Annotated in this window: 48 protein-coding genes and 5 tRNA genes; 21 read left to right on the forward strand and 32 right to left on the reverse strand. The window is 52.1% G+C overall.

Annotation, left to right across the window (positions count from 1 at the left end; genetic code table 11):
- Window positions 1–253 (forward strand): autotransporter outer membrane beta-barrel domain-containing protein (locus tag A7Z06_RS20255; protein WP_123058187.1); only part of this gene is annotated, 253 nt, incomplete at its 5' end.
- A 118-nt stretch (window positions 254–371) separates the two neighbouring features.
- Here A7Z06_RS20255 and luxS read toward each other — a convergent pair.
- The 14 genes from luxS to pncC form a co-directional block, all read right to left on the reverse strand.
- The gene (gene luxS, locus A7Z06_RS20260; protein WP_001130204.1) at window positions 372–887 is read right to left on the reverse strand and encodes an S-ribosylhomocysteine lyase; all 516 of its coding nucleotides are present in this window, start codon (window positions 885–887) and stop codon (window positions 372–374) included.
- Between the two features lie 149 nt (window positions 888–1036).
- Entirely contained in the window at window positions 1037–2593 is a 1557-nt protein-coding gene (gene gshA / locus A7Z06_RS20265; protein WP_000611834.1) for a glutamate--cysteine ligase, read from the reverse strand.
- 72 nt (window positions 2594–2665) lie between these two features.
- Window positions 2666–3094, reverse strand: coding sequence for a YqaA family protein (locus tag A7Z06_RS20270; RefSeq protein WP_000004484.1), 429 nt, complete (start codon window positions 3092–3094; stop codon window positions 2666–2668).
- Complete coding sequence (yqaB, locus tag A7Z06_RS20275; protein WP_000273321.1) at window positions 3091–3657, reverse strand: fructose-1-phosphate/6-phosphogluconate phosphatase; 567 nt, start codon at window positions 3655–3657, stop codon at window positions 3091–3093. The genes A7Z06_RS20270 and yqaB overlap by 4 nt, the downstream gene beginning before the upstream one ends.
- 276 nt (window positions 3658–3933) lie before the next feature.
- Window positions 3934–4010, reverse strand: a tRNA-Arg gene (locus A7Z06_RS20280).
- A gap of 196 nt (window positions 4011–4206) precedes the next feature.
- Window positions 4207–4283 (reverse strand) — tRNA-Arg (locus A7Z06_RS20285).
- Window positions 4284–4345: 62 nt separating this feature from the next.
- Window positions 4346–4422, reverse strand: a tRNA-Arg gene (locus A7Z06_RS20290).
- Window positions 4423–4486: 64 nt separating this feature from the next.
- Window positions 4487–4563: transfer RNA gene (locus A7Z06_RS20295), tRNA-Arg, on the reverse strand.
- 3 nt (window positions 4564–4566) lie between these two features.
- Window positions 4567–4659: transfer RNA gene (locus A7Z06_RS20300), tRNA-Ser, on the reverse strand.
- A 315-nt stretch (window positions 4660–4974) separates the two neighbouring features.
- The gene (gene csrA / locus A7Z06_RS20305) at window positions 4975–5160 is read right to left on the reverse strand and encodes a carbon storage regulator CsrA (protein ID WP_000906486.1); all 186 of its coding nucleotides are present in this window, start codon (window positions 5158–5160) and stop codon (window positions 4975–4977) included.
- A 234-nt stretch (window positions 5161–5394) separates the two neighbouring features.
- Window positions 5395–8025 carry an alanine--tRNA ligase gene (alaS, locus tag A7Z06_RS20310; protein WP_105279561.1) on the reverse strand — a complete coding sequence of 877 codons (2631 nt, stop codon included), beginning with the start codon at window positions 8023–8025 and terminating at the stop codon, window positions 5395–5397.
- A gap of 128 nt (window positions 8026–8153) precedes the next feature.
- Window positions 8154–8654, reverse strand: a complete 501-nt coding sequence (gene recX, locus A7Z06_RS20315; protein WP_000140513.1) for a recombination regulator RecX — start codon at window positions 8652–8654, stop codon at window positions 8154–8156.
- Window positions 8655–8893: 239 nt separating this feature from the next.
- Window positions 8894–9955 carry a recombinase RecA gene (recA, locus tag A7Z06_RS20320; protein WP_000963153.1) on the reverse strand — a complete coding sequence of 354 codons (1062 nt, stop codon included), beginning with the start codon at window positions 9953–9955 and terminating at the stop codon, window positions 8894–8896.
- A gap of 79 nt (window positions 9956–10034) precedes the next feature.
- Window positions 10035–10532, reverse strand: a complete 498-nt coding sequence (gene pncC / locus A7Z06_RS20325; RefSeq protein WP_010348092.1) for a nicotinamide-nucleotide amidase — start codon at window positions 10530–10532, stop codon at window positions 10035–10037.
- A gap of 179 nt (window positions 10533–10711) precedes the next feature.
- Between pncC and A7Z06_RS20330 the strand changes: the two genes are divergently transcribed.
- Window positions 10712–10960, forward strand: a complete 249-nt coding sequence (locus A7Z06_RS20330; protein WP_000201681.1) for a hypothetical protein — start codon at window positions 10712–10714, stop codon at window positions 10958–10960.
- A gap of 38 nt (window positions 10961–10998) precedes the next feature.
- Here A7Z06_RS20330 and mltB read toward each other — a convergent pair whose 3' ends face one another.
- The gene (gene mltB / locus A7Z06_RS20335) at window positions 10999–12084 is read right to left on the reverse strand and encodes a lytic murein transglycosylase B (protein ID WP_000240845.1); all 1086 of its coding nucleotides are present in this window, start codon (window positions 12082–12084) and stop codon (window positions 10999–11001) included.
- Between the two features lie 255 nt (window positions 12085–12339).
- Here mltB and srlA point away from each other — a divergent pair, with 255 nt between their 5' ends.
- From srlA to gutQ, 7 genes are all read left to right on the forward strand, one after another.
- Window positions 12340–12903 (forward strand): PTS glucitol/sorbitol transporter subunit IIC, encoded by a 564-nt coding sequence (gene srlA, locus A7Z06_RS20340; protein WP_000573313.1) that lies wholly within the window; start codon window positions 12340–12342, stop codon window positions 12901–12903.
- Entirely contained in the window at window positions 12900–13859 is a 960-nt protein-coding gene (gene srlE / locus A7Z06_RS20345) for a PTS glucitol/sorbitol transporter subunit IIB (RefSeq protein WP_000196924.1), read from the forward strand. The genes srlA and srlE overlap by 4 nt, the downstream gene beginning before the upstream one ends.
- A gap of 10 nt (window positions 13860–13869) precedes the next feature.
- Window positions 13870–14241, forward strand: a complete 372-nt coding sequence (gene srlB, locus A7Z06_RS20350) for a PTS glucitol/sorbitol transporter subunit IIA (protein ID WP_000216196.1) — start codon at window positions 13870–13872, stop codon at window positions 14239–14241.
- A gap of 4 nt (window positions 14242–14245) precedes the next feature.
- Window positions 14246–15025 (forward strand): sorbitol-6-phosphate dehydrogenase, encoded by a 780-nt coding sequence (gene srlD / locus A7Z06_RS20355; protein ID WP_001077363.1) that lies wholly within the window; start codon window positions 14246–14248, stop codon window positions 15023–15025.
- A gap of 105 nt (window positions 15026–15130) precedes the next feature.
- Window positions 15131–15490 carry a transcriptional regulator GutM gene (gene gutM / locus A7Z06_RS20360; protein WP_000252899.1) on the forward strand — a complete coding sequence of 120 codons (360 nt, stop codon included), beginning with the start codon at window positions 15131–15133 and terminating at the stop codon, window positions 15488–15490.
- Between the two features lie 66 nt (window positions 15491–15556).
- Window positions 15557–16330 (forward strand): glucitol operon DNA-binding transcriptional repressor SrlR, encoded by a 774-nt coding sequence (srlR, locus tag A7Z06_RS20365; protein WP_000804555.1) that lies wholly within the window; start codon window positions 15557–15559, stop codon window positions 16328–16330.
- Complete coding sequence (gene gutQ / locus A7Z06_RS20370; protein WP_032226048.1) at window positions 16323–17288, forward strand: arabinose-5-phosphate isomerase GutQ; 966 nt, start codon at window positions 16323–16325, stop codon at window positions 17286–17288. Before srlR ends, gutQ begins: the two co-directional genes overlap by 8 nt.
- Here gutQ and norR read toward each other — a convergent pair.
- Window positions 17285–18799: a nitric oxide reductase transcriptional regulator NorR gene (gene norR / locus A7Z06_RS20375; protein ID WP_000010734.1), complete on the reverse strand. Its 1515-nt coding sequence runs from the start codon at window positions 18797–18799 to the stop codon at window positions 17285–17287. The two genes, gutQ and norR, sit on opposite strands and share 4 nt — an antisense overlap.
- Window positions 18800–18985: 186 nt before the next feature.
- Here norR and norV point away from each other — a divergent pair, with 186 nt between their 5' ends.
- Window positions 18986–20425: an anaerobic nitric oxide reductase flavorubredoxin gene (gene norV, locus A7Z06_RS20380; RefSeq protein WP_000029630.1), complete on the forward strand. Its 1440-nt coding sequence runs from the start codon at window positions 18986–18988 to the stop codon at window positions 20423–20425.
- A complete protein-coding gene (gene norW, locus A7Z06_RS20385) occupies window positions 20422–21555 on the forward strand; it encodes an NADH:flavorubredoxin reductase NorW (RefSeq protein WP_000064717.1) in 1134 nt (377 codons plus the stop codon). Before norV ends, norW begins: the two co-directional genes overlap by 4 nt.
- 77 nt (window positions 21556–21632) lie before the next feature.
- On the opposite strand, the gene hypF is transcribed toward norW, so the two are convergent.
- The 3 genes from hypF to ascG form a co-directional block, all read right to left on the reverse strand.
- A complete protein-coding gene (gene hypF, locus A7Z06_RS20390) occupies window positions 21633–23873 on the reverse strand; it encodes a carbamoyltransferase HypF (RefSeq protein ID WP_094185037.1) in 2241 nt (746 codons plus the stop codon).
- 152 nt (window positions 23874–24025) lie between these two features.
- Complete coding sequence (gene hydN, locus A7Z06_RS20395) at window positions 24026–24553, reverse strand: electron transport protein HydN (protein ID WP_001078777.1); 528 nt, start codon at window positions 24551–24553, stop codon at window positions 24026–24028.
- 148 nt (window positions 24554–24701) lie between these two features.
- Complete coding sequence (gene ascG / locus A7Z06_RS20400) at window positions 24702–25712, reverse strand: DNA-binding transcriptional regulator AscG (RefSeq protein ID WP_000210330.1); 1011 nt, start codon at window positions 25710–25712, stop codon at window positions 24702–24704.
- 259 nt (window positions 25713–25971) lie between these two features.
- Between ascG and ascF the strand changes: the two genes are divergently transcribed.
- Window positions 25972–27429, forward strand: a complete 1458-nt coding sequence (gene ascF, locus A7Z06_RS20405) for a PTS cellobiose/arbutin/salicin transporter subunit IIBC (RefSeq protein ID WP_001107834.1) — start codon at window positions 25972–25974, stop codon at window positions 27427–27429.
- Between the two features lie 8 nt (window positions 27430–27437).
- Window positions 27438–28862 carry a 6-phospho-beta-glucosidase AscB gene (gene ascB / locus A7Z06_RS20410; protein ID WP_000110325.1) on the forward strand — a complete coding sequence of 475 codons (1425 nt, stop codon included), beginning with the start codon at window positions 27438–27440 and terminating at the stop codon, window positions 28860–28862.
- A gap of 114 nt (window positions 28863–28976) precedes the next feature.
- Here ascB and A7Z06_RS20415 read toward each other — a convergent pair whose 3' ends face one another.
- The 11 genes from A7Z06_RS20415 to hycA form a co-directional block, all read right to left on the reverse strand.
- Window positions 28977–29396, reverse strand: a complete 420-nt coding sequence (locus tag A7Z06_RS20415; RefSeq protein ID WP_105279562.1) for a helix-turn-helix domain-containing protein — start codon at window positions 29394–29396, stop codon at window positions 28977–28979.
- Window positions 29397–29504: 108 nt separating this feature from the next.
- Complete coding sequence (locus tag A7Z06_RS20420) at window positions 29505–29705, reverse strand: hypothetical protein (protein ID WP_183082992.1); 201 nt, start codon at window positions 29703–29705, stop codon at window positions 29505–29507.
- A gap of 24 nt (window positions 29706–29729) precedes the next feature.
- Complete coding sequence (gene hycI, locus A7Z06_RS20425) at window positions 29730–30200, reverse strand: hydrogenase maturation peptidase HycI (RefSeq protein ID WP_000132961.1); 471 nt, start codon at window positions 30198–30200, stop codon at window positions 29730–29732.
- Window positions 30193–30603 carry a formate hydrogenlyase assembly protein HycH gene (gene hycH, locus A7Z06_RS20430; RefSeq protein WP_001291935.1) on the reverse strand — a complete coding sequence of 137 codons (411 nt, stop codon included), beginning with the start codon at window positions 30601–30603 and terminating at the stop codon, window positions 30193–30195. The genes hycI and hycH overlap by 8 nt, the downstream gene beginning before the upstream one ends.
- Window positions 30600–31367 (reverse strand): formate hydrogenlyase subunit HycG, encoded by a 768-nt coding sequence (gene hycG, locus A7Z06_RS20435; protein WP_000067399.1) that lies wholly within the window; start codon window positions 31365–31367, stop codon window positions 30600–30602. Before hycG ends, hycH begins: the two co-directional genes overlap by 4 nt.
- Complete coding sequence (gene hycF / locus A7Z06_RS20440; protein WP_000493804.1) at window positions 31367–31909, reverse strand: formate hydrogenlyase subunit HycF; 543 nt, start codon at window positions 31907–31909, stop codon at window positions 31367–31369. Before hycF ends, hycG begins: the two co-directional genes overlap by 1 nt.
- A gap of 9 nt (window positions 31910–31918) precedes the next feature.
- The gene (hycE, locus tag A7Z06_RS20445) at window positions 31919–33628 is read right to left on the reverse strand and encodes a formate hydrogenlyase subunit HycE (RefSeq protein ID WP_001288118.1); all 1710 of its coding nucleotides are present in this window, start codon (window positions 33626–33628) and stop codon (window positions 31919–31921) included.
- 17 nt (window positions 33629–33645) lie between these two features.
- Complete coding sequence (hycD, locus tag A7Z06_RS20450; RefSeq protein WP_000115224.1) at window positions 33646–34569, reverse strand: formate hydrogenlyase subunit HycD; 924 nt, start codon at window positions 34567–34569, stop codon at window positions 33646–33648.
- A 2-nt stretch (window positions 34570–34571) separates the two neighbouring features.
- Entirely contained in the window at window positions 34572–36398 is a 1827-nt protein-coding gene (gene hycC, locus A7Z06_RS20455; protein ID WP_085461076.1) for a formate hydrogenlyase subunit 3, read from the reverse strand.
- Window positions 36395–37006, reverse strand: coding sequence for a formate hydrogenlyase subunit HycB (hycB, locus tag A7Z06_RS20460; protein ID WP_001079186.1), 612 nt, complete (start codon window positions 37004–37006; stop codon window positions 36395–36397). Before hycB ends, hycC begins: the two co-directional genes overlap by 4 nt.
- A gap of 124 nt (window positions 37007–37130) precedes the next feature.
- Entirely contained in the window at window positions 37131–37592 is a 462-nt protein-coding gene (gene hycA / locus A7Z06_RS20465; RefSeq protein WP_000158052.1) for a formate hydrogenlyase regulator HycA, read from the reverse strand.
- 212 nt (window positions 37593–37804) lie between these two features.
- Here hycA and hypA point away from each other — a divergent pair, with 212 nt between their 5' ends.
- The 6 genes from hypA (at window position 37805) to flhA (ending at window position 43574) form a co-directional block, all read left to right on the forward strand.
- Window positions 37805–38155 carry a hydrogenase maturation nickel metallochaperone HypA gene (gene hypA / locus A7Z06_RS20470; RefSeq protein WP_001516945.1) on the forward strand — a complete coding sequence of 117 codons (351 nt, stop codon included), beginning with the start codon at window positions 37805–37807 and terminating at the stop codon, window positions 38153–38155.
- Window positions 38156–38158: 3 nt separating this feature from the next.
- Complete coding sequence (hypB, locus tag A7Z06_RS20475; RefSeq protein WP_000337678.1) at window positions 38159–39031, forward strand: hydrogenase nickel incorporation protein HypB; 873 nt, start codon at window positions 38159–38161, stop codon at window positions 39029–39031.
- Window positions 39022–39294 (forward strand): hydrogenase 3 maturation protein HypC, encoded by a 273-nt coding sequence (gene hypC / locus A7Z06_RS20480; protein ID WP_000334881.1) that lies wholly within the window; start codon window positions 39022–39024, stop codon window positions 39292–39294. Before hypB ends, hypC begins: the two co-directional genes overlap by 10 nt.
- On the forward strand, window positions 39294–40415 hold the full coding sequence (hypD, locus tag A7Z06_RS20485) for a hydrogenase formation protein HypD (protein WP_105279563.1): 1122 nt from the start codon (window positions 39294–39296) through the stop codon (window positions 40413–40415). Before hypC ends, hypD begins: the two co-directional genes overlap by 1 nt.
- A complete protein-coding gene (gene hypE / locus A7Z06_RS20490) occupies window positions 40412–41422 on the forward strand; it encodes a hydrogenase maturation carbamoyl dehydratase HypE (RefSeq protein ID WP_001059917.1) in 1011 nt (336 codons plus the stop codon). The genes hypD and hypE overlap by 4 nt, the downstream gene beginning before the upstream one ends.
- A gap of 73 nt (window positions 41423–41495) precedes the next feature.
- Complete coding sequence (flhA, locus tag A7Z06_RS20495; RefSeq protein ID WP_105279564.1) at window positions 41496–43574, forward strand: formate hydrogenlyase transcriptional activator FlhA; 2079 nt, start codon at window positions 41496–41498, stop codon at window positions 43572–43574.
- Window positions 43575–43612: 38 nt separating this feature from the next.
- Here the strand turns inward: flhA and A7Z06_RS20500 are convergent, their stop codons facing one another.
- Window positions 43613–43966 (reverse strand): nitrous oxide-stimulated promoter family protein, encoded by a 354-nt coding sequence (locus tag A7Z06_RS20500; RefSeq protein WP_000015504.1) that lies wholly within the window; start codon window positions 43964–43966, stop codon window positions 43613–43615.
- A 1011-nt stretch (window positions 43967–44977) separates the two neighbouring features.
- Between A7Z06_RS20500 and A7Z06_RS20505 the strand changes: the two genes are divergently transcribed.
- Window positions 44978–45457, forward strand: a complete 480-nt coding sequence (locus A7Z06_RS20505; protein WP_000375915.1) for a hypothetical protein — start codon at window positions 44978–44980, stop codon at window positions 45455–45457.
- Between the two features lie 81 nt (window positions 45458–45538).
- On the opposite strand, the gene A7Z06_RS20510 is transcribed toward A7Z06_RS20505, so the two are convergent.
- Complete coding sequence (locus A7Z06_RS20510; protein ID WP_000589955.1) at window positions 45539–46177, reverse strand: hypothetical protein; 639 nt, start codon at window positions 46175–46177, stop codon at window positions 45539–45541.
- Window positions 46178–46516: 339 nt separating this feature from the next.
- Between A7Z06_RS20510 and A7Z06_RS20515 the strand changes: the two genes are divergently transcribed.
- Complete coding sequence (locus A7Z06_RS20515; RefSeq protein ID WP_094185002.1) at window positions 46517–46981, forward strand: hypothetical protein; 465 nt, start codon at window positions 46517–46519, stop codon at window positions 46979–46981.
- Window positions 46982–46997: the final 16 nt, after the last annotated feature.

Here is a 46997-nt window from a genome sequence, read left to right on the forward strand (position 1 = left end):
TGATGATCATAAAGCGCGTTCCTTCCAGCCTTTCGTGGAAGCCAACTGGATTTATAACTCCCGCAATTACAGCGTGAAGATGGATGGCATCAGCGATGAAATCATCGGCACGCGTAACATCGGCGAGTTAAAAGTTGGGGTGGAAGGTCAGCTTAATCCACGTCTGCAACTGTGGGGCAACGTCGCCCAGCAGTTGGGGGACAACGGTTACAGCGATACCCAGGGAATGCTGGGCATGAAATATCTCTTTTAATACCACTTTGCCGCCCGTCACGTACGGGTGGCGCGCTCCCCGCATCAACCTGATAAGCGTAGCACATCAGGCAAGCCGGACAGTGATATCACCGCCCGGCTTCTTCTTCTTAAACGGGCTAGATGTGCAGTTCCTGCAACTTCTCTTTCGGCAGCGCCAGTTCCTCATTGCTGTTGATACGCACGTCGCGCTCCAGAATGCTACGTGCAATATCCTGTGCTTCCTGCAACGAGTGCATCTGGTAAGTACCGCACTGGTAGACATTCAGTTCAGGGATCTGATTCTGATCCTTCACTTTCAGCACATCTTCCATTGCCGCCTTCCAGGCATCAGCAACACGCTGCTCATCTGGCGTACCAATCAGACTCATATAGAAACCGGTGCGGCAACCCATTGGCGAGATATCAATAATCTCAACGCCGTTACCGTTAAGATGGTTGCGCATAAAACCAGCAAACAGATGCTCCAGGGTATGGATACCTTTTTCTGGCATTACTTCTTTGTTCGGCACGCAGAAACGCAGATCGAACACGGTGATTGCGTCGCCATGCGGGGTGTTCATTGTTTTCGCCACCCGAACTGCAGGCGCTTCCATCCGGGTATGATCGACTGTGAAGCTATCTAACAACGGCATTTAGCCACCTCCGGTAATTTTTTTTAAAATATTCTGAACTCTTTGTTCCCAGGCGAGTCTGAGTATATGAAAGACGCGCATTTGTTATCATCATCCCTGAATTCAGAGATGAAATTTTGGCCACTCACGAGTGGCCTTTTTCTTTTCTATCAGCTGTGTTTTTCCAGCCACACCTTGAACGACTCGGTGTCTGCGGCTTCCATTTCCTGCTGACGGCGTTTAGACGCTTCGCGCTCGGCAATAAAATCGTCTTCACGCAGAATTTCCAGCGGCTCTTCACGCAACAAATTGCGATAAGCCTCACCAAACGCTTTCCCGGTTCCGCCAATACCAGTATCAATCATAGACCGTAAGATGCGGGCGGAGAAAGTCAGATCGGGATTATCAAAGCAGGCCACCAGTTCATCACACACTTTCTGGTATGCTTCGCCGCCGTTAATGCTGTCCAGCGTTTGCGCGACGCGTTTCAGATCCCGGAACAGATCTTTGCCCACCTGCGGCAACGGGAATTGCGCAGTTTCACAGCCAATTCCCAGTGTCAGCCCCGGCTTACGTCCTTCGAGGATCACCCGGTTCCAGTTGACGCGTGTACAGGCAAGTTCACTACTGCTCATTTCCGGTGCATCAGCCAGCGCACACCAGACCATAAACAGGTCGAGGAATCGCACCTGCTGCTCATCAACACCAATCGGCGAGAATGGGTTGATATCCAGCGAACGCACTTCGATATATTCAATGCCGCCGCGTAACAGCGCATCTGAAGGCGACTCGCCGCTGCGAGTAACGCGTTTCGGACGAATCGGCGCATACAGCTCGTTTTCAATCTGCAGCACGTTGCTGTTGATTTGCAGCCGCTTGCCGTCTTTCTCAAGACCAATCGTCGCGTACTCTTCCGACGGCGTTTTAATTGCCCGCTTCAGACCCGCTACATACTCGTAGAGATCATTAAAGGTAATACCAAGATTACTTTGCGATTTATTGGTATAGCCCAGATCGCTCAAACGTAGCGATGTTGCATACGGCAGGTAATACATGCCGCACTCGGTTTTCTCAAACGGCAGCGACGTCGGTTTACCTTGCAGGAAAGAAGAACAAATTGCCGGAGATGCGCCAAACAGGTACGGGATCACCCAACCGAAGCGATAGTAGTTACGAATAGCGCGGAAGTAGCCCGCAGAGATTTTCTCTTTGGCGTCAACGCCCGAGATATCACCACACTTCGCCTGCCAGAATGCCATTGGTAAAGAGAAGTTGTAGTGTACGCCGGAGATGGTTTGCATCAGCGCGCCATAGCGATTTTTCAGCCCTTCACGGTACAGCGTTTTAAAGCGCCCTGTATTGGACGTTCCATACTGCGCCAGTTCGATATCCTGACCTTCCGCGATGTAACATGGCATACTTAACGGCCACATCCGCTCATCGCCAATATTACGCGCGGTATAGCGATGCAAATCGCGCATAAAGGTCAACATATGCTCAATATCGCCATCGACCGGCGTAATGAACTCCAGCAACGCTTCGGCAAAATCGGTGGTGATCCATTTATGCGTCAGTGCGGAACCTAATGCTTCAGGATGACCGGTTGTTGCCAGAGTGCCATCTGGGTTAACACGCAAAGTTTCGCGCTCAAGACCACGCTGTATCCCCTTTAATGCCTGAGGATGTTTTTCCAGCCAGGCCAGCGCCTGTGATACGTCCGGGATCAAATTGACCTCCCGCCTGTCAAAATCGTTTTAATTAGCATAACTGTAATGGTGGCCATGTGTGCAGGCCTACAATTAGTGCCACCACATCATGCCCTGAACGGTGGCTGCTGCAACCGCAACATAGCGCAACGCTTTACCAAGGCACAAAAAAAAGATTACTGGTCCCCACGAGATGCGCATCCATCCCGCTAACAGACACAGTAAGTCGCCAATCACTGGCATCCAGCTTAATAAGAGTGTGACTGCGCCATAGCGTTTCAGCCAGCCAATGGCTTTTTCTTGCCAGCGCGATGTTTTGCGCAATGGAAAGAAACGCCCAAGGATAACGTTAGTTAACCCTCCAAGGCTATTACCCATTGTTGCTGTTAATACTAAAACCCAGGGATGACTCACCCCAGAAAGTAACATTGCGACCAGCACAACTTCCGAATTGCCGGGTAGTAGTGTAGCGCTGAGAAAACTACTGGCAAACAACGAGAAGAGCGACAGCGACTCACTCACAGCAAGCGAACATCCACGGCGTCCATGCCTGCGGCGCGAGCGGCCTGTATGCCAAAATCGGCATCTTCAAAGACAACGCACTGTGTTGGTTGCACGCCCATACGCTGCGCACACAGCAAAAACGTGTCTGGTGCAGGTTTATGGTGTTTGACGTGATCGGCAGCGACAACCGCGTCAAAATAACGACGTAATCCCAGATGCGTTAGCAGCGCCTCAGCGATGGCGCTTTCACTCCCCGTACCGACAGCCATTGGGCGACGACCGTGCCAGCTTTTCACCACTTCAACAAGAGGAAGCGGTTCGACGCTATCGAGCAACATGCTTCTTACGGCATCGGTTTTCTCGCGGGCTAATGCATGGGGATCGAGATCGGCCTGATTCAGCTCAATAATCGCCTGGGCTATACGCCAGGTGGGCGAGCCATTAAGCGCAATCATGGCCTGTACATCGTACTGAAGACCGTAGCGTCCTAATACTTCACGCCACGCTTTACGGTGCGTGGGTTCTGTATCCAGGATTGTGCCATCCATATCAAAAATTAAACCTGCATAACGCTCGTACATTGTCTTCTCGCAAGTCGAAAAATATGACGCTACTTTAGCGTAATTGCTTGATTTTGTCGCCGATGCGAAGGGGAAGATTATTCAGGATATGGATAAAATAGTTATTTAGAAATGAGATGTTTTTGGAGGAAATTGTTGGAGAAGATGGTGCATCCGGGAGGATGACTCACTGGCGTTCGCCCTTCGGGCCGTTGCTGGCGCAACGTTATCCTCCCTGGTGCAGACATCAATATTGCAGACCATGAGGATCATCAATCGCGGATAATACGGAGAAGATGGTGCATCCGGGAGGATTCGAACCTCCGACCGCTCGGTTCGTAGCCGAGTACTCTATCCAGCTGAGCTACGGATGCATCGGGAAAATTTATTTTACTGCTGATATGATATCGCTACGAAAGCCATATCAAGTAATGATGGTGCATCCGGGAGGATTACTCGCCTTACGGCTCGCCCTTCGGGCCGTTGCTAAAGCAACGTTATCCTCCCTGGTGCCTGCGGTTAATACCGCTACCTCTTCGATACCTTCATTGCTGAAGATTTCGGAGAATATGGTGCATCCGGGAGGATTCGAACCTCCGACCGCTCGGTTCGTAGCCGAGTACTCTATCCAGCTGAGCTACGGATGCATCGGGAAAATTATTTTACTGCTGATATTGATATCGCTACGAAAGCTATATCAAGTAAGAGATGGTGCATCCGGGAGGATTCGAACCTCCGACCGCTCGGTTCGTAGCCGAGTACTCTATCCAGCTGAGCTACGGATGCATCGGAAAACTTACTTTACTGCAGATTTTTTGATACCGCTACTAAAGCCATATCAAGCAAGAGATGGTGCATCCGGGAGGATTCGAACCTCCGACCGCTCGGTTCGTAGCCGAGTACTCTATCCAGCTGAGCTACGGATGCAAATGGCGGTGAGGCGGGGATTCGAACCCCGGATGCAGCTTTTGACCGCATACTCCCTTAGCAGGGGAGCGCCTTCAGCCTCTCGGCCACCTCACCACACGCCTCTTACGAGTGCTTCGAAGAACTTGTTTATCGCTCATCGCCGCTGCGTGGCGCACATATTACTTTCTGAGACTTATAAGTCAAACAATTTTTCCCACACTTTTATCGTTTGCACACTTCACGCTCAATTAGACTGTAAAAACGTCAAAAAGAGTGTTTTATCAACAGAAAAAATGGCCTATGACAGGCAGGAATGATGTTGAAAAATGGATGTTAACGTTGAATGAACGGGAGTAACGCGAAAAGAAATTGAAGTGAAGGAGAGATTTTGAGGGTGCGTCTCACCGTTAAAGATGAGACGCGGAAAGATTAGTAACTGGACTGCTGGGATTTTTCAGCCTGGATACGCTGGTAGATCTCTTCACGGTGAACAGAAACTTCCTTCGGGGCATTTACGCCAATACGTACCTGGTTGCCCTTTACCCCTAAAACTGTCACGGTGACCTCATCCCCAATCATGAGGGTCTCACCAACTCGACGAGTCAGAATCAGCATTCTTTGCTCCTTGAAAGATTAAAAGAGTCGGGTCTCTCTGTATCCCGGCATTATCCATCATATAACGCCAAAAAGTAAGCAATGACAAACACATTACATGTAAGCAGTCATGGCATTACATTCTGTTAAACCTAAGTTTAGCCGATATACACAACTTCAACCTGACTTTATCGTTGTCGATAGCGTTGATGCGAATGCCGTGGAGCAAGTCCACGGCATTGCCTGACGCTAATATTATTGCAATTTCGCGTTGACCCAGCCTTTCACACTGGCTAACGCTGCAGGTAAGGCCGCAGCATCCGTACCACCGGCTTGCGCCATGTCAGGACGTCCACCACCCTTGCCGCCCACCTGCTGAGCGACCATACCAATCAGTTCCCCTGCTTTCACACGATCTGTGACGTCCTTAGATACGCCTGCAATCAGAGAAACCTTACCTTCGGCTACCGTTGCCAGCACGATAATTGTCGACCCCAGCTGATTTTTTAAATCGTCAACCATGGTACGCAACATCTTCGGCTCAACACCGTTAAGCTCGCTAACCAACAGCTTAACACCATTAACATCAATTGCCTTACTGGAAAGATTTGCACTCTCCTGCGCGGCAGCTTGTTCTTTAAGCTGTTGTAGCTCTTTTTCCAACTGACGCGTACGTTCCAGTACTGAACGAACTTTATCAGCCAGATTATTGCTATCGCCTTTCAGCAGATGCGCAACTTCGCTTAAGCGATCGCTGTCTGCATGAACGGTGGCAATAGCACCTTCTCCGGTTACAGCTTCGATACGACGAACGCCCGCAGCAGTACCCGATTCAGAGATAATACGGAACAGACCGATATCACCGGTGCGGCTGGCGTGAGTACCGCCACACAGCTCTGTGGAGAAATCGCCCATGCTCAGTACACGTACACGTTCATCATACTTCTCGCCAAATAGCGCCATCGCGCCTTTCGCTTTCGCAGCCTCGAGATCCATGATGTTGGTTTCGATCGGCAAGTTACGACGAATCTGTGCGTTAACCAGATCCTCTACGGCACGAATTTCCTCTGGCTTCATCGCTTCATTATGTGAGAAGTCGAAACGCAGCACTTTGTCGTTAACCAGAGAACCTTTCTGCGATACATGAGTCCCCAGAATCTGGCGCAGCGCGGCGTGCATCAAGTGCGTTGCGGAGTGATTCAGACGAATACGAGCGCGACGAGCCTCATCAACATCAGCCTGCACCGCGTCGCCCACTGTCAGAGAACCCGCAGCTAGTTTACCGATGTGACCAATCGCCTGGCCGTATTTCTGAGTATCTTCTACCGCAAAGGAGAAGTTTGCGCCTTTCAGTTCGCCTTTATCGCCAACCTGACCGCCAGATTCTGCATAGAATGGCGTTTGATCCAGCACAACTACCGCTTCCTGGCCTGCATTGATGGCATCAACCGCTTTACCATCAACAAACAGCGCGGTCACTTTGCCGTTCAGTTCCAGATGGTCATAGCCTTTAAATTCAGATGCACTGTCAACACGGATCATTGCGTTGTAATCGGCACCAAAGCCGCTGGCTTCGCGCGCACGACGACGCTGCTCTTCCATTGCTGCTTCAAAACCAGCTTCGTCAACTTTGATATTGCGCTCACGACAAACGTCAGCCGTCAGGTCAACCGGGAAGCCGTAGGTGTCGTACAGGCGGAAAGCTGTTTCGCCATCCAGCGTATCACCGGAAAGCTTCGCCAGCTCTTCGTCCAGCAGCGCCAGACCGCGTTCCAGAGTACGAGCAAACTGCTCTTCTTCAGTCTTCAGCACCTGCTCAACCTGCGCCTGCTGGCGTTTCAGGTCTTCACCCGCAGAGCCCATAACGTCGATCAGTGGCCCCACCAGCTTGTAGAAGAAGGTTTCTTTCGCGCCCAGCATATTGCCGTGACGCACCGCGCGACGAATGATACGACGCAGTACATAACCACGGTTTTCGTTGGACGGCATTACGCCATCCGCGATCAGGAACGCACAAGAACGAATGTGGTCAGCGATTACGCGCAGCGATTTGTTGCTTAGATCGGTCGCGCCAGTGACTTTCGCTACTGCCTGGATCAGCGTGCGGAACAGATCGATGTCATAGTTAGAGTTAACGTGTTGCAACACCGCAGCAATACGCTCCAGCCCCATACCGGTATCTACAGACGGCTTCGGCAGCGGTTCCATCGTGCCATCTGCCTGGCGGTTGAACTGCATGAAGACGATGTTCCAGATCTCAATGTAGCGGTCGCCGTCTTCTTCCGGGCTTCCCGGAGGGCCACCCCAAATGTGGTCGCCGTGATCGTAGAAGATTTCGGTGCACGGGCCGCACGGACCAGTGTCACCCATCTGCCAGAAGTTGTCAGATGCGTATGGCGCACCTTTGTTATCGCCGATGCGAATAATACGTTCGCGCGGGATCCCTACTTCTTTTTCCCAGATTTCGTAGGCTTCGTCGTCGCTTTCATAGACGGTAACCCACAGACGCTCTTTCGGCAGGGCAAACCATTTTTCGCTGGTCAGCAGTTCCCATGCAAACTGAATGGCATCGTGTTTGAAATAGTCGCCGAAGCTGAAGTTGCCCAGCATCTCGAAGAAGGTATGGTGACGCGCGGTGTAACCGACGTTTTCCAGGTCGTTGTGTTTACCACCCGCACGCACGCAGCGTTGGGAGGTGGTAGCGCGGGAATAATTACGCTTGTCGAGCCCAAGGAACACATCCTTGAACTGGTTCATCCCGGCGTTGGTAAACAACAAAGTTGGGTCGTTATGGGGGACCAGGGAGCTGCTGGCAACTACCTGATGTCCCTTACTATGGAAAAAGTCGAGAAACGCCTGACGGATCTCAGCGGTGCTCTTGCTCATAATTATCCTGAAATCAAGCTAACGAAATATCGCCACCAGCAGCAGCAAGTTAATAACCGCTGGGCTGGTAACTGAAAAGTGGGAATAAGATAAGTTTTCTTGACTGGGAAGTAAAATACCGTATGCGTTCAGTCGGCAAAATTTCGCCAAATCTCCTGGATATCTTCCATCAGATAGCCACGATAGAGCAGAAAACGCTGGATCTTAACTTTTTCTGAAAAAACTGTTGGCAGCGGTTCGCCATATTTTCGCGTCGCCTGATCGCGCGCCAGCGAGCACCAGTCGATATCACATTCACGCATCGCTTTTTCTGTCGCTTCGCGGGAAATACCTTTCTGGTTCAGCTCCTGACGAATACGCGCCGGGCCATATCCTTTGCGGCTGCGGCTGGCGATAAAGCGCGCAACAAATCGGCTGTCATCGAGATAGCCATGTTCATGGCACCAGGCAATTACACGCTCGTAATCTTCCGCCGTGGCATCAATCTCTTCCGGGCCATTTTTGCCCATAATCGGTGCTGCGAGTTTACGTCGCAATTCTTGCTCACTGTGATCGCGTACCGCCAGAATGCGTACCGCACGATCCAACAGGCGAGCATATGCCGGACGACGGGATGTTGATTCTGTCATGGCATATCCTTAAAACTTAAAAAGCAAAAGGGCCGCAGATGCGACCCAGAGATTGCTAACAAATTAGCTCACTTATAAATGTAGACACGATCTTCCTCCTCGCCCTTCCAGTTAGCGGGCCAGAGTGAGAATCACTCTTCACGCCAGTGCTGGCCTGTTCCCCTCACCCTAACCCTCTCCCCAAAGGGGCGAGGGAACCGTCCGTGCACACATTATCTATTATCATCAATAACGAACGATTAAAAATCTTCGTTAGTTTCTGCTACGCCTTCGCTGTCATCTACAGAGAAATCCGGCGTTGAGTTCGGGTTGCTCAGCAGCAACTCACGTACTTTCTTCTCGATCTCTTTCGCAGTTTCCGGGTTATCTTTCAGCCAGGCAGTCGCATTCGCTTTACCCTGACCGATCTTCTCACCTTTGTAGCTGTACCATGCACCCGCTTTCTCGATCAGCTTCTCTTTCACGCCCAGGTCAACCAGCTCGCCGTAGAAGTTAATACCTTCGCCGTAGAGGATCTGGAATTCAGCCTGTTTAAACGGTGCAGCGATTTTGTTCTTCACCACTTTCACGCGGGTTTCGCTACCCACCACGTTTTCGCCCTCTTTCACCGCACCGATACGACGGATATCGAGACGAACAGAAGCGTAGAATTTCAGCGCATTACCACCGGTTGTGGTTTCCGGGTTACCGAACATCACACCAATTTTCATACGGATCTGGTTAATGAAGATCAGCAGCGTGTTGGACTGTTTCAGGTTACCCGCCAGCTTACGCATCGCCTGGCTCATCATACGTGCCGCAAGACCCATATGAGAGTCGCCGATTTCGCCTTCGATTTCTGCTTTCGGCGTCAGTGCCGCAACGGAGTCAACAACGATAACGTCTACGGCGCCAGAACGAGCCAGCGCGTCACAGATTTCCAGTGCCTGCTCGCCGGTGTCCGGCTGAGAGCACAGCAGGTTATCGATATCGACACCCAGTTTACGTGCGTAGACCGGATCCAGCGCGTGTTCAGCATCGATAAACGCACAGGTTTTACCTTCGCGCTGCGCAGCGGCAATAACCTGCAACGTCAGCGTGGTTTTACCGGAAGATTCCGGTCCGTAGATTTCGACGATACGCCCCATCGGCAGACCACCTGCCCCAAGCGCGATATCCAGTGAAAGCGAACCGGTAGAGATGGTTTCCACATCCATAGAACGGTCTTCACCCAGGCGCATGATGGAGCCTTTACCAAATTGTTTCTCAATCTGGCCCAGTGCTGCCGCCAACGCTTTCTGTTTGTTTTCGTCGATAGCCATTTTTACTCCTGTCATGCCGGGTATTACCGGATAGTCAATATATTCTGTTGAAGCAATTATACTGTATGCTCATACAGTATCAAGTATTTTGTAGAAATTGTTGCCACAGCGTCTGCAAGGCATACGCCGTCGCCTGACGACGCACGGCTTCGCGGTCGCCACTGAAGCATTCCCGGCGGGTAATACCTTCGCCGCTGGCTGAGGCAAAAGCAAACCAGACGGTGCCAACAGGTTTCTCTTCGCTGCCGCCGTCTGGCCCAGCGATACCACTAATAGAAACGGCATAATCAGCACGAGCCGCTTTCAGGGCGCCAATTGCCATTTCCACCACGACGGGTTCACTCACCGCGCCATGCTGAGCCAGCGTCTCTTCTCGCACGCCGATCATTTGCGCTTTGGCTTCGTTACTGTAGGTGACAAATCCGCGTTCAAACCAGGCGGAACTACCGGCAATATCGGTAATCACTTTCGCTACCCAGCCGCCGGTACAAGACTCAGCGGTTGTTACGATTGCGCCACGGGCTTTCAGCGCCTGCCCTACCTGCTCGCTTAATTGCATCAGTTCACTGTCAGTCATCACAACCTCTGTCAGTCAAATATTTATGCCGGACAAGATAGCACTTTCCCGTAAAAGATGGGGACGAGCGATTCATTTTACGAGTCGCATTCCGAAATAAGACTGTTACGACCAACCAGTAAAGAAAAAGGCTACCATGCCGCGTTCACATTGATATGTATTCACAGGGAGAGAAAGTAATGGCAACAAAGAAAACGGATAACACCCCACAAAACGTACTCAAACAGACCACGCAAATGCGTATGTGGGTCACCATTGGCGGCGTCAGCGCCCTGGTTGCAGTGGTATGTAAGATTTTATCTTCTGGCTATCTTGAACCTTTCGATTTTGGTCAGGCTGCGTTAGGCGTTGTCTGCCTGGGATATACAGTGTCGCTGTCTAAGAAAATCAAACAATTACGTCAGCAATCTCTTTCAAATAAACAGTAAGATAGCAGAGGGAGGTTTAACCCCCCTCTTGCAAAGAGTTACTGTACGCGCGCCAGCGCCACGGCCTGTCCTAACTGCCAGACCGCCATTGCGTAATGGGTGCTGTGGTTGTAACGGGTGATGGTGTAGAAGTTCGGCAAACCGTACCAGTACTGATACCCCGTCCCGACATCCAGACGCAGCAAGCTGGCCTGCTGATGATTGCCCAGTGGCTGCTGTGGCGTCAGCCCTGCCGCTGCAAGTTGTGAAATGCTGTACTTGGTTTTGAAGCCATTTGGCAAGCCCGGAGCCTGACCATTTGCCATTACAGCGACCTGATCGCCTTTCACCCAGCCATGCGCTTTGAAATAGTTCGCCACGCTGCCAATGGCATCAACCGGATCCCACAGGTTGATATGTCCGTCGCCGCTGAAATCCACGGCGTATTGTTTGTAAGACGACGGCATAAACTGACCGTAGCCCATTGCCCCGGCAAAGGAACCTTTCAGATTGAGCGGATCGTCCTGCTCATCGCGCGCCATCAGCAGGAAAGTTTCCAGCTCGCCAGAGAAATACTCCGCGCGGCGTGGGTAGTTAAATGACAGCGTCGCCAACGCATCGAGGATGCGGGTTTTACCCATCACGCGTCCCCAGCGGGTTTCGACGCCGATAATCCCGACAATAATTTCCGGCGGTACGCCATACACCTGCCACGCGCGATTCAGCGCATCTTCATACTGGTTCCAGAAAACCACGCCGTTCTGCACGTTATCCGGCGTAATAAATTTTTTGCGATAACGCAACCATGCGCCATTCGGGCCTGATGGCGGCTTCACTGATGTGGTTGGTGCCTGGTTATCCATCAGCCGCAGTACCGAATCCAGACGTTTCGCCTGAGAGAGGATTTCCTGCAACTGCTGACGATTGAAGCCGTGTTTGTTCACCATTTTGTCGATGAACTGCTGCGCATTCGGGTTGTTAGCGAAGTCACCGCCCATCTGCATCACATTGTGCTGCGGCTCAAGCAGGAAGCCGCCGGACGGCGTTCCGGTGGTCGTTTCAGTCTCAGTAGGTTTTGGCTTGCTGCTACAGGCGGCAAGCAACACAAAAAGGGGAAGTAATGTTACATAACGACGCTTGACCATGAGGAGTCCATTTAACAGATTCAACCAGGGGCAAGTATGGTAAAGCATCCCGCCCCGCACAAGGAAGCGGTAGTCACTGCCCGATACGGACTTTACATAACACAAATCACCTTCATCGCCATTCTCTTAACTAAACTTTCAAATTAAAATATTTATCTTTCATTTTGCGATCAAAATAACACTTTTAAATCTTTCAATCTGATTAGATTGTGTTGCCGTTTGGTAATAAAACAATAAATTTCAAAGGAGAGAACAATGATAGAAACCATTACTCATGGCGCAGAGTGGTTCATCGGGCTGTTCCAGAAAGGTGGAGAGGTGTTTACCGGGATGGTGACCGGCATTCTTCCGCTGTTGATAAGCCTGCTGGTAATCATGAACGCGCTGATTAATTTTATCGGGCAGCACCGCATTGAACGATTTGCTCAACGTTGCGCCGGCAATCCTGTTTCTCGTTACCTGCTATTACCGTGCATTGGCACGTTTGTCTTTTGTAACCCGATGACCTTAAGTCTGGGTCGTTTTATGCCGGAAAAGTTCAAACCCAGCTATTACGCGGCGGCCTCTTATAGCTGCCACTCAATGAACGGTCTCTTCCCTCATATCAACCCCGGCGAACTGTTTGTTTATCTTGGCATTGCCAGCGGTCTGACGACGCTGAATCTGCCACTTGGCCCACTGGCTGTGAGCTACCTGCTGGTTGGTCTGGTCACCAACTTCTTCCGTGGCTGGGTGACCGACCTGACCACCGCCATTTTTGAGAAAAAGATGGGCATTCAACTTGAACAGAAAGTTCACCTGGCAGGAGCGGCATCATGACGCGTATTCGGATCGAAAAAGGCAATGGTGGCTGGGGTGGCCCGCTTGAACTGGAAGCCACGCCAGGTAAAAAAATCGTCTATATCACCGCCGGAACCCGGCCTGCAATTGTCGACAAACTGGCACAGCTTACTGGCTGGCAGGCTATCGACGGCTTTAAAGAAGGTGAACCTGCGGAAGCGGAAATCGGCGTTGCGGTAATCGACTGCGGCGGCACACTGCGCTGCGGCATCTATCCAAAACGGCATATTCCCACCATTAATATCCACTCGACGGGCAAGTCCGGTCCGCTGGCGCAGTACATAGTGGAAGATATTTATGTCTCTGGCGTGAAAGAAGAAAACATCACTGTAGTGGGTGATGCAACACCACAACCCTCTTCCGTGGGCCGTGACTATGATGCCAGCAAGAAAATCACCGAACAAAGCGATGGTTTACTGGCGAAGGTGGGAATGGGCATGGGGTCTGCCGTTGCCGTGTTGTTCCAGTCCGGGCGCGACACTATCGATACCGTATTAAAAACCATTCTGCCGTTTATGGCGTTCGTCTCGGCGCTCATCGGCATCATTATGGCTTCCGGCCTTGGTGACTGGATTGCTCACGGTCTTGCTCCGCTGGCGAGCCATCCACTGGGGCTGGTTATGCTGGCGCTCATCTGCTCCTTCCCGCTGCTTTCGCCTTTCCTTGGGCCTGGCGCCGTTATCGCGCAGGTTATCGGCGTATTGATTGGTGTGCAGATTGGTCTCGGCAATATTCCGCCGCATCTGGCTTTACCGGCGCTGTTTGCCATCAACGCGCAGGCGGCCTGCGACTTTATCCCGGTCGGTTTATCGCTGGCGGAAGCCCGTCAGGACACGGTTCGCGTCGGGGTCCCTTCTGTACTGGTGAGCCGCTTTTTGACCGGCGCACCGACTGTACTGATCGCCTGGTTTGTCTCCGGTTTTATCTATCAATAGAGGCTGAAACATGACCGTTATTTATCAGACCACCATCACCCGTATCGGCGCGAGCGCCACTGACGCTTTCAGCGACCAGATGCTCATCACCTTTCGTGAAGGCGCACCTGCGGATCTCGAAGAATATTGCTTCATCCATTGCCACGGCGAATTGAAAGGTGAACTCCATCCCGGTTTGCAATTTTCTCTCGGCCAGCATCGTTATCCGGTGACCGCCGTTGGCAGCGTGGCGGAAGACAATCTTCGCGAACTGGGTCATGTCACCCTGCGCTTCGATGGTTTAAGCGAAGCGGAATTTCCGGGCACTGTCCATGTGGCAGGCCCTGTACCCGACGATATCGTACCGGGATCGGTTTTGAAGTTTGAATCTGTTAAGGAGTAAAAAAATGAATCAGGTTGCCGTTGTCATCGGTGGTGGGCAAACCCTGGGCGCGTTCCTGTGCCACGGTCTGGCTGGCGAGGGGTATCGCGTCGCGGTTGTCGATATTCAGAGCGACAAAGCCGCAAATGTGGCGCAAGAAATTAACGCCGAATATGGTGAAGGAACGGCGTATGGTTTTGGTGCTGACGCTACCAGCGAGCAGAGCGTTCTGGCGCTCTCTCGTGGGGTAAATGAAATCTTTGGTCGCGTCGATTTGCTGGTCTACAGCGCCGGAATTGCAAAAGCAGCGTTTATCAGCGATTTTCAGCTTGGCGATTTTGACCGCTCGCTACAGGTAAATCTGGTGGGTTATTTCCTGTGCGCGCGTGAATTTTCGCGTTTGATGATCCGCGACGGGATTCAGGGACGCATTATTCAGATCAACTCGAAATCCGGCAAAGTGGGCAGCAAACACAACTCTGGCTATAGCGCAGCGAAATTTGGTGGCGTCGGGCTGACTCAATCACTGGCGCTGGATCTGGCGGAGTACGGCATTACGGTGCATTCACTGATGCTCGGTAACCTGCTGAAATCGCCGATGTTCCAGTCACTGTTGCCACAATACGCGACCAAGCTGGGTATCAAACCGGACCAAGTCGAGCAGTATTACATCGATAAAGTACCGCTCAAACGCGGCTGCGATTATCAGGATGTGCTGAATATGCTGCTGTTCTACGCCAGTCCAAAGGCGTCGTACTGCACCGGACAGTCGATCAATGTCACCGGTGGTCAGGTGATGTTCTGATCAACAGCGGAGATCCCTTAAGGATCTCCGCGAGACTAATAGAATGCCTGATGCGCTACGCTTCTCAGGCCTACAGGACTTCCGCCACTACATTAAGGAGAAGTTATGGTATCCGCACTCATCACCGTCGCCGTTATCGCCTGGTGCGCGCAACTGGCCTTAGGCGGTTGGCAAATTTCTCGTTTTAATCGAGCCTTCGACGCGCTCTGCCAGCAAGGGCGCGTCGGTGTAGGCCGTTCCAGTGGGCGCTTTAAGCCACGGGTCGTGGTCGCCATCGCCCTGGACGATCAGCAGCGCGTCACCGACACCTTGTTTATGAAAGGACTGACCGTTTTCGCCCGACCACAAAAAATTCCCGCAATTAAGGGTATGTATTCTGGTGATTTGAGGCCCGATGTGATCTTTCCCCGTGATCCACTATCACAGAATGCTCTATCATTGGCGCTTAAACTGAAACGTGGATAATTTCGTTGTGAATGTTACTTTCTTGCGAAGTTATCATTTTGAAACCTAAATCAGGTAATCACGCCCATGAAACCTCGTCAGCGTCAGGCCGCCATTCTGGAGTACCTGCAAAAGCAGGGGAAATGCTCGGTTGAAGAATTGGCGCAATACTTTGACACCACAGGCACCACCATTCGCAAAGATCTGGTTATTCTGGAACATGCCGGAACCGTCATCCGTACCTATGGCGGCGTGGTGTTAAATAAAGAGGAATCCGATCCGCCTATCGATCATAAAACGCTCATCAACACCCACAAGAAAGAGCTGATTGCGGAAGCCGCCGTCAGTTTTATTCATGATGGCGATTCGATCATTCTTGATGCTGGCAGTACCGTGTTGCAGATGGTCCCCATGCTCTCGCGCTTTAATAACATCACGGTGATGACCAACAGCCTGCATATCGTCAACGCGCTATCCGAACTGGATAACGAACAAACCATCCTGATGCCAGGCGGAACATTTCGCAAAAAATCGGCCTCATTTCACGGGCAACTGGCAGAGAATGCCTTCGAGCATTTCACCTTCGATAAATTATTTATGGGCACCGACGGCATCGATCTCAATGCGGGCGTAACCACGTTCAACGAGGTTTATACCGTCAGTAAGGCAATGTGCAATGCCGCGCGCGAAGTGATTTTGATGGCTGACTCATCGAAGTTTGGCCGTAAAAGCCCCAACGTAGTTTGCAGTCTTGAAAGCGTCGATAAACTGATTACCGACGCAGGTATCGATCCGGCGTTTCGTCAGGCGCTGGAAGAGAAAGGGATCGACGTGATCATTACCGGAGAAAGCAATGAGTGAAGCACTACTAAACGCAGGGCGTCAGACGTTAACCCTGGAGTTGCAGGAAGCAAGCCGTTTACCGGAACGTCTGGGCGATGATTTTGTTCGCGCCGCCAATATCATCCTGCACTGCGAAGGCAAAGTGGTGGTTTCGGGAATTGGCAAATCGGGCCACATTGGCAAAAAGATCGCCGCAACGCTTGCCAGTACCGGCACACCGGCTTTTTTTGTCCATCCCGCAGAAGCACTGCACGGCGATCTGGGGATGATTGAAAGCCGCGATGTGATGCTGTTTATCTCTTACTCCGGTGGCGCGAAGGAACTGGATCTGATTATTCCGCGTCTGGAAGACAAATCTATCGCGCTGCTGGCGATGACCGGCAAACCGACGTCACCGCTGGGCCTAGCGGCAAAAGCGGTGCTAGATATCTCCGTAGAACGCGAAGCCTGTCCGATGCACCTTGCGCCGACCTCCAGCACCGTCAATACCCTGATGATGGGTGACGCGCTGGCGATGGCAGTCATGCAGGCACGCGGATTTAATGAAGAAGATTTTGCCCGCTCCCACCCAGCTGGGGCACTGGGCGCTCGCTTGCTGAATAAAGTGCATCATCTGATGCGCCGTGATGACGCTATCCCACAGGTAGCATTAACCGCTAGCGTGATGGACGCGATGCTGGAACTCAGCCGCACCGGTTTAGGTCTGGTGGCAGTGTGCGATGATCAACGACTGGTGAAAGGCGTCTTTACTGACGGCGATTTACGTCGCTGGCTGGTTGGCGGCGGCGCACTCACCACGCCAGTTAATGAAGCGATGACGACAGGCGGCACCACATTACAGGCGCAAAGTCGCGCCATCGACGCTAAAGAGATCCTGATGAAGCGCAAAATCACTGCCGCACCGGTGGTGGATGAAAACGGCAAACTCACCGGCGCAATTAACCTGCAGGATTTCTATCAGGCCGGGATTATTTAATCCTTCAACCCCAGACGTTTCGCCAGCCGATGCAGGTTGGCGACGTCAGTTTCCAGCATTCGCGCGCAGGCAGCCCAGTTGTTATGATTTTGCACCAGCGCCTGGCGAATGGTTTCACGCTGGAACGCTTCTGTCGCTTCACGCAGGTTTTGCTTAACGACGGGCACCGCCGCCACTTCTGGCGGCGGCACCGTCACTTCTGGAAAAGCAAAATGTTGCGCCTCGAGAATCACTTCATCGCCGCTGCGGGTCGCTCTCGCCAGCACTACCGCCCGATGAATAGCATGTTCCAGTTCGCGCACGTTCCCCGGAAAACTGTAGTGTTGCAGTAAATTTCGCGCACTGGCGCTTAATACCACGCGGGAAAGCCCCAGCCGCAGGCGGCACTGCTCGCAGAAATACCCCGCCAGCAGAATGACGTCATCGCCCCGCTCACGCAGCGGCGGCACCGAAAGTGGAAACACGCTCAGGCGATGAAACAAGTCGGCGCGGAATCGCCCTGCCAGCACCTCTTCACGCAAGTCGCGGTTAGTCGCCGCCAGTACGCGCACATCGACCCGCAAACTGCGGTCATCGCCAACGCGCTGAATATCGCCATACTGCAACACCCGCAGCAGCTTGGCCTGCAATGCCAACGACAACTCGCCGATCTCATCGAGAAACAGCGTGCCGTTATCCGCCATTTCAAACTTCCCGCTGCGGTTACTGATAGCGCCAGTAAACGCTCCTTTCACATGCCCGAACAGTTCACTTTCCGCCACACTTTCCGGCAGTGCGGCACAGTTGAGATAGACCAGCGGATTCACCGCCCGTGGCGAGGCTTCATGAATCGCTTTCGCCACCAGCTCCTTACCGGTTCCCGTCTCACCGCTGATTAAGACGTTGAGATCGGACGCCGCCACAATCTCAATCTCTTTTTTTAATTGCGTCATACCTGGCGACAGACCGATCATCTGCGTCTGTTTCACCGCTTCAAACGGCGCGGCATCGCCCGGCAGCATATTCTGGCTTTCCAGTTGCTCAATCAGCAACGCATTGCTTAACGCTCCCGCCGCCAGCGCGGCAATCAGGCGTAACTCTTCGTCGCTGAAAACATCGAACTGATCGGGCTGCATCCCGTCGAGCGTCAGTGCGCCGATCAGGTTTTGCCCGGCAAACAACGGCAGACCAACGCAGGCGTGAACCTTCAGACTCTCCTGCCCGGGAATCAAACCGTCATAGGGATCGGGCAATTCGCTGTCTGCGGGAAAGCGCACCACATCACCCGCGCGGGCAATCGCTTCCAGCCGTGGATGACCTTCCAGCGCAAAGCGTCTACCGAGTACATCCTTCGCCAGCCCGTCGATGGCAAGCGGAATAAACTGCCGCGAGTCGTAACGTAGCAACGCAGACGCATCGCACTCCAGCACCTGACGCAGCGTGGTGATCAGGCGCTGAAAACGATCCTGATGACCAATCCCACGCTGCAATTCGATGGCGATATTCGCCAGCACATCAACGGAAAAACTCATCTTTGCCTCACTGTCAATTTGACTATTGATATTGTCATATTGACCATTTTATTGATAGTCATTTTGACTACTCACTAATGAGCATAAATTAATTTATACATTAAAAACAATCAGATAAAAAACTGGCACGCAATCTGCATTTAACAAGGCATCTTTTTAGAACACGCTGAATAAATTGAGGTTGCTATGTCTATTGTGGTGAAAAATAACATTCATTGGGTGGGTCAACGTGACTGGGAAGTACGTGATTTTCACGGCACGGAATATAAAACGCTGCGCGGCAGCAGCTACAACAGCTACCTCATCCGCGAAGAAAAAAACGTGCTGATCGACACCGTCGACCATAAATTCAGCCGCGAATTTGTGCAGAACCTGCGTAATGAAATCGATCTGGCGGATATCGATTACATCGTGATTAACCATGCAGAAGAGGACCACGCCGGGGCGCTGACTGAACTGATGGCGCAAATTCCCGATACGCCGATCTACTGTACAGCCAACGCTATCGACTCGATTAATGGTCATCACCATCATCCGGAGTGGAATTTTAATGTGGTGAAAACTGGCGACACGCTGGATATCGGCAACGGCAAACAGCTCATTTTTGTCGAAACGCCAATGCTGCACTGGCCGGACAGCATGATGACTTACCTGACAGGCGACGCGGTGCTGTTCAGTAACGATGCTTTCGGTCAGCACTACTGCGACGAGCATCTGTTCAACGATGAAGTGGATCAGACCGAGCTTTTCGAGCAGTGCCAGCGTTACTACGCCAATATCCTGACGCCGTTCAGCCGCCTGGTAACGCCGAAAATTACCGAGATCCTGGGCTTTAACTTGCCAGTCGATATGATAGCGACCTCTCACGGCGTGGTATGGCGCGATAACCCGACGCAAATTGTCGAGCTGTACCTGAAATGGGCGGCGGATTATCAGGAAGACAGAATCACCATTTTCTACGACACAATGTCGAATAATACCCGCATGATGGCTGACGCTATCGCCCAGGGGATCGCGGAAACCGACCCGCGCGTAGCGGTGAAAATTTTCAACGTCGCCCGAAGCGATAAAAACGAAATCCTGACCAATGTCTTCCGCTCAAAAGGCGTGCTGGTCGGCACTTCGACGATGAATAACGTGATGATGCCGAAAATCGCCGGGCTGGTGGAGGAGATGACCGGATTGCGCTTTCGTAATAAACGCGCCAGTGCTTTCGGCTCTCACGGCTGGAGCGGCGGTGCGGTGGATCGTCTTTCCACGCGCCTGCAGGATGCAGGTTTCGAAATGTCGCTTAGCCTGAAAGCCAAATGGCGACCGGATCAGGACGCTCTGGAGTTATGCCGTGAACACGGTCGTGAAATTGCCCGTCAATGGGCGCTTTCGCCGCTGCCGCAGAACACGGTGAATACGGTGGTTAAAGAAGAAACCTGTGCCACCACGACGGCTGACCTCGGCCCACGGATGCAATGCAGCGTCTGCCAGTGGATTTACGATCCGGCAAAAGGCGAGCCAATGCAGGACGTTGCGCCAGGAACGCCGTGGAGTGAAGTCCCGGATAACTTCCTGTGCCCGGAATGTTCACTCGGCAAAGACGTCTTTGACGAACTGGCATCGGAGGCAAAATGAGCAACGGCATTGTGATCATTGGTTCGGGCTTCGCCGCCCGCCAACTGGTGAAAAATATTCGCAAACAGGACGCCAGTATTCCATTAACCCTGATTGCCGCCGACAGCATGGATGAGTACAACAAACCTGACCTCAGCCATGTGATCAGTCAGGGGCAACGTGCCGACGACCTTACCCGCCAGACGGCAGGTGAATTTGCCGAGCAGTTTAATCTGCGCCTGTTTCCGCACACCTGGGTGACGGATATCGATGCCGAAGCCCATGTGGTGAAAAGTCAGAATAATCAGTGGCAATACGACAAGTTAGTGCTGGCAACCGGTGCCAGCGCCTTTGTCCCGCCAGTGCCCGGGCGTGAGTTAATGCTGACGTTAAATAGTCAGCAAGAGTATCGCGCCTGTGAAACGCAACTGCGGGATGCCCGACGCGTGTTGATTGTCGGCGGTGGTTTGATTGGTAGCGAACTGGCGATGGATTTTTGTCGTGCAGGCAAAGCGGTCACGCTAATCGACAACGCTGCCAGTATTCTGGCGTCATTAATGCCACCGGAAGTAAGCAGCCGCTTGCAGCATCGGTTGACGGAGATGGGCGTCCATCTGCTATTGAAATCTCAGTTGCAGTGGCTGGAAAAAACGGATTCTGGCATTCGGGCAACGCTGGATCGCCAACGCAGCATCGAAGTAGATGCAGTAATTGCCGCCACCGGACTGCGCCCGGAAACCGCCCTGGCACGACGTGCCGGACTGACGATTAATCGCGGCGTTTGCGTCGATAGTTATCTGCAAACCAGTAATGCCGATATTTATGCGCTGGGCGATTGCGCAGAAATTAACGGTCAGGTACTGCCGTTCCTCCAGCCGATTCAACTTAGTGCGATGGTGCTGGCAAAAAATCTTCTCGGCAATAACACGCCGCTGAAACTACCGGCGATGCTGGTGAAAATCAAAACGCCGGAATTACCGCTGCATCTGGCAGGCGAAACCCAGCGTCAGGATTTACGCTGGCAGATTAATACCGAACGCCAGGGAATGGTGGCGCGCGGCGTTGACGATGCTGACCAGCTTCGCGCCTTTGTGGTCAGTGAGGATCGGATGAAAGAGGCGTTCGGATTGTTGAAAACGTTGCCGGTGTAGGCATGTTTTTCTCCCTCGCCCAAAGGGCGAGGGGACTGTCCGCGCTCTATTTACGCTTAGTTACGCCACATCCGCCACTATGCAGTATGCAGGATGCGCGCCGCAGCAATAACCCCCTGCCCCAGAGACAACCCGCCATCGCCCGCCGGTAAACTCTGTGGAAAGAGCAATGTGAAATCAGCGAGATAATGCGCCAGGCGTGCACGCAGCAAACGGTTATGAATAACGCCACCACTAAATACCAGCGTAGTGATACCCCGCATCGTGGCCTGCTCACGCATCAACGATGCAAAACCCTGCGCCAGCGCATCATGAAACGCCCACGCGCGTTGATTAACCGGAGCCTGCCAGTTCAGCCACTGCTGCCAGAAGGTGGCGAGATCCAGTTGATTGTCCACCAGCGGCATCGTCACCGGATGCGTCACTCCGTCGCATGAGGCTGCGAGCGCCTCCAGAGCACAAGCCGCTTCACCTTCATAACTTAACGTGGCTGGCGCACAGCCCAGTGCCGCCGCCACAGCATCGAACAAACGCCCACACGATGACGCCAGCGGCGCGTTAATTCCACGCTCAATGGCCCGCGCCAGCACGCTCCAGTTTTGCTGTTGCACACTTGCCGTTTCAGGGTAATTCTGCCACTCCGGCACAAAGCGCAGGCACTGCGCCAGCAGGTTACGCCACGGCTGCTTCGCCGCCAAATCGCCCCCAGCAAGCGCCACCGCTGGCAAGCCGCCCAGGTGCTGGCATTCGCGATAGTTCACCCGCAGGCACTCGCCGCCCCACAAAGCGCCGTTCTCCCCCATACCAATACCGTCGAGCGTCAACGCAATGACATCACCACCATCCAGCGGCCAGTGATGTTCTGCCAGACACGCCGCCGCGTGGGCATGATGATGCAGCACCGTTTGCGTCGGCAGACTCATCTCGCTTGCCCACTGGCTGGAGACATAGCCCGGATGCGCGTCATGTACAACGTATTGCGGGGTGAAATCGTAGATGTTTTGCATCAGGCGTAACGCTTCGCGCCACTGCATCTGGATGCCATCGTCACTTAAATCGCCCAGATGCTGACTCAACACCGCTTGTTCACCACGCACCAGACAGAAGGTATTTTTCAGATCCGCACCAAGACACAACACAGGCGGTATATTTTTAAAACCCGGAGGCAAAGCCAGCGCGTCCGGCACATACCCCCGCGAACGGCGCAGCATTTCGCCGCTTTCGCGCACCACCGAATCATCCATCCGCTGCACGATGTCGCGGTTGTGTATCAAGAATCCGTCGGCAATGCCCTGCAAATCCGCCAGCGCCTGTTCGTTGCTGATAGCAGGTGGTTTACCGCTCAGGTTGCCGGAGGTCATCACCAGCGGGCATTGCAGTTCCTGTAACAGCAAATGCTGAAGCGGATTCGCAGGCAACATCACCCCGACTTCGTTAAGGCCAGGGGCGATATCATCACAAAGCTCAGGAACATATTTTTTATCCACCAGCACAATCGGCGCGGCGGGCGTGGTGAGCAACTGGCGCGCAGCGTCTGGTAAGACTTCTGCTGTTGGCAACATAACCGCCAGCGGTTTCGCCGGGCGATGTTTGCGCGCCCGAAGTGTCGCCACTGCGTTACTGTTGCGTGCATCGCAGGCGAGATGAAATCCGCCAATCCCTTTGATGGCAACAATGTTTCCCATTTTTAACTGTGCAATAGCTGCCTGTAATGCCGCCTCTTGTTCCGCATGTTCGCCATGACTTACCCATTCAAGATGCGGGCCACACTCCGGGCAGGCCACCGGCTGGGCGTGGAAGCGACGATCGAGCGGATCGCGATATTCTTTGTCACAGGCCGGACACAGCGGAAACGCCGCCATGACGGTAAACGGACGGTCGTAAGGCATCGCGCGAATAATGGTGAAACGCGGGCCACAATGAGTACAGTTGATAAACGGATAACGATAACGCCGCTCGCCTGGGGTATTCATTTCGGCAAGACAGGCAGGGCAAGTAGCGGCATCGGGAACAATTTGCGTATTCATGGTGCCGCCTGTGCTCTGGCGGATGGTGAACTCGGTGGGCGGCTGTGGCCAGATAAACGGCTCACGCTCGACGCTATCAATACGCGCCAGCGGTGGGCAGTGCTGATGCAATTGAACAAGAAACGTTTCCGGGTCTTCCAGCAACCGGACTTCCACGCCATCGCCGTCATTACAGACATCGCCGTGAAGATTTAATTGCTGTGCCAGCTGCCAGACAAACGGACGAAAACCGACGCCCTGCACTTTGCCACGAATACGCAGTTGGACACCGCAAGATGTGTTTTTTGCCATTGAGTTATTCCCGCCATCATGAATTGCGTAACCCGCCCAGCCGGACACGAGCGCGTCGCATCCGGCAGTCACAGGTCAGCGAAACCGCCCGCTCCGTATTCTACGAATATTTCCGGGAATTCCTTTGATGCCAGAACAGTTCTGTAAGATTTTTAGAACATCAGCGCCGTACGGCGACGTTTTTCTGCGCTCAGTTGTTCAAGTTTATTACGATCGACACAAATCAGCGCATGGGTCGGGCAAGCCGCCATACACGCAGGGCCGTCTTCACGATGGTTACACAGGTCGCATTTATTGGCTTCGGCTTTGTCAGCCCGTACATTCAGCCCTGCGCCGCTGTTGCGAATCACCGGACGCACCACCACTTCCATCGCACCATACGGGCAAGCCACAACGCAGGTTTTGCAACCAATACAACGTTCCTGCATCACATGAACAAACCCTTTATCACGGCTGATAGCACCATTCGGGCAGACGTTAGCGCACGGTGCATCTTCACACTGACGGCAGACTGTCGCCGTGGAAATGTTCACACCTTTAATGACATGGATACGCGGTAAAAATGTTTCCGGGGTCAGCGATGCACAGTCCTGATTCTCCTGATGAGAAACCACGCACGCCACTTCACAGGTACGGCAACCAATACATTTACTCGCGTCAGCAATGATGAAACGGTTCATCAAATTCTCCAGCAATGACAGTTAATGCGCCGATACATTCACAAATCATGCCAGTTTTTAATTTACTGTTATTTAAGGAAATTAAAATCTGTAATGCAAAAAAAACGATGTCATCGACACAAGTGACGATGACATGTGATGACAATGTTTATCGCGAAAGAGCAATGAGGGAGTCGCGGCGGATCAGTTTTCCGCTGAAGGTTTTCGGCGGTGAGAAATCCCCGCCATCGAGCATAAAAATCAGCCGTCCAATAACTTCCTGAATCATCTCAGTCACCGGAATTTTTACGCTCGAGAGCGCCGGGATCGTGTACGGCGCCATGGCGATATCATCAAATCCGATAACCGACACCTGCTCCGGCACCGCTACGCCGCGCTCGTGCAACGCTTTCATCGCCCCTATCGCCATATCGTCATTACTGGCAACCAACGCGCTAAATTTAGCCCCACGTGCGAGCAACGTTTCTACTCCTTCGGCTCCGCTGGCGGGCGTCCATTTACCGTTAGCGATAAGTTTTTCATTGAGCGCAATACCATACTGCGCCAGCGCGTCTTTATACCCGGCAAGACGCTCAATGCTGGTGGGGGAATCCATCGAGCCGGTAAGGAAAGCAATCTCCTGATGTCCGGCGTTTATCAACTCTGCCACGGCGTTAAAGCTGGTCTGTTTATGATCGCACCAGACGCTATGGCTGCTGTTTTTGCGCAGGCGGCGATTAAGCACCATTATCGGCTGACTGTGCGCGTCAATAATGTCATCGATCTCATCCACGCTTAAAAAACGCGGGTAAATCATAATGGCGTCGCAGCGCAGATCCAGCAGATACTGAATCGCCTGGCGCTCTTCTTCGGCGCTATGTTTACCATCAGCCAGCAACAGTTGGCGCCCTTTCTCTTCCGCCATCCGCGCGGCATGAAACAGTAATTCACTAAAATAAATGCCGTGGTAAAGCGTGTTGGTCACTACCAGCCCCAGCGTCTGAGTACTCTTCGCCGACAGATTGCGCGCCAGCAAATTTGGGCGGTAACCGCTCTCTTCTACCGCCTGAAACACGCGATCTTTCGTCTCCTGGCTGACGTAGCCATTACCTGAAAGCACGCGGGAAACGGTCGCTTTTGAAACCCCGGCGCGCTTCGCCACTTCCAGCATTGTCGTCATTGTTTTCATCCCTTTACACGCAGTCATCGCAGTTTACTGCACCGTTTGCTGATTGTCCTTGCGCAATCAGCGGGAAAAATATTCAGGTGACCGGTTTCACAAATATAAAAAATGAACAATTAACTCTCTTGCTTATTTAGTGACAACTATTCATGATTTTGTGAAACCGGTTTCTTACTTCCGTTTCAGCATCGGCATTTTCCCGTCACGTCGACTGATAACAACTACCTCTACCCTACTGATAACAGGATAAAATCCGATGGCCAAAAATTATGCGGCGCTGGCGCGCTCGGTGATAGCGGCACTGGGCGGCGTTGATAACATCTCGGCGGTCACGCACTGTATGACGCGTTTGCGCTTTGTTATTAAAGATGATGCGCTTATCGACAGCCCGACGTTGAAAACCATCTCCGGCGTACTCGGCGTGGTACGTAGTGACAACCAGTGTCAGGTGATTATCGGCAATACCGTTTCACAAGCCTTTCAGGAAATCGTCAGCCTGCTGCCGGGAGATATGCAACCCGCCCTGCCCGTGGGTAAACCCAAGCTCACGCTACGTCGCATTGGTGCAGGGATCCTTGATGCGCTGATCGGCACTATGTCACCGCTGATCCCGGCGATTATCGGCGGATCGATGGTCAAACTGCTGGCGATGATCCTCGAGATGAGCGGTGTGCTGACAAAAGGATCGCCGACCTTAACCATCCTGAATGTGATTGGTGACGGTGCTTTCTTCTTCCTGCCGCTAATGGTCGCGGCATCTGCCGCCATCAAATTTAAAACCAATATGTCGCTGGCGATTGCCATCGCGGGTGTACTGGTACATCCGAGTTTCATTGAGCTGATGGCGAAAGCGGCTCAGGGTGAACATGTTGAATTTGCCCTGATTCCGGTCACGGCGGTGAAATACACCTACACGGTGATCCCGGCGCTGGTGATGACCTGGTGCCTGTCATATATCGAACGCTGGGTGGACAGCATTACACCGGCAGTGACGAAAAACTTCCTCAAGCCAATGCTGATTGTGTTGATTGCCGCACCGCTGGCAATCCTGCTGATTGGCCCGATTGGTATCTGGATCGGTAGCGCCATTTCGGCGCTGGTTTACACCATTCATGGTTATCTGGGCTGGCTTTCAGTCGCCATTATGGGCGCGCTGTGGCCGCTGCTGGTAATGACCGGGATGCACCGCGTCTTTACACCAACCATCATTCAGACCATTGCCGAAACCGGAAAAGAAGGGATGGTCATGCCGTCAGAGATCGGCGCTAACCTGTCGCTGGGCGGTTCATCGCTGGCGGTGGCGTGGAAAACGAAAAACCCGGAACTGCGCCAGACGGCACTGGCTGCGGCGGCATCAGCCATTATGGCGGGGATTTCCGAACCGGCGTTATACGGCGTGGCGATCCGCCTGAAACGTCCGCTTATCGCCAGTCTTATCAGCGGTTTTATTTGCGGTGCGGTTGCCGGTATGGCGGGGCTTGCCAGCCACTCAATGGCAGCGCCGGGGCTATTTACCAGCGTGCAGTTCTTCGATCCGGCGAATCCAATGAGCATCGTCTGGGTGTTCGCCGTCATGGCGCTGGCGGTCGTGCTGTCGTTTATCCTCACACTGCTGCTCGGCTTTGAGGATATTCCTGTTGAGGAAGCGGCTGCCGAGGCACGAAAACATCAGAGCGTACAACCGACCGTCGCCAAAGAAGTAAGTCTTAATTGAGGATGAAAATGTCTGTATTTCCAGAAGGTTTTTTATGGGGCGGCGCGCTTGCCGCCAACCAGTCTGAAGGTGCGTTCCGTGAAGGTGGCAAAGGGCTGACTACGGTCGATATGATCCCACACGGCGAGCATCGAATGGCGGTGAAACTGGGGCTGGAAAAACGTTTTCAGTTGCGCGATGACGAGTTTTACCCCAGCCATGAGGCGACGGATTTTTATCATCGGTATAAAGAAGATATCGCCCTGATGGCAGAGATGGGATTCAAGGTTTTCCGTACCTCGATTGCCTGGAGCCGCCTCTTCCCACAGGGCGATGAGCTGACGCCCAACCAGCAGGGCATTGCTTTTTATCGTTCTATCTTTGAAGAGTGTAAAAAGTACGGTATCGAACCGCTGGTCACGTTATGCCACTTCGATGTGCCGATGCATCTGGTGACGGAATATGGCTCCTGGCGTAACCGCAAGCTGGTGGAGTTTTTCACTCGCTACGCCCAAACCTGCTTTGAAGCATTTGATGGTCTGGTGAAATACTGGCTAACCTTCAATGAAATCAACATTATGTTGCATAGCCCGTTCTCCGGCGCGGGTCTGGTGTTTGAAGAAGGGGAAAATCAGGATCAGGTGAAATATCAGGCCGCACACCACCAGCTGATTGCCAGTGCATTAGCCACCAAAATCGCTCATGAGGTTAACCCGCAAAATCAGGTGGGCTGTATGCTGGCGGGCGGTAACTTCTACCCTTACAGTTGCAAGCCGGAAGATGTCTGGGCGGCGCTGGAGAAAGATCGGGAAAACCTGTTTTTTATCGATGTGCAGGCGCGGGGCGCGTACCCAGCTTACTCTGCCCGCGTATTTCGCGAAAAAGGGGTAACCATCGACAAAGCACCGGGCGATGATGAGATCCTGAAAAACACCGTCGATTTTGTCTCTTTCAGCTATTACGCCTCGCGCTGCGCCTCGGCGGAGATGAACGCCAACAACAGCAGTGCGGCGAACGTGGTGAAATCGCTGCGTAACCCGTATCTGCAAGTGAGCGACTGGGGCTGGGGAATTGATCCACTCGGTCTGCGTATCACCATGAATATGATGTACGACCGTTATCAGAAGCCGCTGTTTCTGGTGGAAAACGGCCTGGGCGCAAAAGATGAATTTGCTGCCAATGGTGAGATTAACGACGACTATCGCATCAGCTATTTACGCGAACATATCCGCGCAATGGGCGAAGCGATTGCAGACGGCATTCCGCTGATGGGCTACACCACCTGGGGCTGTATTGATTTGGTTTCCGCCTCAACGGGTGAAATGAGCAAACGCTACGGTTTTGTCTATGTAGACCGTGACGATGCAGGTAACGGCACGCTGGCGCGCACGCGTAAGAAATCGTTCTGGTGGTATAAAAAAGTGATTGCCAGTAATGGGGAAGATTTAGAGTAAGTAACCGTGCCGGATGCGGAGTGAACGCCTTATCCGGCCTACATGTCGCACGAACTTTGTAGGCTCGATAAGCGCAGCGCATCGGGCAATTTAGCGTTTGCCATCAGTCAAAAATCAAAGGAACCATTCCGGCTTAACGCCAAATCGGGCTGAAAGAGCCTTGATATGCGATATTGTCAAGGATCGTTGTCCAGACAAAATCTGACTTACCAGGGATTTAGAGCCTATTTCATTCTTCAAATCCGCATAGGTCAGATTATGTTGATCGATCAGCGTGCGAAGTAACGCCACGCCAACCGGCATTGCAGCAACGGCTTTGTCGAACTCTGCAAACTTTTCGTTGTTGCTTTCATATTCTGCAATGCGGCTCGCCAGAAAGTCGATAAGTGGATTGCTGTCATCCTCTTCAATCAAATATTCGACCAGTTCCAGTGCTTCACGATAATCATCTTCTGAGTCACTGCCTCCCAGAAAGGGGACTGCATTAACCAGTTCTCTTGTTGCTTTAACAGCGCGTGCAGCATTAGCAGTCATTCTTTGTTCTCTCTGTAGTAACGTGATGTCTGTCTGCACGTAATTCCCCTCATAGCCACTCAGCAAAAAGCCAGAGCTGATTCACCCCATCAAGAACATCCCCCGTTATCAAACAACGCTGCGAGCAACGCCCACTTTTCTAAAATGCCAGTTTTGATCGGTAAAATAAGGCATGGTCAGGAGAGGTTTCAGCGCCCGCTTTTGTGCGTATTCGCTGTCACTCATCGGCAGATACTCGGTAAAGCTGGTGGCCTGCGCAGGAAGCACTAAGCTCAATAAAAAAGCGCACATCCCTGTCCTGGTTTTCAATTCCCTGAATTCCTTAATGAAGAACTACTCTTCTTCCACCGCTAACTGCGCGAATCCGCCATTCCCTTCCCAGCCTTCCAGTCGTTGATAAACGGTTTCTACCGCATCTTTAATCGGTTGGGTCATCGGATAGTAAAAGCCGACGATATCCGGCTGGATACCAAGGAAAATCACTTCGCCAATGTCTTCTTTTAACTGGTCGATAAGGTAATTCAACGGCATGTTATGGGTAGTCATCATAAACATCTCGGCGATGTCATCCGGGTCGATGATGCGGATCTCGCCGGGGTTTAGCCCCATATCCGTGGCGTCGACAATCAGTAACCGCGTAGGGCGCAGTTCACGGATGGCGACAATGTCGTTTTCCGGTGCGCTACCGCCGTCAATCACCACCCAATTACCTTTCGGCGCGGCGGCGCACTTTTCCGCCAGCAGCGGGCCTGCGCCATCATCGCCCATCATGCTATTGCCAACACAGAGTAAAACGTCAGTCACGCAGTCTCCTCACCATCAAATAGATGGCGTTTTCCTGATGAATATCATGCAGCATACTTAACAGCATTGTACTCCATTCCTTCTGCTGCGAAGTTTGCGTTGCCCGGGCTTTATCGAATGCGTTGGCCAGCATCGGCACATGGTTAATGTCGATGACGATCTCACCATATTTCGGCACGCCTTCCATTTTGCGGCGGGCTTCGCTGCCCGCCTCCAGAGTGGCAATCCATGCCAGATATTCATCCCACGGGCAGGTGAGCGCCGCTTCCAGGCAATCGATAACCCCAAGGTGGTGACCAATCGCCAGGCTGTAATAGACCACCTGCTGCGCCTCAGAAGGCGTGGCATCGTTCTCATCAATAAATTTACGGCTCAGTTGACTGAACACCACCTTTTCACTCATCGGATACGCGCCTCTTCAACAACATGATTCAGATGGCTGACAATCTCGTTCAGACGCGGATCGTTTTCCGCTTCCAGCCAACGTGCAACCTGTTCTTCGCCCTGCCCTAACTGTGTCAGGAAGTCATCGGCAATCTGACGACCGTAACGGTAACCCGCCAGGCGGCGTGCTTCGCGATCCACTTTCACGCGCAGCGGCTGCACCATATCGCCATGCAGGATCTCTGCCGGTTGTTCATCCTGCTCACCCGGCCCACGGGCGTGAATTTTCTGCTCCAGCAGGCCGAGCGCCATTGCAAAGCCGTACAGCGTGGCGGCAGGCGTTGGCGGGCAGCCAGGGATATAAACATCCACCGGGACGATTTTATCCGTACCGCCCCACACGCAGTAGAGATCGTGGAAGATCCCGCCGCTGTTACCGCAGGCACCGTAGGAGATACAAATTTTCGGGTCCGGCGCGGACTGCCACGCACGCAGCGCAGGGGATCGCATTGCACGGGTGACCGCGCCGGTAAACAGTAAAATATCCGCATGACGCGGTGAAGGAACGACTTTAATGCCGAAGCGTTCTGCATCAAACAGCGGCGAAAGCGTGGCGAAAATTTCGATTTCGCAGCCGTTGCAGCCACCGCAGTCCACGCGGTAAACGTAGGCAGAACGTTTGATTTTTTTCAGTAACGACGCCTTCATGCTGGCGATGGATTCATCCACCGTCATCGGGACCGGAATGCCGTTGGCGTCACGGGGGCCTAATAAATTGCTCATCAGATGGCCTCTTTCATATGGCGAGTCAGTTCAATACGGTCGGACGGCACCAGGCATTTCTGGCGCTTACATTCCGGGCAAGTCTCAAAGCTTTCGCGGTGGTTTTCCGCGCGGCTGTCACCATTGTGCTTAAGCAGCGCAATGGCGTAGTCGATCTCTTTCTGTACGGCGAAAGGACGATTGCAGACGCGGCAGTTGCACAGCGCGAAGCGGGACTGTTGCAGGAAGTCTTCTTTCTTCCATACCGCCAGTTCGTACTCTTGCGACAGTTTGATCGCCGCCGTCGGGCAGACTTCTTCGCAGCGTCCACAGAAGATGCAGCGCCCAAGATTGAACTGCCACGCCAGCTCACCGGTGGTGAGGTCGGTTTCAACCGTTAAGGCGTTTGACGGGCAGGCATTGACGCAGGCCGCGCAGCCAATGCACTGCTGCGGGTTCTGCTCTGGCTTACCACGGAAGTTTTTATCAACCGCAATCGGCTCCAGCGGATAAGACGAGGTCGCCGTGCCGGTTTTGATGACTTTTTTGATAAAGGTAAACATGGCGATTCCTTATTTCAGCGGCGAGTTTTTACGCTCAATGCTGTAACGCTCGAGTTCTTTGTACGGCACCACTTTGCTCTTCTTCTTACGCACATCGACCACGGTCATGCGGTCGGTACAGGAGTAGCAAGGGTCGAGGCTACCGATAATCAGCGGCGCATCAGAAACGGTGTTGCCGCGCAACATGTAGCGCAGGGTCGGCCAGTTCGCGTAGGTCGCGGCACGACAGCGCCAGCGGTACAGCTTCTGGTTATCGCCGGTCATGCTCCAGTGGATATCATCGCCGCGCGGCGCTTCGGCAAAGCCCAGCGCAAAACGGTGTGGAATGTAGGTGAATCCTTCCACCGCCAGCGGGCCGCCTGGCAGATTGTCCAGGCCGTAGTCGATCATATTGAGCGAGGTAAAGACTTCGTTGATACGCACTTTCAGACGCGAAATAACGTCGCAGCCCTGCTCGCTGTGAACTTCCATCGGCAGCAGGCCATAACCGACAAACGGGTGATCAGCACGGGTATCACGAGCGTGGCCGCTGGCGCGCACCATCGGGCCAACGTTACTGAAATCGCGGGCGATTTCCGGATCCAGACGACCAATGCCGACGGTGCGCTGTTCCATATTTGGCGTACTCAGCAGCACATCCACCAGCTCCTGTACTTCACGACGCATTTGCTGCGCCAGTTGACGGGTCTGGATCATGTCATCTTTCAGCAGATCGCGACGAATCCCGCCGATCAGGTTCAGACCGTAAGTTTTACGCGCCCCGGTGAGGATCTCCGCCATTTTCATGGAAGATTCACGCACGCGGAAGAACTGCATAAAGCCGGAGTCAAAGCCGGTAAAGTGACAGGCGAGGCCGAGGTTGAGCAGATGCGAGTGCAGGCGTTCCACCTCCAGCAGAATGGCGCGGATCATCTGCGCGCGTTCTGGCACCTGAATACCCATCGCGTTTTCCACCGACGTGGTGTAGGCGGTGCTGTGGGCAAAGCCGCAGATCCCGCACACACGGTCAGAGAGGAAGGTCACTTCGTTGTAACCCATACGGGTTTCCGCCAGTTTTTCCATGCCGCGATGGACGTAGAACAGGCGGTAGTCGGCGTCGATAATGTTTTCGCCGTCAACGAACAGGCGGAAGTGACCCGGTTCATCGGAGGTAACGTGCAGTGGGCCAATCGGCACCACGTTGTTTTTCTTATCACCCAGTTCGTTGATGAACTCGTAGGTTTCTGCATCGGTGGTTGGTGCCGGACGTTGACGATAATCCATGCTGTCTTTACGCAACGGGTAGAGTTCATCCGGCCAGTCATCCGGCAGCACCAGACGGCGTTCATCCGGCAGACCAACCGGAATCAAACCGTACATATCGCGCACTTCACGCTCGCCCCAGACCGCCGCCGGAACGCGCGGCGTCACGGACGGATATTCCGGTTTGTTGGCGTCAACTTCGACGCGCACGGTTATCCAGCACTTCGTGCCCTTCTCCATCGACAGCACATAGTAAACGGCATAATGACCATTCAGTTTGCGTTCATCGTTACCAAACAGTACCGACAGCCAACCACCCTGTTTGTAGTAGAGGAACTCCACCACTTCCGGCAGATAGTTCACCTTTACGGTCACGGTCAGCTGATCTTTGGTCTGCCAGGCGTGATCCAGCACGACGCCCGGAAATGCCTCATTCAGCGCGGCGAGATAATGTTGACCTAATTTTTCTTCAGACATGCTCATACTCTCTTTAATCACGCCGCCAGCAAGGAGACGAACGCTAAAAATGCAAAGCCAAACCCAGCCCAGGTAATGCGCGGAGTAATATCAAGACGCAGACGGGCCATGCTGTTTTCGAACAGCGCGATAACCAGGACGCCGACCACCAGTTTGACGATGGCAATCACCAGCGCCAGCAGCAGCCCGCCAGCGGTGAAGGTTTCCATTTGTCCCCACGGAATAAACACCCCGACGAACATCTGCAACACCACCAGCTGTTTCAGGCTGATACCCCATTTCATGACGCCAAAGCCGCTGCCGCTGTATTCAGAGAGCGGCCCTTCCTGCAACTCCTGCTCGGCTTCCGCAAGGTCGAACGGCAGTTTGCCCATTTCGATAAAGGTGGCGAATGCGCAGGCACAGAGTGCCAGCACCAGCGGGATGCTCTGGCTCAGAGGCCAGTGATAAACGGTGTCGGTGATGTTGCTGATGTTGGTGGAACCGGCAACCTGCGCCGCGACCCACAGGCCGAGCAACAACATCGGCTCGACCAGCACACCGAGCATCGCTTCACGGCTCGCGCCGATAGCGGTAAACGGGCTACCGGTATCCAGACCGGAAATGGCAAAGAAGAAACGCGCGATGGCAAAGAGATACAGTAAGGTGATCAAATCGCCCAGTTGCGGCAGCGGAGAACCGACGGTCACCACCGGCAGCGCGGTAGCGATAGTCAGCATGACGCCCACCATCACGTATGGCGTCAGGCGGAACACCCAGCCGGAGGCATCCGGGCCAACACTCTGACGCCCCAGCAGTTTGATAATGTCGCGATATTCCTGCAACACGCCCGGTCCGCGACGGTTATGCAAGCGTGCGCGCGCCACGCGGGTTATACCGGAGAGCAGCGGCGCAACGGCAAATAACACCAGCGCCTGAATTAACGGATATAAAACACTCATTCTCAGGCTCCTCGTGAAACAATAATCACCACCAGCACCGCCAGTTCAACCAGCGCCATCCGGCGGAACAGCAACGCACTCCCCTCGCTCTGCCAGCCCGGCACCAGCGACACTGGATTCAGCACTTTGCGCAGTTTCAGCACCGGCGCAAACGCCTGTTTCACCGGCATGGCAAAACCATGAGCAGTAATCACCATTGATTTTTCGTGGTCGTAGCCGCACACCCATGCCGCGCCACGGGAACGTGACGGCAGGCGGTCGCCTTTGCAAATCGCCATAATGATGAATGGCAGCAGCGGGCAGGCAATCAGCAGCAGGGTGATCATTGGTTGAGAAACGGTAGTGTTAGCAGGCTCCAGCGGCAGAGGTACAGCTGCTGACAGCATCGGCAGCAGCCACGGCGCAGCAACACCGCCAATCACGCAGCAAATCGCCAGTGCCACCACGCTTACGCTCATCAGGAGCGGCGCACAGGTGGCGTTTTCGGCTTCTTTGGTACGCGGCGCACCGAGGAACGTAACGCCATAGACTTTCGCCATACACATCACCGCCAGCGCACCGGTAATTGCCAGCCCCACGGCGAGCAGCGGCCCCAGCAGACGGGCAACGAACGTTCCGCTATTGCTCAGTTTGAAGAAGGATTGATAGATAACCCATTCACCGGCAAAACCGTTCAACGGCGGCAGCGCAGCCATTGCCATCAGCCCGACTAACATGGCGATGGAGATAACCGGCATTTTCTTGCCAATGCCGCCGAGTTTTTCGATATCGCGATGACCAGTACGGAACCAGACGCTACCCGCCCCAAGGAACAGTACGCTTTTGAACAGGCTATGATTAAGCAGATGGTACAGGCCACCGACCAGGCCAAGAGCAATCAGCGCCGGTTGTTCGAGCGCGATACCCGTTACGCCAGCCCCCAGCCCCAGCAGGATGATGCCGATATTTTCCAGTGTGTGGTAAGCCAGCAGACGCTGGATGTTGTGCTCCATCAGCGCATACAAACCACCGACGAACGCGGTGATCATGCCGAGCACCAGCAGCGCAATTCCCCACCACAGCGGCGCGTTACCGCCCAGCAGAGACAGGGTTAAAATGCCCAGCAGGCCGATTTTCATTACCACCGTGGAAAACAGCGCGGCAGCAGGCGCAGAAGCGTTAGCATGAGCCTGCGGCACCCAGCCGTGCAGCGGGATAATCCCGGCCAGCAGGCCAAAGCCAATCACGCCGAGCAGCCAGATATCGGAACCGAGCGGCAGCTGTTGCACGCGCATATCCAGCAGGCGCAGATCCAGCGTGCCGTAACGTTGCCAGACCAGCCAGCAGGCAATCGCCAGCAGCAGAGTGCCAAGACGCCCCAGCGCAAACCACAGTTTGCCCTCTTTGCTGTTGCTGGTGAGAAACACCGCGCACAGAGCCATGATTTCGGCCATTACCACGAACATGCCCAGATTGCTGGCAATGACGGCGCACACGGCGGCAACCATCAGCATATTGATCTGCAAACCGTTGCATTTCACCTGCGCGTGGCGATGCCAGTCAATGTTGTAGAGGCTGACAAACAGGCCGCACAGGCCGAGGGTTATCAACCAAATCGCGTTAAGCGGAGAGATTTGCACATCGTAGCTTACCAGTGACAGCGTACCGCTCACGCCGACCGCCCCCGTCAGCACGGTGAAACCTGCTGCTGCTGTGTACACGCTACCAACCGCGCCGCCAATCCCGGCTATCCAGCCACTCAGCGCCTTATGAAAAGAAAAGAGAAATGCCAGAACAGCGGCGGCAACAAACCACGCCACGCCGCTGTTGATCAGGGAAATTGCGCTCATTTAGCCTCTCCACTTTGAGCCTGCTGAAACAAGGTGAGATCGCCAAAGTCCGTATTAAAAGTCAGCTCACGCTTACGTTTGCTGACGCGGGCGATATCGGTGTTATCCACCAGATGCAGGGCTTTGGTTGGGCACATCCGCACGCAAGCTGGACCTTGTTCATCAAAGCTACAAAGATCACATTTGACGGCGATCGCGCGAATGCCCGGCACCCAGTCAAGCAATGTGCTGACACGCGCCGGAGCAGGCGGTGCCGGTGGCGCTTTCGGGGTATTGGCATTTGCCGGAATATCCAGCGGACGGCTGCCGGAAAATTCAATTGCGCCAAACGGGCAGGCGATGCCGCAAAGTTTGCAGCTTACGCACAGACTTTCATTCAACTGCACGGCACCATCAACGCGGGTGATGGCATTAACCGGGCAGACCACCGCACAGGGCGCATCTTCACAGTGGTGACAGAGCTGCGGTGCAGATTCTTTTTCATTTAGCATCACTCGCAGGCGCGGCATGGATTGCAGGCCGTGCTGGCGATGCGTCTCTGAACAGGCGGCCTCACAGGTGTGGCAGCCGATACAGAGCGTGGAGTCAGCAATTACAAAACGATTCACCAGGCATTCCTCAGGTGATTGTCATTTTTGACGAAAACATGCCGATGAAATGTCATTTTCGACACTCATCGACACGCCCATCCCCAAACAGGCATGACGCCTGCAAAACGGGCAAAGCCTCAGCTCATGCTGCCGAGCTTTGTCCCTCTACCAGTTGGCTTAAATTCACCGGGGTATTGTTTTCAATGGCGGTGTATAAGCTGTCGTAAACGCCGGCGATTTTTTCGAGATAGTGTTCCAGCACTTGTTCGCGATTACGGATGTTGACCTTGCCATCAATCATGCCGTCACTGCTCAACTGAGCCAGTGCAATCCGCTGTTTGTCTTCGCCATCTTTCGTTTCGACGTAATACTCGATGGTATGGCTGTTAAAGCCATCCGCCAGGGTGACGTAAATGCGAAAATGTTCAAAAAGAACGAAACAGAGTTCTTTATCTGGCGCGCAGCTCATCGCGTGATGCAAACGCGCTTTTGATAACGTGATCCCCTGAACCAGCGAATTGCAATAGATATGCCACTGGTCCTGTAGGCGACGATGCCGCTGTGCGATGTAATCGGCTTTCTCGCTTATTTCCCAAATAGTCATTGTCAGGTTACCCGTTTAACAGAGATGCCTGCCCTTAAGCATTTTTTGTGCCAATTTTTAATTCATTGTTATTTAGGTGATTTTTATGATTCCGCTGAATTTCGACGCCGTGTCGACGTGTCATTTCGACATCATCGACATTATTCACCGCAGGGATAGTCAACACTGGCACAATTATTGCTTATAGCTGGCAATAGTTAATGGGAGGCGATATGCACGAAATAACCCTCTGCCAACGGGCACTGGAATTGATTGAACAACAAGCCGCAAAGCACGGTGCAAAACGCGTAACTGGGGTCTGGCTCAAAATTGGCGCATTTTCTTGTGTCGAAACCAGCTCTCTTGCCTTTTGTTTTGATCTGGTTTGCCGTGGCAGCGTGGCGGAAGGTTGTAAACTGCACCTCGAAGAACAAGAGGCCGAATGCTGGTGTGAAACATGCCAACAGTATGTGACGCTACTGACCCAGCGCGTCCGCCGCTGCCCACAGTGTCATGGCGACATGCTGCGCATTGTGGCAGACGACGGTTTACAGATTCGGCGGATAGAAATAGACCAGGAGTGAGCGATGTGTACAACATGCGGTTGCGGTGAAGGCAACCTGTATATCGAGGGTGATGAACATAACCCTCATTCCGCGTTTCGTAGCGCGCCTTTTGCCCCGGCTGCACGCCCGAAGATGAAAATAACCGGCATTAAAGCGCCTGAATTTACCCCCAGCCAGACCGAAGAGGGCGACCTGCATTACGGTCATGGCGAAGCAGGCACACACGCGCCGGGCATGAGCCAGCGCCGGATGCTGGAAGTCGAAATTGACGTGCTGGACAAAAATAATCGCCTGGCTGAACGTAACCGCGCGCGTTTTGCTGCCCGTAATCAACTGGTGCTCAACCTGGTATCCAGCCCCGGTTCCGGTAAAACCACGCTGCTGACGGAAACCTTAATGCGCCTGAAAGACAGCGTTCCGTGCGCGGTGATTGAAGGCGACCAGCAAACCGTGAACGATGCCGCACGTATTCGCGCTACCGGCACGCCAGCGATTCAGGTGAACACCGGTAAAGGTTGCCATCTTGACGCACAGATGATCGCCGACGCCGCGCCGCGTCTGCCACTGGACGATAACGGTATTCTGTTTATCGAAAACGTCGGCAACCTCGTATGCCCGGCCAGCTTCGATCTGGGTGAAAAACATAAAGTTGCGGTGCTTTCCGTTACCGAAGGCGAAGACAAACCGCTGAAATATCCGCATATGTTTGCCGCCGCCTCGCTGATGCTGCTCAACAAAGTTGACCTGCTGCCGTATCTCAATTTCGACGTTGAGAAATGCATCGCCTGCGCCCGCGAAGTCAATCCAGAAATTGAAATCATCCTCATTTCCGCCACCAGCGGCGAAGGGATGGACCAGTGGCTGAACTGGCTGGAGACACAGCGATGTGCATAGGCGTTCCCGGCCAGATTCGCACCATTGACGGCAACCAGGCGAAAGTCGACGTCTGCGGCATTCAGCGCGATGTCGACTTAACGTTAGTCGGCAGCTGCGATGAAAACGGTCAGCCGCGCGTGGGCCAGTGGGTACTGGTTCACGTTGGCTTTGCCATGAGCGTAATTAATGAAGCCGAAGCGCGCGACACCCTCGACGCATTACAAAATATGTTTGACGTTGAGCCGGATGTTGGCGCGCTGTTGTATGGCGAGGAAAAATAATGCGTTTTGTTGATGAATATCGCGCGCCGGAACAGGTGATGCAGTTAATTGAGCATCTGCGCGAACGTGCTTCACATCTCTCTTACACTGCCGAACGCCCTCTGCGCATTATGGAAGTGTGTGGCGGTCATACCCACGCCATTTTTAAATTCGGCCTCGATCAGTTACTGCCAGAAAACGTTGAGTTTATCCACGGTCCGGGCTGCCCGGTGTGTGTACTGCCGATGGGCAGAATCGACACCTGCGTGGAGATTGCCAGCCATCCGGAAGTGATTTTCTGTACCTTTGGCGACGCCATGCGCGTACCTGGAAAACAGGGGTCACTGTTGCAGGCAAAAGCACGCGGTGCCGATGTGCGCATCGTTTACTCGCCAATGGATGCGTTGAAACTGGCGCAGGAGAATCCAACCCGTAAAGTGGTATTCTTCGGCTTAGGTTTTGAAACCACCATGCCGACGACGGCCATCACTCTGCAACAGGCGAAAGCCCGCGATGTGCAGAATTTTTACTTCTTCTGCCAGCACATTACGCTTATCCCGACGCTGCGCAGTTTGCTGGAACAGCCAGATAACGGTATCGACGCGTTTCTTGCGCCCGGTCACGTTAGTATGGTTATCGGCACTGATGCCTATAATTTTATCGCCAGCGATTTTAATCGTCCGCTGGTGGTCGCTGGTTTCGAACCCCTTGATCTACTACAAGGCGTGGTGATGCTGGTAGAGCAGAAAATAGCGGCCCACAGCAAAGTAGAGAATCAGTACCGTAGGGTGGTGCCTGACGCAGGTAACCTGCTGGCGCAACAGGCGATAGCCGACGTGTTCTGCGTCAACGGCGACAGCGAATGGCGTGGCCTTGGGGTGATCGAATCCTCAGGCGTGCATCTGACGCCGAATTATCAGCAATTTGACGCTGAAGCGCATTTCCGCCCGGCACCGCAGCAGGTTTGCGATGACCCACGCGCGCGCTGTGGCGAAGTATTGACGGGCAAATGTAAGCCGCATCAATGCCCGCTGTTTGGTAACACCTGTAATCCTCAAACCGCATTCGGCGCGCTGATGGTCTCCTCTGAAGGAGCGTGCGCCGCGTGGTATCAGTATCGTCAGCAGGAGAGTGAAGCGTGAATAATATCCAACTCGCCCACGGCAGCGGCGGCCAGGCGATGCAGCAATTAATCAACAGCCTGTTTATGGAAGCCTTTGCGAATCCATGGCTGGCTGAGCAGGAAGATCAGGCGCGTCTTGACCTGGCACAACTGGTGGCGGAAGGCGACCGTCTGGCCTTTTCCACCGACAGTTACGTCATTGACCCGCTGTTCTTTCCTGGTGGCAATATTGGCAAGCTGGCGATTTGCGGCACGGCGAATGACGTGGCGGTCAGCGGCGCAATTCCACGCTATCTCTCCTGTGGATTTATCCTTGAAGAAGGATTGCCGATGGAGACGCTGAAAGCCGTGGTCACCAGCATGGCTGAAACTGCCCGTGCGGCTGGCATTGCTATTGTCACCGGCGATACCAAAGTGGTGCAGCGTGGGGCGGCAGATAAACTGTTTATCAACACCGCAGGCATGGGCGCGATCCCGGCAAATATTCACTGGGGTGCACAAACCCTGACCGCCGGCGATGTATTGCTGGTTAGCGGTACGCTCGGCGACCACGGTGCGACTATCCTTAACTTGCGCGAACAACTGGGGCTGGATGGCGAACTGGTCAGCGACTGCGCGGTGCTGACGCCGCTGATTCAGACGCTGCGAGACATTCCCGGCGTGAAGGCGCTGCGCGATGCCACCCGTGGTGGGGTGAATGCGGTGGTTCATGAGTTTGCGGCAGCCTGCGGTTGCGGCATTGAACTTTCAGAAGCTGCGCTACCGGTTAAACCTGCCGTGCGCGGCGTTTGTGAGCTGCTGGGGCTGGACGCCCTCAACTTTGCCAACGAAGGTAAGCTGGTGATTGCCGTAGAGCGTAACGCGGCTGAGCAAGTGTTGGCGGCGCTGCATTCCCATCCACTAGGACAGGATGCGGCGTTAATTGGCGAAGTGGTGGAACGTAAAGGTGTTCGTCTCGCAGGGCTTTATGGCGTGAAACGAACTCTCGATCTACCTCACGCCGAACCGCTGCCTCGTATATGCTAATAAAAATCTAAAGCTCCTATAATTTGTCATTTACCTTTTGCACCGCTTAGCGGTGCTTTCCTGGAAGAACAACATGTCGTATACACCGATGAGTGATCTCGGGCAACAAGGGTTGTTCGACATCACTCGGACACTATTGCAGCAGCCCGATCTGGCCTCGCTGTGTGAGGCTCTTTCGCAACTGGTAAAGCGTTCTGCGCTCGCCGACAACGCGGCGATTGTGTTGTGGCAAGCGCAGACTCAACGTGCGACTTATTACGCGTCGCGTGACAAAGAACCCCCTATAAAATACGAAGACGAAACCGTTCTGGCACATGGGCCGGTGCGCAGCATTTTGTCACGTCCTGATACGCTGCATTGCAGCTACGAAGAATTTTGTGAAACCTGGCCACAACTGGCCACAAGCGGGCTATACCCTAAATTTGGTCACTATTGCCTGATGCCACAGGCAGCGGAAGGACATATTTTTGGCGGCTGTGAATTTATTCGTTATGACGATCGCCCGTGGAGCGAAAAAGAGTTCAATCGCCTGCAAACCTTTACGCAGATTGTTTCTGTTGTCACCGAGCAAATTCAGAGTCGCATCATCAACAATGTCGACTACGAACTGTTATGTCGGGAACGGGATAACTTCCGCATTCTGGTTGCCATCACCAATGCGGTACTCTCCCGCCTGGACATGGACGAACTGGTCAGCGAAGTGGCGAAAGAGATCCACTACTACTTCGACATTGACGATATCAGCATCGTCTTACGCAGCCACCGCAAAAACAAACTCAACGTCTACTCCACTCACTATCTCGATAAACAGCATCCCACTCACGAACAGAGTGAAGTTGATGAGGCCGGAACCCTCACCGAGCGCGTATTTAAAAGCAAAGAGATGCTGCTGATTAATCTCCACGAGCGGGATGATTTAGCCCCCTACGAACGCATGTTGTTTGATACCTGGGGCAACCAGATCCAGACGCTGTGCCTGCTGCCGTTGATGTCTGGCAATACCATGCTGGGCGTGCTGAAACTGGCACAGTGCGAAGAGAAAATATTTACCACCACCAACCTGAGTTTGCTGCGCCAGATTGCCGAACGAGTGGCAATCGCCGTGGATAATGCCCTCGCCTACCAGGAAATCCACCGTCTGAAAGAGCGGCTGGTTGATGAAAACCTTGCCCTGACGGAACAACTCAACAAAGTGGATAGTGAATTTGGCGAGATTATTGGTCGCAGCGAAGCCATGTACAGCGTGCTTAAACAAGTTGAAATGGTGGCGCAAAGCGACAGTACCGTTCTGATCCTCGGTGAAACTGGCACGGGTAAAGAGCTGATTGCCCGCGCAATCCATAATCTCAGTGGGCGTAATAATCGTCGCATGGTGAAAATGAACTGCGCGGCGATGCCTGCCGGATTACTGGAAAGCGATCTGTTTGGTCATGAACGTGGTGCCTTTACCGGTGCCAGCGCCCAGCGCATCGGTCGTTTTGAACTGGCGGATAAAAGCTCTCTGTTCCTCGATGAAGTGGGCGATATGCCACTGGAGTTACAGCCGAAGTTGCTGCGCGTATTGCAGGAGCAGGAGTTTGAACGCCTCGGCAGCAACAAAATCATTCAGACAGACGTGCGTTTAATCGCCGCAACTAATCGCGATCTGAAAAAAATGGTCGCCGACCGCGAGTTCCGTAGCGATCTCTATTACCGCCTGAACGTCTTCCCGATCCACCTGCCGCCGTTACGCGAGCGCCCGGAAGATATTCCGCTGCTGGCGAAAGCCTTTACCTTCAAAATTGCCCGCCGACTGGGGCGCAATATCGACAGCATTCCTGCCGAGACACTGCGCATATTGAGCAACATGGAATGGCCGGGTAACGTGCGCGAACTGGAAAATGTTATTGAGCGTGCGGTACTGCTGACTCGCGGTAATGTTCTACAACTCTCTTTACCCGATATCTCACTGCCAGAACCCGAAACGCCGCCTGCTGCAACGGTCGTCGCTCAGGAAGGCGAAGATGAATATCAACTGATTGTTCGCGTATTAAAAGAGACGAACGGCGTAGTCGCGGGTTCGAAAGGCGCTGCGCAACGTCTGGGGTTAAAACGCACGACCCTGCTGTCACGGATGAAGCGGCTGGGAATTGATAAAGCGGCGTTGGTTTAATCGTCTGGAGTGCCGGACAGGAAGATCTATCCGGCACGCTATTCACGTGGTTTCTTCGGGCGATATTTTTCCGGCAATTCCGGCACCGGACGCTTATCATCAATCAGATGACGCACGGTTAAGATCGGATGACGCCACAGCATTCGCGGCCCCGCCCAACGCATAATCTGTTTCATCTCCTCACGCTTTGCTGGCTGATAACAGTGAACCGGACACTGCTTACAGGCTGGTTTCTCTTCGCCGAACACACATTTATCCAGCCGCTTTTGCGCGTAAGCAAACAGCGCATCGTAATGCCCCGGCTCCGCTGACGCCTGCGGGCATTGCGCTTGATAAAGATCGATCATTCTTTTAATCGTCAGTTTTTCACGAGAGATACGCTTACCGGACATGCTGCCTCCATACTCTTAAGGTGCATTTATATTACAACTTAAATGTAAAGGGGACTATGGCTCTGAAGGAGAAGGTTTCTTCAACCAGACAATGTTGCGCCCCTTCTCCACAGCCAACAAGCAAACGCTGCAAAGCAGCATTTTTCCCGGAACCGACATCAAGAACTCACCTTTCGTGTCTTCCCCTGAAATGATTAACTCCGGTATCATGTGCGCCTTATGTGATTACAACGAAAATAAAAACCATCACACTACATTTAACATCAGGGAACCGGATCTAACTCCATGAGTGTAATAGAAAATTTCGACGCCCATACTCCGATGATGCAGCAGTATCTGAGTAACCAACCTAACATAATGAAAAATATACAGTAATTATCGTATATTTTTCTTTGGTCTACGTATGGGATACATTTTTTGGACTTTAACCGGGTGTTCGAAGTCGCTTCAGATAGAAAAGGTTCTTCGACTTGGCTAGCTTCGGTAGGAGCAAGAAGCGATGGTGAGCCTTGAAGGACGAAAGGCTACTTCAAAAACAAAGTAACCTTTCCAATATCCCCATATATGGGGCAAGTAGTATATTAACTGCACATGGTGCAGGAGACGTATGACATAAAAACTCTTTTATTTATGGCATACTTAATAAATAACTTATTTTTTATTTATGTCAATAGTTTTTGTTAAATATCTATATAATAATTAATCGCAAGATTTATATTATAGCTTCGCTTGTGCAAGCGAAGATCTTATTGTTCTTTAATGAGTAATACCAATTATAAGATAAGCAAGGGCTAACCCTACGAAGCTACTGCGTATGCTTCTTCGGGTTGACCTTGCTTTTCCGCCCTTTGGTTGGAAAAGAGGAAACACAAATATTAAGTCTTTTGCACTATACATTTACAATAAATATAAATTTCTACATATATTTACATGATACATGATACATGATACATGATACATGATACATGATATATAATATATAAACATTGGCTACTTATTGCCTGAGGAAATATGGATAGAAGAATTATAAGTTTTTTTAGCTCTAGTGATATTTTCGATCATATGGTAACTCGCCAACTTAGCCATATAAAGAGTAACTGGGAGCTTACTTGGGATACAAAAGAAGAAAAGTTTGAACAAGAAGAAGATAGCTATGCTGAAATTATTAATGAACTGCTTACTGAACTAAGCTTACTTCAACCACCGAAGTCCTACCATGATAATGAAGACGAACTCGCAGAATACTGTAAACAATACTTGCGTTGGCCAATTTTTAAATCTGGAAAATTCTGGCGTGGCATGGAATATGTGAGCATACTTGAACAAGGTGGTTTTAGTGATGAGGATCAAAAGAATCTCTGTCTTTCAATTGCAGGAAGAATCAGAGCAGCAATAAATCGGCACCAATTTCATTTTGACGATATGGAAAAATCACACCAGAAGATATTAGCAGATGTTATAGCAATTATCCTATATCATCGAAGTGAATAAATTATAGCTATAACATATTCCCTACAAACACAGCAATAGCTTGTCACGAGATATTGCTGTGGCTTAGTACAAAATTTTATTTTAATTTTTTGCTGCTTTACAAATCCCATCAAACTTTCTAATAAAAGCACTACGAAGCTCATCATTTTCAGGTTGCATTAATAATATCTTATATTCATTAATGTACTGAATTATACCAGCCATAAACAATGTCCGATGAAGTATTTTTTTACCATCTCTGACAATGATAATTTCATGTTCCTCAATATTTATTACCCAACCATCACAAGTAGAAGCATCATGCAACAATGAACAACGCACACCAGTATAAAAACTGTCAGCTAAATTAGGATCGTTTTCAAAAAAATATTTAAATGGTACTTTTGTTTTTAAAAAAGCCGTAAATAATTTTTTACTACAACCATTTCCATATTCATACTCGCCCGGTTGTGAGCTCTTAAAATTTATACCTCTATGAAAAGTTTCCAGATTTTCAATTAAAGCACAAAGCAACGTACAAATGGCAAAACCTGCTCCAAGTAAATTATTATGCCCACCAACGCCTCTTATATGCTCAATAGGATTGAGATAACGTTCATTAATTCTATCTTCAAAAAAATGAAGAGCTTCGCCCCAATTACTTTCAGAAAATTCACCGACTAAACTTCCTGATAAACTTTCCCAATCAGAAACAGTTCTTTTGCCAGCAATCTTTATCATTTTACCCTCTATAAATTTTCACATCTGTGAAAAAGCCAGTGCAGAACTTTCTCAAAGAGACACTTCAATAAAAACAATTCTAAGTATACACTATTAAATCTATTTCTTTAATTAAATAAATATCAAAATATGATAGACAATAATCGATGCTCATGTATCAGTAGAACCAACATATCTGAATGTATTTAAAATTAACCACACACCTTGTTATTGTATCACTCTGTTAAATATTTAAAGAAAACATATCTATTTAATGATCATTATCACAGATTTTTTTTAAACTTTATGACATATTAAAATAAATAAAATCGCCAATGCTTTATAACGATAATAGTCAGTATGAAAAAATATAAGCTCAAAATTAATTACTCTAATGACATCCTACCAATTGTTTCAGGTAAGGTGTTCCATGTCACCCCGACTTCTAATATGCCGAGCATTAAAGAAACAGGTGCTTTAGTTCCAAACTCTCATCTGCTACATCATTCTGAATTTGGAAACACTGCGAACGGTTTTTTTAGGCTGAAAGGTTGTGTCTCTTTCTTCGATTACAGATGTATTAATACTCCACACTGGGAACAACACGCATATAAATGTTTTCCTACACAAATCCTTAATCATAATGATTCAATATCCATTTTATTTCTTAATGAAAATGAATACGACAAATTAATTCCGTGGACTATGTGGAAAAAAGAAAAAGCATGGTCGGAACGTGTAGTTCCCTGGGTTGAAACTGGTTATAAAGGTAATGTACCTCTTATAAATATTACTCAAGAAATAATAGTAGAGTATAATACATAGATCATGTACTGAATGT

The sequence above is a fragment of the Escherichia sp. MOD1-EC6819 genome (genome assembly GCF_002965765.1).
Lineage (GTDB): Bacteria > Pseudomonadota > Gammaproteobacteria > Enterobacterales > Enterobacteriaceae > Escherichia > Escherichia ruysiae.

What these genes read in the sequence shown, in the direction of transcription:
- ascG (WP_000210330.1), bottom strand. Translation starts at nt 25,712, where the DNA reads ATGACGACAATGCTGGAAGTGGCGAAGCGCGCCGGGGTTTCAAAAGCG.
- hypB (WP_000337678.1), top strand. Translation starts at nt 38,159, where the DNA reads ATGTGTACAACATGCGGTTGCGGTGAAGGCAACCTGTATATCGAGGGT.
- hycC (WP_085461076.1), bottom strand. Translation starts at nt 36,398, where the DNA reads ATGAGCGCAATTTCCCTGATCAACAGCGGCGTGGCGTGGTTTGTTGCC.
- hycH (WP_001291935.1), bottom strand. Translation starts at nt 30,603, where the DNA reads ATGAGTGAAAAGGTGGTGTTCAGTCAACTGAGCCGTAAATTTATTGAT.
- srlB (WP_000216196.1), top strand. Translation starts at nt 13,870, where the DNA reads ATGACCGTTATTTATCAGACCACCATCACCCGTATCGGCGCGAGCGCC.
- srlE (WP_000196924.1), top strand. Translation starts at nt 12,900, where the DNA reads ATGACGCGTATTCGGATCGAAAAAGGCAATGGTGGCTGGGGTGGCCCG.
- norR (WP_000010734.1), bottom strand. Translation starts at nt 18,799, where the DNA reads ATGAGTTTTTCCGTTGATGTGCTGGCGAATATCGCCATCGAATTGCAG.
- csrA (WP_000906486.1), bottom strand. Translation starts at nt 5,160, where the DNA reads ATGCTGATTCTGACTCGTCGAGTTGGTGAGACCCTCATGATTGGGGAT.
- recX (WP_000140513.1), bottom strand. Translation starts at nt 8,654, where the DNA reads ATGACAGAATCAACATCCCGTCGTCCGGCATATGCTCGCCTGTTGGAT.
- ascF (WP_001107834.1), top strand. Translation starts at nt 25,972, where the DNA reads ATGGCCAAAAATTATGCGGCGCTGGCGCGCTCGGTGATAGCGGCACTG.
- hypD (WP_105279563.1), top strand. Translation starts at nt 39,294, where the DNA reads ATGCGTTTTGTTGATGAATATCGCGCGCCGGAACAGGTGATGCAGTTA.
- hypC (WP_000334881.1), top strand. Translation starts at nt 39,022, where the DNA reads ATGTGCATAGGCGTTCCCGGCCAGATTCGCACCATTGACGGCAACCAG.
- A7Z06_RS20330 (WP_000201681.1), top strand. Translation starts at nt 10,712, where the DNA reads ATGGCAACAAAGAAAACGGATAACACCCCACAAAACGTACTCAAACAG.
- hydN (WP_001078777.1), bottom strand. Translation starts at nt 24,553, where the DNA reads ATGAACCGTTTCATCATTGCTGACGCGAGTAAATGTATTGGTTGCCGT.
- hycD (WP_000115224.1), bottom strand. Translation starts at nt 34,569, where the DNA reads ATGAGTGTTTTATATCCGTTAATTCAGGCGCTGGTGTTATTTGCCGTT.
- yqaB (WP_000273321.1), bottom strand. Translation starts at nt 3,657, where the DNA reads ATGTACGAGCGTTATGCAGGTTTAATTTTTGATATGGATGGCACAATC.
- recA (WP_000963153.1), bottom strand. Translation starts at nt 9,955, where the DNA reads ATGGCTATCGACGAAAACAAACAGAAAGCGTTGGCGGCAGCACTGGGC.
- srlR (WP_000804555.1), top strand. Translation starts at nt 15,557, where the DNA reads ATGAAACCTCGTCAGCGTCAGGCCGCCATTCTGGAGTACCTGCAAAAG.
- ascB (WP_000110325.1), top strand. Translation starts at nt 27,438, where the DNA reads ATGTCTGTATTTCCAGAAGGTTTTTTATGGGGCGGCGCGCTTGCCGCC.
- A7Z06_RS20510 (WP_000589955.1), bottom strand. Translation starts at nt 46,177, where the DNA reads ATGATAAAGATTGCTGGCAAAAGAACTGTTTCTGATTGGGAAAGTTTA.
- gutM (WP_000252899.1), top strand. Translation starts at nt 15,131, where the DNA reads ATGGTATCCGCACTCATCACCGTCGCCGTTATCGCCTGGTGCGCGCAA.
- hycE (WP_001288118.1), bottom strand. Translation starts at nt 33,628, where the DNA reads ATGTCTGAAGAAAAATTAGGTCAACATTATCTCGCCGCGCTGAATGAG.
- hypA (WP_001516945.1), top strand. Translation starts at nt 37,805, where the DNA reads ATGCACGAAATAACCCTCTGCCAACGGGCACTGGAATTGATTGAACAA.
- norV (WP_000029630.1), top strand. Translation starts at nt 18,986, where the DNA reads ATGTCTATTGTGGTGAAAAATAACATTCATTGGGTGGGTCAACGTGAC.
- A7Z06_RS20500 (WP_000015504.1), bottom strand. Translation starts at nt 43,966, where the DNA reads ATGTCCGGTAAGCGTATCTCTCGTGAAAAACTGACGATTAAAAGAATG.
- hycF (WP_000493804.1), bottom strand. Translation starts at nt 31,909, where the DNA reads ATGTTTACCTTTATCAAAAAAGTCATCAAAACCGGCACGGCGACCTCG.
- gutQ (WP_032226048.1), top strand. Translation starts at nt 16,323, where the DNA reads ATGAGTGAAGCACTACTAAACGCAGGGCGTCAGACGTTAACCCTGGAG.
- mltB (WP_000240845.1), bottom strand. Translation starts at nt 12,084, where the DNA reads ATGGTCAAGCGTCGTTATGTAACATTACTTCCCCTTTTTGTGTTGCTT.
- norW (WP_000064717.1), top strand. Translation starts at nt 20,422, where the DNA reads ATGAGCAACGGCATTGTGATCATTGGTTCGGGCTTCGCCGCCCGCCAA.
- hycG (WP_000067399.1), bottom strand. Translation starts at nt 31,367, where the DNA reads ATGAGCAATTTATTAGGCCCCCGTGACGCCAACGGCATTCCGGTCCCG.
- srlD (WP_001077363.1), top strand. Translation starts at nt 14,246, where the DNA reads ATGAATCAGGTTGCCGTTGTCATCGGTGGTGGGCAAACCCTGGGCGCG.
- A7Z06_RS20515 (WP_094185002.1), top strand. Translation starts at nt 46,517, where the DNA reads ATGAAAAAATATAAGCTCAAAATTAATTACTCTAATGACATCCTACCA.
- A7Z06_RS20415 (WP_105279562.1), bottom strand. Translation starts at nt 29,396, where the DNA reads ATGACTGCTAATGCTGCACGCGCTGTTAAAGCAACAAGAGAACTGGTT.
- luxS (WP_001130204.1), bottom strand. Translation starts at nt 887, where the DNA reads ATGCCGTTGTTAGATAGCTTCACAGTCGATCATACCCGGATGGAAGCG.
- alaS (WP_105279561.1), bottom strand. Translation starts at nt 8,025, where the DNA reads ATGAGCAAGAGCACCGCTGAGATCCGTCAGGCGTTTCTCGACTTTTTC.
- pncC (WP_010348092.1), bottom strand. Translation starts at nt 10,532, where the DNA reads ATGACTGACAGTGAACTGATGCAATTAAGCGAGCAGGTAGGGCAGGCG.
- hypF (WP_094185037.1), bottom strand. Translation starts at nt 23,873, where the DNA reads ATGGCAAAAAACACATCTTGCGGTGTCCAACTGCGTATTCGTGGCAAA.
- srlA (WP_000573313.1), top strand. Translation starts at nt 12,340, where the DNA reads ATGATAGAAACCATTACTCATGGCGCAGAGTGGTTCATCGGGCTGTTC.
- A7Z06_RS20505 (WP_000375915.1), top strand. Translation starts at nt 44,978, where the DNA reads ATGGATAGAAGAATTATAAGTTTTTTTAGCTCTAGTGATATTTTCGAT.
- hycA (WP_000158052.1), bottom strand. Translation starts at nt 37,592, where the DNA reads ATGACTATTTGGGAAATAAGCGAGAAAGCCGATTACATCGCACAGCGG.
- flhA (WP_105279564.1), top strand. Translation starts at nt 41,496, where the DNA reads ATGTCGTATACACCGATGAGTGATCTCGGGCAACAAGGGTTGTTCGAC.